The 57671-nt window shown below is 43.4% G+C and carries 39 protein-coding genes and 1 pseudogene (1 of these 40 running past the window's edge); 12 read left to right on the forward strand and 28 right to left on the reverse strand.

The window, feature by feature from the left end; all coding sequences use genetic code 11:
- The 3 genes and pseudogenes from BLU80_RS13180 to BLU80_RS13190 form a co-directional block, all read right to left on the reverse strand.
- Window positions 1-245: pseudogene (locus tag BLU80_RS13180) on the reverse strand (hypothetical protein); the annotation flags it as partial.
- A gap of 302 nt (window positions 246-547) precedes the next feature.
- The gene (locus BLU80_RS13185; protein ID WP_091399296.1) at window positions 548-2218 is read right to left on the reverse strand and encodes a RagB/SusD family nutrient uptake outer membrane protein; all 1671 of its coding nucleotides are present in this window, start codon (window positions 2216-2218) and stop codon (window positions 548-550) included.
- Window positions 2219-2246: 28 nt separating this feature from the next.
- Window positions 2247-5654, reverse strand: coding sequence for a SusC/RagA family TonB-linked outer membrane protein (locus BLU80_RS13190; protein ID WP_091399299.1), 3408 nt, complete (start codon window positions 5652-5654; stop codon window positions 2247-2249).
- A gap of 605 nt (window positions 5655-6259) precedes the next feature.
- Between BLU80_RS13190 and BLU80_RS13195 the strand changes: the two genes are divergently transcribed.
- The 6 genes from BLU80_RS13195 (at window position 6260) to BLU80_RS13220 (ending at window position 13131) form a co-directional block, all read left to right on the forward strand.
- Complete coding sequence (locus BLU80_RS13195; protein ID WP_170831240.1) at window positions 6260-7699, forward strand: TolC family protein; 1440 nt, start codon at window positions 6260-6262, stop codon at window positions 7697-7699.
- Window positions 7700-7759: 60 nt separating this feature from the next.
- Window positions 7760-8956, forward strand: coding sequence for an efflux RND transporter periplasmic adaptor subunit (locus tag BLU80_RS13200; protein ID WP_091399304.1), 1197 nt, complete (start codon window positions 7760-7762; stop codon window positions 8954-8956).
- A gap of 97 nt (window positions 8957-9053) precedes the next feature.
- On the forward strand, window positions 9054-9806 hold the full coding sequence (locus BLU80_RS13205; protein WP_091399306.1) for an ABC transporter ATP-binding protein: 753 nt from the start codon (window positions 9054-9056) through the stop codon (window positions 9804-9806).
- 69 nt (window positions 9807-9875) lie between these two features.
- The gene (locus tag BLU80_RS13210; RefSeq protein ID WP_091399309.1) at window positions 9876-11099 is read left to right on the forward strand and encodes an ABC transporter permease; all 1224 of its coding nucleotides are present in this window, start codon (window positions 9876-9878) and stop codon (window positions 11097-11099) included.
- Between the two features lie 98 nt (window positions 11100-11197).
- The gene (locus BLU80_RS13215) at window positions 11198-12337 is read left to right on the forward strand and encodes a sensor histidine kinase (RefSeq protein WP_091399312.1); all 1140 of its coding nucleotides are present in this window, start codon (window positions 11198-11200) and stop codon (window positions 12335-12337) included.
- Between the two features lie 2 nt (window positions 12338-12339).
- Complete coding sequence (locus BLU80_RS13220) at window positions 12340-13131, forward strand: LytR/AlgR family response regulator transcription factor (protein ID WP_211481843.1); 792 nt, start codon at window positions 12340-12342, stop codon at window positions 13129-13131.
- 158 nt (window positions 13132-13289) lie between these two features.
- On the opposite strand, the gene atpC is transcribed toward BLU80_RS13220, so the two are convergent.
- Complete coding sequence (gene atpC / locus BLU80_RS13225) at window positions 13290-13550, reverse strand: ATP synthase F1 subunit epsilon (RefSeq protein WP_091399315.1); 261 nt, start codon at window positions 13548-13550, stop codon at window positions 13290-13292.
- Between the two features lie 46 nt (window positions 13551-13596).
- A complete protein-coding gene (gene atpD, locus BLU80_RS13230; RefSeq protein ID WP_091399317.1) occupies window positions 13597-15102 on the reverse strand; it encodes a F0F1 ATP synthase subunit beta in 1506 nt (501 codons plus the stop codon).
- A 287-nt stretch (window positions 15103-15389) separates the two neighbouring features.
- Here atpD and BLU80_RS13235 point away from each other — a divergent pair, with 287 nt between their 5' ends.
- The 4 genes from BLU80_RS13235 to tnpB all read left to right on the forward strand — a co-directional run bounded on the left by BLU80_RS13235 (window position 15390) and on the right by tnpB (window position 20154).
- Window positions 15390-17312 carry a DUF3857 domain-containing protein gene (locus BLU80_RS13235; RefSeq protein WP_091399319.1) on the forward strand — a complete coding sequence of 641 codons (1923 nt, stop codon included), beginning with the start codon at window positions 15390-15392 and terminating at the stop codon, window positions 17310-17312.
- 111 nt (window positions 17313-17423) lie between these two features.
- The gene (locus BLU80_RS13240) at window positions 17424-19358 is read left to right on the forward strand and encodes a transglutaminase family protein (RefSeq protein WP_091399322.1); all 1935 of its coding nucleotides are present in this window, start codon (window positions 17424-17426) and stop codon (window positions 19356-19358) included.
- A gap of 104 nt (window positions 19359-19462) precedes the next feature.
- A complete protein-coding gene (gene trxA, locus BLU80_RS13245; RefSeq protein WP_091399327.1) occupies window positions 19463-19756 on the forward strand; it encodes a thioredoxin in 294 nt (97 codons plus the stop codon).
- A 203-nt stretch (window positions 19757-19959) separates the two neighbouring features.
- Window positions 19960-20154: an IS66 family insertion sequence element accessory protein TnpB gene (tnpB, locus tag BLU80_RS20140; protein WP_139188156.1), complete on the forward strand. Its 195-nt coding sequence runs from the start codon at window positions 19960-19962 to the stop codon at window positions 20152-20154.
- Between the two features lie 207 nt (window positions 20155-20361).
- On the opposite strand, the gene BLU80_RS13255 is transcribed toward tnpB, so the two are convergent.
- The 4 genes from BLU80_RS13255 to BLU80_RS19570 form a co-directional block, all read right to left on the reverse strand.
- Window positions 20362-20958 (reverse strand): hypothetical protein, encoded by a 597-nt coding sequence (locus tag BLU80_RS13255; RefSeq protein ID WP_091399335.1) that lies wholly within the window; start codon window positions 20956-20958, stop codon window positions 20362-20364.
- 459 nt (window positions 20959-21417) lie between these two features.
- A complete protein-coding gene (locus tag BLU80_RS13260; protein ID WP_139188157.1) occupies window positions 21418-21696 on the reverse strand; it encodes a hypothetical protein in 279 nt (92 codons plus the stop codon).
- A 114-nt stretch (window positions 21697-21810) separates the two neighbouring features.
- Entirely contained in the window at window positions 21811-22116 is a 306-nt protein-coding gene (locus BLU80_RS13265) for a hypothetical protein (RefSeq protein WP_091399344.1), read from the reverse strand.
- Window positions 22117-22222: 106 nt separating this feature from the next.
- A complete protein-coding gene (locus tag BLU80_RS19570; RefSeq protein WP_170831241.1) occupies window positions 22223-22384 on the reverse strand; it encodes a hypothetical protein in 162 nt (53 codons plus the stop codon).
- Between the two features lie 310 nt (window positions 22385-22694).
- Here BLU80_RS19570 and BLU80_RS13275 point away from each other — a divergent pair, with 310 nt between their 5' ends.
- On the forward strand, window positions 22695-23237 hold the full coding sequence (locus tag BLU80_RS13275; RefSeq protein ID WP_091399353.1) for a hypothetical protein: 543 nt from the start codon (window positions 22695-22697) through the stop codon (window positions 23235-23237).
- Between the two features lie 418 nt (window positions 23238-23655).
- Here the strand turns inward: BLU80_RS13275 and BLU80_RS13280 are convergent, their stop codons facing one another.
- From BLU80_RS13280 to BLU80_RS13315, 8 genes are all read right to left on the reverse strand, one after another.
- Window positions 23656-25302 carry a UxaA family hydrolase gene (locus BLU80_RS13280; protein ID WP_091399356.1) on the reverse strand — a complete coding sequence of 549 codons (1647 nt, stop codon included), beginning with the start codon at window positions 25300-25302 and terminating at the stop codon, window positions 23656-23658.
- 37 nt (window positions 25303-25339) lie between these two features.
- Window positions 25340-26902: a tagaturonate reductase gene (locus tag BLU80_RS13285; protein ID WP_091399361.1), complete on the reverse strand. Its 1563-nt coding sequence runs from the start codon at window positions 26900-26902 to the stop codon at window positions 25340-25342.
- A gap of 125 nt (window positions 26903-27027) precedes the next feature.
- The gene (locus BLU80_RS13290) at window positions 27028-29085 is read right to left on the reverse strand and encodes a glycoside hydrolase family 88/105 protein (protein WP_244518915.1); all 2058 of its coding nucleotides are present in this window, start codon (window positions 29083-29085) and stop codon (window positions 27028-27030) included.
- Between the two features lie 73 nt (window positions 29086-29158).
- The gene (locus BLU80_RS13295) at window positions 29159-31003 is read right to left on the reverse strand and encodes a glycoside hydrolase family 28 protein (RefSeq protein WP_211481844.1); all 1845 of its coding nucleotides are present in this window, start codon (window positions 31001-31003) and stop codon (window positions 29159-29161) included.
- A gap of 390 nt (window positions 31004-31393) precedes the next feature.
- Window positions 31394-32449, reverse strand: coding sequence for a pectinesterase family protein (locus BLU80_RS13300; protein WP_091399364.1), 1056 nt, complete (start codon window positions 32447-32449; stop codon window positions 31394-31396).
- The gene (locus BLU80_RS13305; RefSeq protein WP_170831242.1) at window positions 32433-33092 is read right to left on the reverse strand and encodes an SGNH/GDSL hydrolase family protein; all 660 of its coding nucleotides are present in this window, start codon (window positions 33090-33092) and stop codon (window positions 32433-32435) included. Before BLU80_RS13305 ends, BLU80_RS13300 begins: the two co-directional genes overlap by 17 nt.
- A gap of 70 nt (window positions 33093-33162) precedes the next feature.
- Entirely contained in the window at window positions 33163-34728 is a 1566-nt protein-coding gene (locus BLU80_RS13310; protein WP_091399372.1) for a glycoside hydrolase family 28 protein, read from the reverse strand.
- A gap of 93 nt (window positions 34729-34821) precedes the next feature.
- On the reverse strand, window positions 34822-35634 hold the full coding sequence (locus tag BLU80_RS13315) for a rhamnogalacturonan acetylesterase (RefSeq protein WP_244518917.1): 813 nt from the start codon (window positions 35632-35634) through the stop codon (window positions 34822-34824).
- A gap of 395 nt (window positions 35635-36029) precedes the next feature.
- Here BLU80_RS13315 and BLU80_RS13320 point away from each other — a divergent pair, with 395 nt between their 5' ends.
- Window positions 36030-37058, forward strand: a complete 1029-nt coding sequence (locus BLU80_RS13320) for a LacI family DNA-binding transcriptional regulator (protein ID WP_091399377.1) — start codon at window positions 36030-36032, stop codon at window positions 37056-37058.
- A 170-nt stretch (window positions 37059-37228) separates the two neighbouring features.
- On the opposite strand, the gene BLU80_RS13325 is transcribed toward BLU80_RS13320, so the two are convergent.
- The 11 genes from BLU80_RS13325 to BLU80_RS13375 form a co-directional block, all read right to left on the reverse strand.
- Window positions 37229-38896: a glycoside hydrolase family 43 protein gene (locus BLU80_RS13325; RefSeq protein ID WP_091399381.1), complete on the reverse strand. Its 1668-nt coding sequence runs from the start codon at window positions 38894-38896 to the stop codon at window positions 37229-37231.
- 69 nt (window positions 38897-38965) lie between these two features.
- A complete protein-coding gene (locus tag BLU80_RS13330; RefSeq protein WP_091399530.1) occupies window positions 38966-41455 on the reverse strand; it encodes a glycoside hydrolase family 95 protein in 2490 nt (829 codons plus the stop codon).
- A 29-nt stretch (window positions 41456-41484) separates the two neighbouring features.
- Window positions 41485-42702, reverse strand: coding sequence for a transposase (locus tag BLU80_RS13335; RefSeq protein WP_091399385.1), 1218 nt, complete (start codon window positions 42700-42702; stop codon window positions 41485-41487).
- Between the two features lie 184 nt (window positions 42703-42886).
- Complete coding sequence (gene pelA, locus BLU80_RS13340) at window positions 42887-43957, reverse strand: pectate lyase (RefSeq protein WP_211481845.1); 1071 nt, start codon at window positions 43955-43957, stop codon at window positions 42887-42889.
- Window positions 43958-44174: 217 nt separating this feature from the next.
- Window positions 44175-45521, reverse strand: a complete 1347-nt coding sequence (locus BLU80_RS13345) for a pectinesterase family protein (RefSeq protein ID WP_091399391.1) — start codon at window positions 45519-45521, stop codon at window positions 44175-44177.
- A gap of 40 nt (window positions 45522-45561) precedes the next feature.
- A complete protein-coding gene (locus BLU80_RS13350) occupies window positions 45562-46986 on the reverse strand; it encodes a glycoside hydrolase family 28 protein (protein ID WP_091399395.1) in 1425 nt (474 codons plus the stop codon).
- A gap of 136 nt (window positions 46987-47122) precedes the next feature.
- Complete coding sequence (locus BLU80_RS13355) at window positions 47123-48727, reverse strand: DUF5123 domain-containing protein (RefSeq protein WP_091399399.1); 1605 nt, start codon at window positions 48725-48727, stop codon at window positions 47123-47125.
- Window positions 48728-48780: 53 nt separating this feature from the next.
- Complete coding sequence (locus BLU80_RS13360; protein WP_091399403.1) at window positions 48781-50808, reverse strand: RagB/SusD family nutrient uptake outer membrane protein; 2028 nt, start codon at window positions 50806-50808, stop codon at window positions 48781-48783.
- A gap of 68 nt (window positions 50809-50876) precedes the next feature.
- The gene (locus BLU80_RS13365; protein ID WP_211481846.1) at window positions 50877-54116 is read right to left on the reverse strand and encodes a SusC/RagA family TonB-linked outer membrane protein; all 3240 of its coding nucleotides are present in this window, start codon (window positions 54114-54116) and stop codon (window positions 50877-50879) included.
- 820 nt (window positions 54117-54936) lie between these two features.
- Window positions 54937-56391, reverse strand: coding sequence for a glycoside hydrolase family 28 protein (locus BLU80_RS13370; protein WP_091399407.1), 1455 nt, complete (start codon window positions 56389-56391; stop codon window positions 54937-54939).
- Between the two features lie 16 nt (window positions 56392-56407).
- Window positions 56408-57671 carry the 3' portion of a DUF5123 domain-containing protein gene (locus BLU80_RS13375; RefSeq protein ID WP_091399411.1) on the reverse strand. The gene runs 299 nt beyond the window's last position, so only the last 1264 of its 1563 coding nucleotides appear in the window; its start codon lies off the right edge, out of view — the gene reads right to left on this strand; its stop codon occupies window positions 56408-56410.

Consider the following 57671-nt stretch of genomic DNA (forward strand, 5'->3'; position numbering starts at 1 on the left):
AGATGTTTGATCATTAGACTGCCAAGGACGAGTCGCCCACTGAGAGGTTTTCTCCCTTCCGCAGAGCTGAATACTTTATCGTATACACCAACGATCCGGTCCCAGGGAATATTCCTGGCCAGGAAAACCCACCGGTTATTCAAGTCCAGCTGCTGCTCGAATGGGGTCTCAAAACCCTCGAAACTTAGCTGGTTGGGACTGCTATAAACCGGAGATGGTGCACGCTTTTTATAACTTCCACGCATAAAACCTTGCACTTTTTTAATGAAAAATCCACTGAAACCTCAATTTACATATAATTTGGCAGTTGTTCAGCAGACTCTATTTAAACGTCATCAAGAAAATTGAAATCCCTGACAGCAAATTTATTTAAACTAGTTGCTTTCACACACCTTATCACAAATACAGATTAAAAAGCAGCCCTCCAATTATTTCTGGAAGGCTGCGCTATTAATCAGTATTACATTGGACACTCAATAATTGTACTTACGGCTATCAAAAAGTCGGTCCTAATGACGGCTTTAAATCGTCATCCAGGGCCTATTTATTACCAGCCCGTATTTTGCATACCGTCCTGTATTTCTGTAGGATATAAAGAAATCTGTCCGGTTGGAACGGGTGACAAATAATTTTTATCCGCAAATGTCCGGTTACTGCTGGAACTATAGGGTTGCAGATAACCATCACTGGTTAAGGTGATGCCTTCAGCCGCGGGCACCTTAGCTCCCAGGAAGATATCCGGATTTACCGTATTATCCAGTTTTTCACCTTTTTTCCAACGCATCAGGTCATAAAACCGGAATCCGCACATCATCAGTTCTGCCCTTCTTTCTCTTCTGATTTCCCAAATAAGAGAAGGCACGTCACTGTCCTTATCCGGATCGGTAAAACTGACGCCGTCAATAGCAGTACCCTGATGCCCCGTTACCTGTAAGGCAGCGACTCCTGATCTTGCCCTTAACAGGTTGACAGACTTATCCAGGTCGGCCTGGGTCATGGTATAGGCACCTAAATCATCCAGTTCCGCACAGGCTTCGGCGTAGTTGTCCAGGATTTCAGGCAGCCAGAAAATCGGCGCATCCGTGCTATTATAAGGGGCCAATTGATTTTCATCAGCAGGCTGCAGGAACTTAGCCGGCCTGTAACCTGTGGAAGCACTCAGCCCACCGACCAGGTGAGTTTTATAACAAAGAAAATCGCTGATGGATTCCAGTAATCGATGGTCCCGGTTGGCGCGGGTATGGTCTAAATCCGCATCCCCTTCATATTCACTGGAAAGACCAATCGGAAGACCGTCTGTGCAGACAAAAGATTCCACTGCATTTTTACTGAGACCAGCCATCGTAGTACTGCTATTGGTATAACCAATAACAGAATGGGTCAAAACACCCGGCTCATATTGTTTATACAAGATACATTCTTTATCTCCGCTTAAATCCAGTGAGCTGTAAACCGTTCTAAAATCAGCATTCAGGCTATATCCGGCCGACATCAATTTTTCACTGGCATCTTTTGCGTCCTGTAAATACTTTTTAGCGTCCGGCAAATTAAGTTCCGTATGATATTTACGGTAAGTTCCCGCGTATAATCCCACTCTGGAAATCAGTGCCAGGGCAACATTTTTATTTACTGTATTATCCTGGTCCTCGTCCCTTAAATTCGCATAGGCATATTGCAGATCAGCCATTACGCTATCCATAACCAGGGCTCTTGAATCCCTGGCCTTATAGATCACATCCGTTTCAGAGATATCCAGAGATTTATTAATCCAGGGTACATCCCCGAAAACTTTTACCAACCTAAAATAAGACAATGCTCTGAAAAAACGAGCTACGCCTTTCCAATGATTTTTGGCTTCCTCATCCATCGGCACATTATCCACATTTTCCAGCATAATATTCGCTTTGCGGATATAGGCAAAAGTCCATCTGGAATCGCTGGCCGGAGCGGTCAGGGTAAAGTTGGTAAATCCGGAAGGAGTCTGATCATCAGACAGCCAGCTGAAATAAAAATCCCCATTGGTGCCTGTTCCAAAACCGGTAAAGAGTTCATAAAAGCCCCAATTATAGGTTCTGACATTGGTCTCACTGGTCCAATACTCATCATTGGAAAAGTTATCCAAGGGCGGCTTGTCCACAAACTTGGCACATCCGGTAAAAAGGCCGGTAATCAATAAGGACAGACCCAGTAAATAATATTTATTGATTGAAAATTTCATAATAGTAATTTTTTACGTCAGGAAAAGGTTAGAGACTGAGTTGTACACCAAAAGAATACATACGCTGTATCGGGAAAGTCCTACCGGTGGAAGAGCTATATCCATCAAGGGCTTCCGGATCCAGGGGTACCCCTAAATCATCGAATGTAAACAGGTTTTCCCCGCTGACATATAACCGGACTGATTTAATACTATAACGGCTCAGCCACTGACGAGGCAGTGTGTATCCAATGGATACATTTTTCAGACGCAGATAAGCGGTGTTGAGCAAATATTTAGATTGTGGATAAAAGTTATTCCCGCCTGCGGCAAGTCCGGGGATTTTGCCACTGGCATTCCCGGAATAAGGATTAGGATATTTGGCGTCCGTATTATCCGGTGTCCAGTAATCCAACTGGTGGGCATATAGGATATCGCCTCCTCTAAAGTTTGGCATGGCCACATCGCCTGTCCCCCAGTAACTTTGTTTACCTACTCCCTGGAAGAAAAAGTCAAAATCCAGATTGCGGTATACTCCGCCGATTCTGAAGCTATACATATAGCGGGGTTGCGTATTACCAATAACTTTCAGGTCACCAGGATTATTGGCGGAGAAATCTCCCCCATCTATCACCCCGCTTCCGTCCAGGTCCTTATATTTAATATCACCGGGGCCGTATTTAAAGTTGCCGCTGGCAAGCGCTGACTGATCCGCCACGCCGGAAGCAAAACTGCCATCTGCATTAAAATCAGCATCAGTAAAATAACGGTCTGTTTCAAAACCCCAGATATCACCATAGGTTTCACCGGAATAATTCTGAGACAGTAACTTGGACGCATTATCCCATTTGGTAATTACCGTTTTATAGTCCGTCAGGGTCAGAGATCCGTATAGTGCCAGTTCCTTACTAACGGGCAGATTACCGTTCACTGAAAGTTCCCAGCCACGGGTCCGCATGCTGCCTCCGTTAACCCAGGGGGCAGAAGTACCAAAGGTACTTGCCACAGCATTTTGGGTCAGCATCCCGTCATTAGAACGCTGGAACCAATCAAAGCTCAAAGAAAGATTATCATGTAGCATACTGATATCCGTCCCAAGGTTCAGCGTAGTAATTTTCTCCCAGGTCAGAGAAGCGGCTACAGCGTTAGGAGAACCAACTCCTTGCGCTTCCACTCCGTCTACGACCCAGGCCACTGCACCCGCTGACATCAGCGGCAAATAACGATTTGATCCACCCAGATCCTGGTTGCCGATAGCTCCATAAGAAGCTCTGAACTTCCAGTCAGAAATAAAGGGTCTGATAAATTCCATGAAGTGCTCTTTACTGATTCTATAACCGGCAGAGGCAGAACCAAACATTGACCAGCGGTCTTTGGCAGCAAAGGAGGAGGAACCGTCATAACGCCCGTCCAGTTCCAATAGGTATTTATCTTTATAGTCGTAGTTGATACGGCCAAAATAACCTGCAAATGCACTCTGCGCATTGCCTCCTGAAGCGCTCATATCTCCGGATGCCAGATCCAGATATCCTTTAGTCGGATCCAGCACATTTTTACGATCCGCGTAAAAATAAATATTACCATCTTTTTGCGCATTGATACCGGCCATCAGTTTCAAATGATGGTCTGCGCCAAAATGCTTGTCATAGGTGGCATAGATATTAAACACATCTATATTATCTCTGTTTTGGGAGGCCGAAGTATAATCATAACCGGATGAAGATATATTCTCATAAGGAGTCCCTGAGGTCCAGCTATCCCAGGCCATCACCGGGCCGCCGGTTGACTGATTGATGGCATTGTCACGTACGATGCTGTAATCCGCATGCAGGTTTAAATCCTTAGTGATTTTAATATCAGAGCTCAGATCCACCCTGCTGTAATTATCAATGGTTTTATTATCCTGAGCCGCATTCAGGTAAGCGGGTATATTACGAAAATACTTTCCCTGGTAGGTACCGTATGGCCAGTAAGCCCCCCAGCGCCACATGTAGTAAAAATAGTTCTGCGTGGCTCCGTAATAGCCAAATGGATAATCATATTCAAAATTGCGATATAGCATCTTTACATTCAGCTTCCACCAGTCAGTGACGTTGGCAGTGACGCCGGTGGAGATATTGTATTTTTGTACCTGATCTGGATGCACCCGCATAATACCCCCTTCCTTGCTATATCCTGCGGAAACGTAATAGGCGATATTTTCGCTACCTCCGGAAACCCGGATATTATGCTGCTGCCCGGGCTGCGTGCGAAGCATCATTTTTTTAACATCCCAGATCCGGTAAAAATAAGGGACCGTACTATCTGTCATATCAAAATCTTCTCCCAGCACCATTTCATCTGACGTGCGTTTACCCGCATATTTTTCCTTCCAGTTCTGAATCCCGGTCAACAGTTGATTTAAGTCCATCCCAAAGAGTTCCGGGGTAACACCGGCTCTTTCGTCTGCTTTAATAATGCCGGGCAGCTCCTGTGTGGGATCTGCAAAATCCGGTAAGGTAGTCGGATTACTCCAGTAAAAATTATTAGAATAAGTCACTTTAGTCGGCGTGTTCATCCGGCCGGATTTTGTTTTAATCAATATCACACCAAATGCGGCCCTCGCTCCGTAAATGGCGGTGGAGGCCGCATCCTTTAATACAGAAACACTTTCTATATCATCCGGGTTAATAACCGATAAATCATCTGTTTCTACATTATCCACCATGATAAGCGGACTGCCAGATCCGACTAAAGAACCGATGCCTCTGATTCTGACGCTGGCAGGCGCCGTTAATCCTCCATTGGAATAACTAATGGATAAACCGGGTGCCACCCCCTGTAACCCTTTAATCGGGTCATTTAAAGGGCGGTCTCTGAAAGTCTTCGTGACATCTACCGTACTGACGGCTCCGGTAACCTGACCTCTTTGCTGTTCTCCATACCCCACCACCACTACGTCATTGAGGCTCTGTGACGCGGCCTGTAACCCTATACTGACCGGTTTGTCCTCATTGACCGGAATCTCCTGAGGTAAATGCGCAATATCTGTCACAGACAGGACAACAGGCAATTTAACCTGCAACTGAAAATTCCCTTTGGCATCTGTGAGTGTTCCCTGCGTCGTCCCTTTAATAGTGACTGAGGCGCCTTCTATGGGCGTACCATCCGCCTGATTATAAACATTCCCGTGTATTTCCACCACGGCGCCGGTATTGCCGGTTTGAGCAAGTACTTTCACCGGACACAGAACCGTACCCAGCAAAAAGCAGGCGATCAGTACAAAGACAATGCTGAGTTGACGATTCACTCCAATGGCCACATTTTTTGTTAACAAAGGAGCAAGAGTATTCGCCCGTATATTCCCAACAACTGCGTCTGACATAGGATCTTCCATTGGCAAAGTATGAGATAGCCTGGCTCTTTGTATTTTGGCCAAACATAACGCCCTGACAGTTTTCTTTTTTGGTAAGTGCATAGGATCAATTTTGGATAATTAGAATAGATAAAGGAGAGCATTTTTTAAAAATTCTCTCTTTCAAATGGTTGTTGGATAGGCCCTATCTGTACAGACATAAGCTAACAATCCCTAGTTTACTAACCGGATTGCAATAAGCCTTGCTCCTGTTTGTGCATTTTATTGCAAACTATTTGCATTTTTCGGATAAAATATTTTCTTAAAAAATCACAATTCCGCAATAATTATCTTACATAATTACAGAATTAAAGTTAAATAAAAAATAATTTTTGCACAAATTTTAATCATTTAAACTGACAGAATTTATAATTAATTAATTATCATCTATTTAATAAATAACTCCGATTATCTTAAATCGCCATAAGTTAACAATATCATTCAATAAAACACGCACAAAACCGCATAACCCAATTTTGAAAATTAGTGCTGCTATATGCCATTTATTGAACCTGGGGCGCGTATTAGCGGGCTTATTCAATAGGCTTTGTTAGTCAGATATCTTTTCACCGGGATTTTGTCGCAGGATTTACCCGTTTGGTATCAAAGCCGTTTTATTACTTAATCCAACCAGGTAATTTTACGGTCCATAAGTAAAATAAATGGCTATGGCAATAAAACAATCTCATAATAAAACCAGCCTTTGCACTGCCGGCAGCAAATTTAAATTCGTTGCCTTACTCGTGGCAGCAGGCTTTCTGGCGGCTGCGATTCCAAACCCGGCCCAGGCGCAGGTACCCCAGACGACCCAGGACAGCATCACGGTCACCGACAGTGCCGGGATCCGGCCAATAGATGCAGCTGTTTCCTTAAATACTGCTGACTCCCTGATCTGGGATCTTAAAACCTGTCTGGAATATGCCCGTGCGCACAATATTACCATTCAGACCATGCAACTGACCGAGCAAAGTGCGGGCAAGGACCTGGAACAATCTAAATATAACAGACTCCCCTCTGTGGACGCGAGCATCTCTCAGAACTTAAATCACCAGCACAGCGGCACCGGAATTAATGGCACCTACGGCGTGAATGGAGACATGACGCTATATCAGGGCGGTTACCTGAAAAATGACATCAAATCCAAACAACTGAGTTTACAGGCAGCAGGCCTGGATATCCAAACCACGGAAAATGATATCACCCTGTCCATTACTCAGGCCTATTTAAATATCCTGCTCGCCAAAGAGAACATTACTTATTATAAAGGTCTGATTGAGTCCTCTCAGGCCTTGGTTGATCAAGGTGCACAGTTTTATAAAGTGGGTACGGTGGCTAAGAAAAATCTCCTGGAGCTTCAGGCAACGCTGGCCAGCGATAAATATCAACTGGTTAACGCAGAAAATACGGCCAAACAGTATATCCTCACCCTCAAACAAATACTGCAGCTTCCAACCGGGACCAATTTTGATATCAGCAGTGACGCTAATTTACAGGATGTCCCTGCCCTGCTGCCTTTAACAGAAGCCCAGAACAGCGCGCTTAATACCCGTCCTGAAGTAGCCAGCAGTGCCATCAATGTTGAGGTTGAAGAGGCCGAACTCGCTAAGATCAAAGCCGGCCTGAAACCTACTTTATCGCTCGGAGGTTCCGTAGGTTCCAGTTACGGTTCCACCATCTCCGGCGGATATTTCCCTCAACTCAATAATAATTTTTATCAGCAATTAGGCCTTACGCTGAGTATTCCCATTTTTGACAGAAAGCAGACCAGGATCAGTGCTTCCAAAGCAGACATTGCGATAAAACAGGCGCAATTATCGCTGGAAAATACCAAACTGCAATTAACCCAGCAGGTTGAACAGGCTTACCTGAATGTCAATAATGCGCTCAGTCAGTATGAGGCAGCGCTGCAGCAGTTAACCTACGCGCAGGAAGCTTACAGAGTCGCCGGCGAGGAAATGAAAGTCAGCAACTATGTGACCGCAGATTACCTGCAGCAAAAAACGGTGTACGTACAGGCTGAACAAAACTTCATTCAGGCAAAATATACCGCGGCCCTACAGGCACGAATTTATAACTTCTACGCCGGCATTCCGGTGGTCAACAAATAATAAAGGCAACCAGTAACAGCCTTAAAACATTTAAAAACAATCACTTCAAAAATCATACGGATGAAAAAGAAACCCATTATTATTACACTGGCCGTCATCATCCTGGCATTTCTGGTCTGGTTTTTCTTTCTGAAACCCAGCCCGGTGGTCACTACTTTTACTTCTGAAAAACCTACCACCGGTCATATCGCAGAAACCGTAACCGCTACCGGAACCATCCAGCCTGTGGACACGGTGGCTGTGGGTACCCAGGTATCCGGTACCGTTCAGGCCATTTATGCAGACTATAACTCTGTCGTTAAAAAAGGACAGTTGCTCTGCGTATTAGATCAGTCATTATTTATCGCTTCTGTGGATCAGGCTAAAGGAAATCTGGCAGCTGCTCAAAGTAACCTGACCTACCAGACCAGTAATCTTTCCAGACAAAAGCAGCTCTTTGAAGTCGGAGCCATCAGCAAAGCGGACTATGACAATGCGGTGTATGCTTATAATTCAGCCAAGGCCAGTGTCAATTCGCAACAGGCCAGTCTGGCGACAGCAGAAAAGAATCTGTCTTTATCTAAAATATATTCTCCCATTGACGGTACTGTACTTTCCAGAAATGTAAGCGAAGGTCAGACAGTGGCAGCCAGTTTCAGTACGCCTACTTTGTTTACCATTGCCAAAGACCTGAAAAAAATGCAGGTTCAGGCCTCCGTAGACGAAGCTGACGTTGGAAATATTAAAGATAAAGAGCGTGTAACTTTTACCGTTGATGCCTTCCTTGGAGAGACATTTGAAGGATCTGTTCAGGAAATCCGTTTGAGTCCGACCACTTCTTCCAATGTGGTTACCTATACCACCATTATCAACGCCCCTAATGACAGCCTCCAATTAAAACCTGGTATGACAGCCAGTATTATCATCTATACAAAGGAAGCTGAAACAGCGCTGTTAATACCGGCCAAAGCAGCAACTTATACACCTGCTACTCCGGCTAAGGATGCACTTTATACGCTTAAATATGCAGCTGACACTTCAGCTTTAAAAGACAATGAACGCTTTGTCTGGGTGAGAAAAAATGCAGAGCTGGAACAAAGAAGAATCACCATCGGACTGGATGACAACACGCAGTTACAGGTGCTTTCAGGACTCAGCGCAGATGATCAGGTCGTAACGGCAGAAGCGCAAACTTCCCTGAAGCAGGCGAGCGCACAGGCCGACGGCTCCAGTCCATTTATGCCGCATCCGCCCAGAAGAAACAACAAAAAGAAATAAGCGTATCCGAAAAGCAACCGGATAGACCGATAGTCCCTAAGAGCGATCTCAGCATACGCGTTAAGATACTTTGGTACATTACAGTAAAATCAGACCAATGGCACAAGAAATATTAAACATCCAACATCTGAAAAGGTCCTTTGCCATGGGAGGAGAAACGGTGCACGCCTTAAAGGATGTATCTTTTTCCATCCAGGCAGGGGAATTTGTTACCATCATGGGTAGCAGTGGCTCCGGTAAAACCACCATGTTGAATATCCTGGGTTGTCTGGATAATCCGACCAGTGGCACTTATATGCTGGACGGTCAGGATGTCGGCAAACTGGACCGTAACCAGCTGGCCCGGGTCCGCAATTCAAAAATCGGCTTTGTATTCCAATCCTATAATCTGCTGGCCAGGACCACAGCACTGGAAAATGTGGAACTACCCTTGTTCTATAATAAAAAGGTAAACGCTGCAGAAAGAAAGCAAAGAGCCATCAAGGCCCTCCAGGCCGTTAAACTGGATGGCCGGATGGATCACCTGCCCAATCAGCTCTCCGGCGGTCAGCAGCAGCGTGTGGCCATTGCCCGGGCCCTGGTAGGTGAACCGGTCATGATACTGGCCGATGAGGCCACCGGTAACCTGGATACCCGCACCTCTTATGAGATCATGGCCCTGATGCAGGATCTTAATAAAGAAGGTAAAACCATCGTATTTGTCACCCATGAGCCGGATATAGCTGCCTTCAGCAGCCGGACCATCATGCTCAGGGACGGCTCGGTACAAAAGGATCTTAAAAACGAAAAAGTCCGCTCAGCCAGACAGGCACTGGAAGAATTGCCTCCGGCAGACAGCTATTCGATTTAAGGACATGCTTTATCCAGACAGGACTTAAGGGAGCCAAAGCAAGGCTAACTCAAATAAAATTTTACAGCAATGGCTATATTAAATCTGATTAAACTCGCTATAAAAGCCCTGCAGCGCAACAAGCTAAGGGCGTTTCTGACCATGCTTGGTATCATCATTGGAGTCGCGGCAGTGATTGCCATGATGGCCATCGGACAAGGTTCCAAGGAGAGCATCCGCAGCTCTTTGTCCGGCATGGGCTCCAACATGATTACCATCTTCCCCCAGAGTAACCTGGAAGGCGGCGTGAGAATGGGAGGCAGCAGCTTTCAGTCACTGACCATGAAAGACGTGAACGCGATAAAAAAACAGGCGACCAAAATTGACGGTATATCACCGGTGGTCAATGCCAGCGGCCAGGCCGTCAACGGCGGGCAAAACTGGCCTACCAGCATATACGGAGTCAGTCAGGATTATCTACATATCCGCCAATTCAGTCTGAAAGACGGGGTTAATTTTACGGACAAGGATATCCTTACCTCTGCCAAAGTATGCCTTTTAGGCCAGACGGTCATCGATAACCTTTTTGCACCAGGCGTAGACCCCGTAGGCAAATACATCCGCTTTGGCAAGACGCCCTTTCAGGTAATCGGTATTCTGAACCCTAAAGGACAAAGTAACTTTGGTCAGGATCAGGATGATATCATCCTGGCGCCTTACACCACCGTACAAAACAGAATCACTGCCAGTACCGTTTATCTCAATCAGATCTACGTATCTGCCATCAGTGAGGCGGCCAGTGACTCTGCCACCAATGAGATTACGTCCATATTAAGGGCCAATCACCATCTTACTGATCAGCAGGAGGATGACTTCAACGTCAGAACACAGGCGGAGCTGATCAGCACCATCAGTGCAACAAGCAGCATGCTTACAGTGCTACTGACCTCTATAGCCGGGATTTCCCTCTTCATTGGGGGGATCGGCATCATGAATATCATGTACGTATCCGTTACGGAAAGAACCAAGGAAATTGGTCTTAGAATGGCTATAGGTGCCAGAGGCTCCGACATCCTGATGCAATTTTTAATTGAAGCCATCATTATTAGTATCACAGGCGGATTGATTGGTGTGGGACTGGGGCTACTCTCCTCCTTTTTAATCACCAAACTGGCCCACTGGCCGGTACTCATATCAGAGACCTCCATTATGATTTCATTTTTGGTATGTGGCATTACAGGGGTATTTTTTGGTTACTATCCGGCGCAAAAAGCGGCAAGGCTCGACCCGATTGAGGCGCTGCGTTATGAATAGCATACCTAATAAACAATGACGGGGTATACTGACAGCCTTTTAAATAAAAGGCTGTCAGTATACCCCGAAGATACAGGCTCATAAAAAGCCTGATTTAAATGATGAAAACCGACGATCAACATAGTATAAACACGCAGTACAAACCAAATAATGGCTATCTTCATACGATGATACAAAGAGCCATGCGCATCAACTTTTCTGATAAAAGGGTGATTATCCTGCTGCATATCATCATGTGGATTGCGATATTATCCCTGCCATTTATTCAGTATAACAGCGATCGCCACCGGGTGCCGGGCCCGCCCAGCGAAGAGTTGAGGTTAGCTTTTTTACACCTCTCCCTGTTAAATAATTTGGTGTGGATTGTCATATTTTATCTGAACAGTATCCTTTTGATTCCAAGGCTGGCCACTCCTAAAAAGTGGACGGCTTATACCATCAGTATTTTTATCCTTTTCTTTTTTGCGTTAGGTGTTAATTATCTTCTGGTAAAGACAGTCATCCATGACGGTCATTATAATTTTATTCGCTCCATTACTTTTAGCCTGCCCCCTTTTATACTGGCCATACTGTCCAGTTCTCTATGGCAGATCTGGCGTGATAAGACCAAGACCGCTCAGCTCTTGCAGCAACAAAAAGAGGAGAATCTCAAAACAGAACTTTCTTTTTTACGGTCTCAGATCAGCCCGCATTTCATATTCAATATATTAAATAATATCACGGCACTGATCCGCATGAAAAGTGAGCAGGCAGAACCCACGATTATTCAGCTTTCCGCGTTGTTACAGTATATGCTCTATGATACGCGTGAGGAAAAGGTGCTGCTTACCACCGAAGTCAGCTATCTGAAGACCTATATTGAGCTCCAGCAGCAACGCTTTGGAGACAGGGTCCAGATTCACCAGGATATAGCGTTAGAGAACAACTGGGCAGAAATCGAGCCCATGTTGCTAATCCCCTTTGTGGAAAATGCCTTTAAACATGGCAGTGGTTACCTGCAGCATCCGGAAATTGACATACACCTGATTACAAAAAGCGGACGGCTGATTTTTGAAATCAGCAACCGGTATGATCCGGTTAGTACGGAAATCAAGGACCGCGTATCCGGCATCGGTCTTTCCAATGTCCAAAGAAGAATTGAACTTTTGTATCAGAATAGAAGCAGCTTTTTTATTCACCGGGATCAGGACACTTTTACCGTACATTTGGAACTGGAATTAGGTCCCGCAAAACAATAATAATGATGATGAGATGTCTGGCAATGGATGACGAACCGCTGGCCCTGGCCCTGCTGGCCGATAATATCAGTAAAGTGCCTTTTCTGGAGCTCGTCGCGTCCTGTAATGATCCCTTCAAGGCTATTGAGATCATGCAGACTGCCTCCATTGACCTTATTTTCACGGACATACAAATGCCGGGACTCACAGGTTTACAGTTTATTGAAGGGCTGGTAAACCGGCCCATTGTGATATTGATTACAGCCTATAAGCAATACGCTTTACAGAGCTATGATCTGGATGTGGTGGATTATCTGGTAAAGCCCGTGGCACTGGACCGGTTTATCAAAGCCTGTAATAAAGCGCATGAACTCTTTTTACTTAAAAAAGCCATGCAATCCAGACAGCAGTCAGATCAGAGCGGACAAACCGCCGGCGCTCAGCAAGCACAGCCGCCATCCGGCCCCTCCCCGGCAGGCAGCCCTGTTCCGGACTATCTTTTTGTAAACGTCGGGTATAGTCTGGAAAAAGTGATGCTGTCTGACATTATTTATATTGAAGGGTTAAGATCCTATATCAATATTCATCTATTAAGCCAGCCACAGCCCTTACTGACAAGAGCCACCATGAAATCCATTGAGGCCTACCTGCCGGCTCCGGACTTCATGCGCATTCATAAATCCTATATCATCGCCACCCGTCAGATACAGCGCATGAAAAAAAATGACCTGACACTGATCGGAGGAACCGAATTACCCATCGGGGAAATATACCGGCCAGCCGTTAACGACCTGATTAAAAACCAGCTGGGATAGGCTGATCCTTGAGGCTGCCGGGCAAACGAAGACCGTCTTTTTCATTCATTACATATCGTGCCTGCAGGCAGGCACAAAAAAATAGGAACCCGCTGTTATTAAGTTGGGTTCCTATTGTTTTTTATCTTTTCCAAAACGCTGCAGGCAGCGCTAAGATGTTAGACGATTTCTGTTGCACCTTCAACCAGTACGGTAGCTTTATTATCCAGGATTTCTACAAAACCTCCTTCAATAGTAAACTGCTGGTTATTGGTACCTTTTGCATTAACCAGTACTTTAATCTGGCCTTTAGTTAAAGCACTTACCATAGGTGCGTGACGGTTCAGGACTTCAAATAAACCGCTGACGCCTGGTAACTGAACGCCATACACGTCGCCGCTATAGATTCTTCTTTCTGGTGTTAATATTTCTAAAAGCATGAGTATCAATTTAATTAGGTAAAATATTGATCCGTCCGGGTTTGAATTATCCCTGAGCCTGGGCCAATAGTTTTTTACCTTTTTCAACTGCATCTTCCAGTGTACCTACCAGGTTGAATGCTGCTTCTGGATATTCATCCACTTCTCCGTCCATGATGGAGTTAAAGCCACGGATGGTATCTTCAATGCTTACAAATACCCCTTTCAGACCTGTAAACTGTTCAGCTACGTGGAACGGCTGAGACAGGAAACGCTGTACTTTACGTGCTCTGGATACGGTCAGTTTATCTTCATCACTTAATTCATCCATACCCAGGATGGCGATGATGTCCTGTAATTCTTTATAACGCTGTAAGATCAGTTTAACACGGTTGGCGGTATCATAATGTTTGTCTCCTACGATGGCAGGAGTCAGGATTCTGGAAGTAGAATCCAGCGGGTCAACCGCAGGATAGATACCTAAGTCAGCAATTTTACGGGAAAGTACGGTAGTGGCATCCAGGTGGGCAAAGGTTGTTGCAGGTGCCGGGTCAGTCAAGTCATCCGCAGGCACGTAAACCGCCTGTACGGAAGTGATGGAACCATTTTTTGTAGAAGTAATTCTTTCCTGCATCAGACCCATTTCTGTAGCCAGGGTTGGTTGATAACCTACCGCAGAAGGCATACGACCTAACAGGGCAGATACCTCAGAACCAGCCTGTGTGAAACGGAAGATATTATCTACGAAGAAAAGGATATCTCTACCTTTACCAGTACCGTCACCATCACGGAAGTATTCGGCAATAGTCAGACCACTCAAGGCAACACGGGCACGAGCTCCCGGAGGTTCGTTCATCTGACCGAACACGAAGGTCGCCTTTGACTCTTTTAATCCTTCCATATCCACAGCGCTCAGATCCCATCCGCCTTCTTCCATGGAATGCTTGAATTTTTCACCGTATTTCATGATACCGGCTTCAATCATTTCACGCAGTAGGTCATTTCCCTCACGGGTTCTTTCCCCTACACCGGCGAATACAGACAGACCACCATGGCCTTTGGCAATATTGTTAATTAATTCCTGAATCAATACGGTTTTACCTACACCGGCACCACCAAACAGACCAATTTTACCCCCTTTTGCATAAGGTTCAATCAGGTCAATTACTTTAATACCCGTGAATAATACTTCAGTAGAAGTATTCAGGTTTTCAAAAGCTGGAGGTATGTTATGAATAGGACGTCCGCCGGCTTTATCGATCTGAGGCAGACCATCAATGGCATCTCCGGTTACATTAAACAAACGTCCATTGATACCTTCCCCTACTGGCATGGTGATAGGACGACCGGTATCAACAACTTCAGTACCACGTACGAGACCTTCTGTACCTTCCATGGAGATGGTTCTCACACTGTCTTCTCCTAAGTGCTGCTGCACTTCCAAAACCAGCTTCTCGCCGTTTTCTTTTTGAAGTTCCAACGCATTGAAGATCTCAGGCAGTTGCTGATTATCAGGGAAATGTACGTCTACGACCGCACCGATGATTTGTTTAATTTTACCTTTGTTAGCCATAAATGACAAAGAATTAATGTGTCTTTTTTTAATAAAAATGCTGTGAAACCAGGCGGTAAAACACCGCTATTTTCAATTTTTGGCAAAGGTAAGGGTTTAGAATTTTTTAAAGGAAAAAAATAGAGAATAAATTTAACATGAACCAATTTTTTTTGCCAATGTTTGTCTGATTTTTGCGCCAATCACCGGAATGCCAACAAAATGCCAAAAAAAATATTTTTTCACAATTATTTTATTGTAGATTTGTTATTGCTTACTAGAGACTAACAAGTAATAAAAATTATAATATGAGAAAACCACTGCTTCTGTTCCTGTTGTTTGCAATAAGCTTATACGGCTTCGGGCAAAAAAAATTGCCTAAATTGGGCCATTATACGGATGAAGAAATGGCCTTTACGGACTGTTCCTTTGATCCGGGCTCCGATATTGTTTGTCTTTTCGAGGAAAGTGTGGTTCAGTTTAACCTTAACGGCTCCACGCCAATGCTGGAAACCTATATTCGTAAACGGTTTAAAGTGCTAAAGACACCAGGCGTTGAAAGTGCCAATGTCAAACTCTCCTATTACAGTAAGGACGGCTTTGAAGATATCAGCGGTGTGGAAGGTTACGTATATAATTTAGGATCAGATGGTAAGGTGACCACCTCTAAAATGAAAAACAATGAGACCTTCCGGAAAAAAATAGACGGGGAGTATTCTGAACTTAGTTTTGCCCTGCCAGAGGTGAAGGTCGGAAGCGTATTTGAATACAAATACCGGGTGTACAGACGTACCATTGGCGGGATAGCCCCCTGGAGATTCCAACATGAATACCCTACGCTCTATAGCTGCTGCCACCTGATGATCCCTGAATATTTTGATTTCACCTATTCCGCGGTCCGGCGCCAGCCCATGGAAGTGAAGGCCGACGGTTCTGTCAACGGCAGTTTTTATTCAATGAGTGATATCCCGGGGATTCATGACGAGCCTTATATGGCAGGCACCAATGATTTTATCCAGCGCGTTGATTTTCATCTAACCAGAATCAACCCTCCGGGTCAGTCCCCTATCCTTGTGGGTACTACCTGGGACAACATATCCAAACAGTTACAGGAAAACAATTATTTTGGGCAACAGCTGCATAGAAATATAAAAGGAACGGATTCCCTGAAAACTGCCCTTGCCACCTGCCATACCCAACTGGATAAATTAATCGCCATTTATCAGTTTGTACAGCAGTATATGGCCTGGAACGGCGATAATGAAATTTTCTCCTCCGATGCAGGCATTAAGGATGCCTGGGATAAAAAACAAGGCAATTGCGCGGACATCAATATGATTCTGATTGATTTACTGAAGGATAATGATATAGACGCTTATCCTATTTTGGTGAGTACCCGCGATCACGGAAGTGTTCAGAAATCCTATCCTAATCTGATGCAGTTTAATGCAACCATGGCCGTTGCCAAACTGGATTCTACCGTTTATGTTATGAACGCCTCAGACAAATACAACCCGTATGATCTGGTGCCCTATGATGTTCAGTATACTTATGGATTTATAGTGGACAGGAAAAATTCCGATTGGCTGACTATTTATGATAACCGTAAAAAAGAAAAGTCCTTTATCACGGTTTCCCTTAATCTGGATAAGGAAGGCAAACTTTCCGGAATAGGCAGAGCTGCCTATAGTGACTATGCCAGAAATATGCGGCTGAATGACTATAGAAAAAAACAATTAAAGGACAGATTGACGCTAAAGGGAGATATCAACCTGAATATTGATTCGTTAATTGTCCAGAACGAGAATCTGTGGCAAAAACCCCTGGATGTTCAGATTAATTGCAGCGGTAAGGCCAAAACATCCGGCAAGTATACCTTGATTCCTTATGATTTGTTTATGGGCCTGGAAGACAATCCGTTTACGGCAGACAAAAGACAAACCAATATCAATTTTGGTTATCTGCAGGACGTCCAGGTCACCGGCTATATTAATTTACCCGAAGGTTATACCGTAGAGTCCCTTCCGAAATCCATGAAAATGCAGATGTCAGACAGTTCCATTCTATTTAAACGCATCTTCCAGCAGTCATCTGCCACCCAACTGGCCTTCCAGCTCCGCATTCAGCATTTGCGACCTGAATACGCCACCGTGGAATATGAAGATCTAAAAGCCTACTATAAAAAAATGTATGAGCTTTTAAATGAAAGAATCGTACTGAAAAAAATGTAAGCATAAAGTTCAGGGCAGTATATCTAAGGCAAATGGAGGATTCACTTTCTTGTCTGCCTGGATGCTGTCCGGCTTTACCTATCAATTTCCTTATTTAAAACTGCAGTTCTCATGTATAGTTGTATGCGTCCCTTTACGCTGTTATTTACCCCCTTGCTTTTACTGAGTCATCCTTGGGGGGCCAAGGCTCAGCCGGCCCCGCCTCAGTATCCGGTTTCCGCCATTGCGGACAGCTTACTGGAAGATGCCAACAGTGTAGTACGGCTGAGTTCCACGGAACTTACTGTAAAAGATCCCCAGAACGCAACCGGTCATTTTCATAAGGTTTATACCATTTTAAACAAAAAGGCGGACCGCTACCTCATTTTCAGCTCTTATAATTCCAGTTTCCGGCAACTAACGGACGTGAATATCCGGGTCTATGATAAGCAGGGACTGCAGATCCAGAAATACAATAAAAAGGATATGATGAGTACCAGTTTTGGAGAAGAACTGGTGGATGACGGCAGCCTTACTTATTTCAGAGTCAGCCCTCCCTCGTACCCGGTTACCGTTGAATTTGACTATTTTGTTAAATATAAGGGTATCCTGGTCTATCCGGGTTTTGAAATGCAGGCTGCAAGTCAGGCTTTGCAAAAGGGTGCTTATCAGATTACCCTGCCTGCAGATCTTGGATTCAGGTATAAGAATATCAATACACCCATTCAGCCCCGAAAAAATACTGCCGGCCTGCTTACCACTTATAAGTGGGAAGCAGGCAATTTACCAGCCATTTCCCTGGAATCCCATTCAGGTCCTGACTATCAATACCTGCCGATGATTTTAATGGCTGCAGATAAGTTCAGCATGGATGATTATGCCGGCCAGATGGACAGCTGGAGCCATTTTGGGGACTGGGTGCGCCTGCTTAATAAAAAAGACGCTGCCTTAAAACCCGAGCAAATCGCCTTTTATCAGAACCTCACAGCAAGTGCCGCTAGCCAGCAGCAAAAAGCAAGAGTGATCTATGATTATCTGCAGCGTAATATGCGTTACGTAAGCATTCAACTCGGCATAGGTGGTTACAAACCACTCCCGGCAGCCTTTGTCAGCACCAAAAAATATGGGGATTGTAAAGCCCTCAGCCATTTTATGCAGGCCGCACTTGCAAGCGTTGGCATCGAAAGTTTTCCCGCACTGATCAATGCAGACCGCCCGGAAATTCCGGTGGAACCGGATTTTCCTAATGGATATTTTGACCATGAAATTTTATGCATCCCTCATTTGGACGGGAAAAGTGATACGACCTGGCTGGAATGTACCAGTAAATTAATTGACTTTGGCACGCTGGGTTATTCAACGGCTGGCAACTATGCCTTACTGTTAACACCAGATGGGGGCAAGCTGATTCAGGCGCCCGCTACCACCTGCCAGGAAAATATACTTTCCATCCATGATACCATTTTACTGCACGCGGATGGCTCTGCCACCCAAAAGTCAAGATACGCGGGACAGGGCGCATACAAGGATATGTTTTTATATGGATTTTATCAGCATGCCGACCGGGATAAAAAGGACTTTATTACGGATTATCTGGGCTTAAAGTCTACAGATTCTCTACAATTTGGGGAGCAAGCCAGAACGACCGGCCCCTATACATTTGACATGGACCTTAAGTATGACAATTTTCCTGATTTTGTATCCGGCACAAAGGTCTTTGTCCGTTCCAGACCTTTTAGCAGGTTTATTTACACCCCGGATGAGGATTCTTCCAGAACAGCCGATTATTATTTTGATTTCCCGCATACCATTGTTGATACAACTGTCTATCAGCTGGATGCAGACATGCATCCCGAATCCATTCCTGAGGACCGGACTATTTCCTATGATTTTGGCACTTATGCCAGTCAGTATCATTATGATGCAGATAACAGAAAACTTAGTATTATCAATCAGTTAGTCATTAATAAGGATATCGTTAAGGCGGATAAATTTAATGACCTGATTGATTTTACCGGTAAAGTCGCCGGTGATGTGGAGGAGAAAATTGTCTTTATCAAGGATTAAAGTAAACGGACCAGTCAGCTAACGGGTACGGATCATTGACAATACGCATACCCTGCACAGTTTTTGTGGCCTGTAAAACATACTTGAACAAAATATACTCAGTTATGACCTTCCAGGAAATGATTCATAGTGACAAACCCGTTTTGGTCGATTTTCATGCCACCTGGTGTGGACCTTGTAAAACCATGGCTCCTATCTTGGAAGACCTTAAACGACAAATTGGAGAAAAGGCGCGCATTATCAAAATCGATGTGGATAAAAACCCCGAGGCTGCCGCCAGCTATCAGGTTTCCAGTGTACCTACCCTGATATTATTTAAAAATGGTAAAATGCTATGGCGCGCTTCGGGTGTAACGCCGACAGGTCAACTCAGACAATTGATCGAGCAGTATGGGTAAAAACACATCGTCTTCCCGTTTTTTCCAAAGGAGGTAAGCGTTCGGCAAGAACCGTCAGTGTATTTATGAGTAGCTGGATAAGATTTGCCGGCTAATTATTGGAATATGATCTCTTATTCAAATACTTGCCGCTACTACGTTTATCAAGAATCCCGCAATATGCGATACAGCTTCGATCAGCTGGGTGGTATTGTGAAGCCTATATGTGGGGGAATTTATTGTCGGGAGATATTTTTATGTTTATCAACAAACGAAAAAATCAGTGCAAGTTGCTTAGCTGCTCAGAGGATGGCTTTGAGATTTTCCACAAACGCCTCGTAAAAGGTACATTTGCCGTACCGCCCCATGGACAGATAGAAGCTTACGAGCTGCAATTAATGATCAGTGGTGTGCCCTGATTAAAAAGGTAGATGACCTGACCGCAGAAGTAAGGAGGGTGTGGGCAGAGAATGCTGCTTTGCTGGACGAGAACCGAGGTATTAAGATTAAAGTAGCGGAACAAAAAGAATTATTGACAAGCAAAACAGGGTGATCTATAGCATTACCGAGCAGGAAGAGCGGGAATTGCTGCAGCAACATAAAGAACAGTTAGCTTCTGGTGGGCGCTAATTTGTCAACTCCCAATAAGCATTTTTTTTCTTATCAAATCGAATCAGTCCTTTTGATTTGCTCCAATAGATTTTGGTAACAAAATCATATCGATCGCGAAAATAACCCGAATAATCTTCTCCGTTTATTACAAAAACATCTTTATATCGGTTCTTTTTTGTTTCTAGTACAATGGGGGTTACCTTATTAAGGCTATCTAAATTAATCGGTCCAAGCCTATAAAAAACCGCATCCTTTGTTAATAAATTCACTTTTAATACAGTGTGGCCATTTTTTGATTTTTGGATAGAACAAAAATCATTTTCTAAATATCGAATACTTTTGTCCTGAATAACGGAGTCAGTGTGCCGACAAAAAATTCTCACACCCTCGCATTGCGGAGCAAAAATTGATTGTGCATCGGGGAAACCCCATAGTGTATCTTTTTTTAGAAAAAAAACACTATCAAAGTCTCCCTTATTAGAGGTAAATATAAGCGTTTCATTTCCTTTATAAGGCATCCATTCATAATCGCTTGCAGAAAGCTTCATTTCTCGAGAACATGAAGCTATTAATATTAACATCAGCAAAATAAAAAGAAATAATTTATTCATATATAAGGTATTATTCTATTATATTTACCCTAATTCCCAATCCTCTCCAATAATCAATTAGATTATTTAACCAAGTGTTTACCATATGCCCCCCATTCCTCCATCAAAATTATCTCTTACATGATATTCTGACGTTCCATTGATTCGTTCCAAGTCGGACCCTCCATTAAACCAATTAAGAATTTTTCCCAATAGACCTCCCCGAGAAGAAACTCGATCGCTCTTAGTAGAAAACTGTCGCCCTTTAATTTTAGAAGGATTAGAAAAATCGCCGGGTTGGTGTGGGGAAAGATAATCTACAAATTCGACGAGACCCTCATATTTAGAATTGGCAAGTGCTGTAGCAATACCTGCTGCATATGCTGCACCTTGACTATGTCCGACAATTTTTATAGTCTCTCATGAAGCTAATTTGATTTCCCCTGCATCAAATTGTGAAATTAAATTTGATCCGGCTTTTTATCCTTCTTCAAATCTTATGCTTGCTTTAGATTCAGGAGTGAAGGAGCCATTTGTATAATAAGCATTATGATAAGGTTCTTTATACGCATCGTCTTCACCATCCCAGTAATTATTAAATTCTTTACCATTATTATGAGGTCCATCAGTATAAAAAACTCTATCTGGTGCATACACATCCTTTTGAGAATATTGAACCAGGTAGGGGCCAACACCGATTGCAGAAGTACTACTTTGCCCCCAAACATATTGACTTGGTACAAAACCATTTGCGAACACAAAAAGATGGCCATCTACTTCAATCGAATTTACAGGATTGTTTCCCGTGTAGCTATATGGAGTAAGAGAATAATAAACTTCAGAATACTTATCTTCTACCTCCCATCGTCCAATCTATGCATCATAAAAACGTGCGCCGTAATCATATTGGTCAAGTCCCAGGTCTTCCTGGAGTTCTTTGCCGTTGTAAGTATACTTGTTATGCAATGGGTTTGTTTCCTGCGTTAATCTTTTCCCTTTTTGTTGGAGACTGAACGGATAATAATAAGTTGTTTCGAGAATAGGAATCACCACATTATAATCATCTGTAATGACCATCCGGGTATTACCCAGATGATCTTTCAAAAAATAATCATACACCCAGCCTGAGCTGTCCGCGTTGTGCCGCATCCTGCCTTCCGGCGTGCCAAAGAACTGCAAAGTGTCATTCTGATAGACGGCGCCACCGATATAAGTCGTGACAGTGGTTTTAGAAAGACTGGCAGTAATATCCGTGGTGCGCTTCCTTAATTTATTGCCTGCCGCATCATAATAATACCCGATCGCCCACCTTACTCGCTACCGTAATAACACCCGGTAAATTTAAGATATTATACGTGATCTGGGTGATTTTTTTGTTCCGGTCAGTAATCATATTGCCGTTGCCGTCATAGGTATAAGCTGCCGTTGTATCGGTTTTAGTGGTCATGGCAATGCCATTTACTTAAGGAATTCTGTAGGAAATTTGCGCCCAAGTTCTTAATTTTGATTGTCCTTAAGAATGGGGGCGAACTTTCCCAAAGCCAATCCAAGTTTATTCGAAAAAGTCATTAAATTAATAAATATTACCCTCAGCGATGAAGAATTCAAGCGACAAAACAAGGACTGCGAAACGTCCTTTACTAGGAATCGGGTATTCTCATTCAAAGTTTTACTAATATTTATGATATCCTATGGGGTACAAGCCAATTTGAATCTTAAATTAATGACATTGTATGATTAGCTATCAATAAATTATTATGAAACCATTGCTGTCAACCTTATTAATCCTGTTACTTGCGTGTGGCTTTTCAGCAGCACAAACATATCAAAAGGAGGACGCAACATTAAATATTTTTACAATTAACGATACGCTTAAATATTTTGAATTTTATACACCAGAATTTCTTCATACCAATGTTGAAGTTGGTATATTATCCAAATCGTCAATTAATACATACGATTTAAAATACACTGATGGCCCCTTTTTTTCTACTTTTGAGTTGTTATTTAAAGATTCCAATCTTAGAGTGTTGAATATAGAAAATGAAGGTTGGATTGCTTTAGATCTAAAAGGTTCATTCTTTTTGCGGGGAAATCAACCCCAACAAATCTCTCACTTCAATCTTAATCATTCTATTTTTTATAGCGCTAAAAAGAAAGATTTGATAAAAGCATATGAATTTCCTTGTTTGAAGCAAAATCCAAGCAAATTTCTTTTAATAAGGGAAGCAAAATTGAAGAAAAATGGAGTGTTGGTCTATACAATAAATATAAGCCCATCGAAAACAAGACTTGGATAGCTGCTGTTTGTGGTAACAAGTTTATTGGTTGGATTTTATTGTCTGACGTTGAAGATTCATTTGAACAAACAGAGCAATAATTTAGAGGAATTAACTTGTCTTGGTTTAGGAAAATCAATCAATTGGAGGCGGTTAGTGCATCCTTTAGGCCAAGGATCCTAACAGCAGTTTAGGGGATTTTAAATATACAGATAGCTCTAAACCTGCAACGACGGTCGATTATACCTATGACGGTAATGGCAATATGGTTACCAAAGGAGCATAAATACAAGAACCGCCCCGCTCTGTTACTGGCAAAGTCTACATGTCCCGATGTAAAGTATTTACCTGAAAACAGCGCACAAGGGCGGCTTCTTTTCACAAACTGATTCAAACAAAAATCCAAAACTTATAATCAAACAAAACCTTTAAAATCTGCCTATAGGCTGATTCCGCGTTTCCATGGTATAAAATCATCCTGACCATTGATAACGGCTCTCACCTTTTTGCCGCTGGCCACCTCACAGACAAAATCCAGGATTCTGGCCCCCGCCTGCTCAATGGTCTCTGTGCCTTCTATGATCGTCCCCATATTCAGATCAATAATATCCGTCATTTTTTGATAGAGCGGTGTATTGGTCGCCAGCTTGACAACAGGTGCAATAGGGTTGCCGGTCGGCGTTCCAAGACCGGTGGTAAATAATACAATTGAGGCCCCGCTGCCCACTTCTGCTGTCGTAGACTCCACGTCATTACCAGGCGTACAAAGTAAATTAAGCCCCGGCCTCGTGACAGGTTCCGGATAATCCAGGACGGCCGCCACCGGTGAGGTCCCTCCTTTTTTGGCTGCTCCCGCACTTTTAATGGCATCTGTGATCAGGCCGTCTTTAATATTACCCGGTGATGGATTCATATCAAAACCAGAGCCCGCTTCTGTAGCCCTTTGGCTGTACATGCCCATGAGTGCTGCAAACCTCTTGGCATCCCCTTCATCCTTACACCGGTCACTCAGATTCTGTTCCACGCCGCAGAGTTCAGGAAATTCCGCAAGGATCACAGAACCGCCTAATCCAACCAGTAAATCCGAACAGTACCCAACGGCCGGATTGGCAGAAATACCGGAAAAACCATCTGAGCCACCACATTCCAATCCAAGCACCAGTTTATCCAGGGATGCCGGCTGCCGCTGTTGCTTACTGGCATCCACCATACCGGCGAAGGTTTTTTTAATCGCCAGCGCCAGCAGGTCTGTTTCTTTGCCGATTTGTTGTTGATCCAATAAAAAAAGTGGTTTATTAAAACCTGCATCTCTTTTTTTAATTTCATCCATCAATATGCTTACCTGAGCATTCTGACAACCCAGACTCAGCACTGTGGCGCCTGCCACATTCGGATGGGTGATATATCCTGCCAGCAGCCCGCATAAAGTGACGGAATCCTGTCTGATGCCACCGCATCCCCCCTGATGGGTTAAAAATTTAACGCCGTCTATATTGGGCAGCAAAGGTTCTTCCAGCCCCTCATCAGCCCCGTTAAAATCTGCATCCAGAATCTCGGCCGTTGACTTCCCTGCCTTATACAGACTGCTCAGACGATGCGCAAAATCATTATATTTATCATGCGACTTATAACCCAGTGCCTGGGTTAATGCCTGGCGCATTACCTCTACATTTCTATTCTCACAGAACACCATTGGAATCACCAGCCAGTAATTGGCTACTCCGACTTTGCCATCAGATCTGTGGTAGCCCATAAATTTTCTGTCCTGCCACCTGGTGGTATCCGGGGCCTGCCAATTAAAATGACTATCCCTGACCTCAAAGCCCGAAGCCGCATGATGGACATTGGCTGTTGTAATCACGTTCCCCTTTAGAAGATCCTCATTTGCAATGGCCACCAGCACGCCGTACATGATGATTTTGTCTCCTTTTTTAAGATCTGACAGTAAAAATTTATGCTTTGCTTTTACGTCATCCAGCAGTGTTATCTGGTTTCCGCCAACCAATATCTCCTCTCCAGCCTTTAAATCCTGTAAAGCCACCACTACATTATCGGCAGGCTGTACTATTAAAGTTCTCTGTCCCATATCACTATTTGTTTATTTTAACTTAAAGCCCCTTCCATTACAAACGAATATTATTCCCAAAATCAGCTGCCTGTAAAGCGGTGGCGGCGCTAACCGCGAGGCCATCCATTTGTCTGACAGCTTCCAGTACCGCCTGCGGCCAGATACTTTCATCCAACAAGATATCTGCAATGACAGCGTCCAGAGGCGCCCCGTCACGCAGCTTGTCCCAATGCGCAGCCAAAGCAGCGGCCTTCGCATCCGTCAGGCTAAATTTAGCACCATTCAGGGTGGTCTGCCTATTATTATCTGACCCGTGATCTGAAAATTGATTTTTCAAAAAGGCCAGATAAGCGGCAAATCCTTTCACCATCCTTTCAGGCAATTTACCGAATTTTTCAAAAAAATCACGCATCAGCGGCAGACAGCGCATGCCCATTTTAAGGGTCATTTGTTTACTGATATCCGACCAGCGGTGGTCTATATAGGGATTTTTAAAACGGTCCAGCACCTGTTGAGCAAAATCAGTTGCTTCCTGCTTACTGATCGTATCTCCTAATACTGCCGGTACCGCCTCTTCCATTAATAGTTCCGAGATAAACCCATAAAACCCCTCATCATTCATCGCCTGATTAACAAACTGAAAACCCAGGGCCTGGGCGATAACGCAGCTAAAAGTATGAGGAGCGTTCAATAAAAACAGTTTTAGATGGCGGTACTTTTCAATATCTGCCGTCACAATAACGCCCTTGTTAACCTGACTGAAACTGAGTTGCGCTGCACTGTGTGGACGGGAGGTCTGAATCGCCCAAAGCCCGTACACCTCGCTCATTATCATCAATTTATCGGTATACCCCAGTCTTCCCATTTCTTCAGCCTCCTGTTTAGGCTGCATCCTGCCGGAAACGATTCTGTCCACCAGTGAATCGCAAAAATCATTGGCCTGGTCTAACCACTGAATAAAGGCCTCTGACAATTGATTGATCCTGGCCAGTTCAAGGCAGATTTTTTTAAGCGTACTGCCATTATCCGTAATCAGCTCAGTTGGTACGATTACCATACCTTTGGAGCCGTCCGGATCTCCCTTAAACTTTTCAAATCTTTCCAGCAAAAATGCCAGCAGCTTTCCCGGGAAAGATCTGGGCGTTTGTCCCTTCACTAAAATATCTTCCTTATCCAATACGATTCCCACTTCTGTCGTATTAGAAAAAACGATCTGCATATCCGGGCTTGCGGCGGCTTCCAGCACCCGCTGCCAGTCACGCTGGCTATCCAGGACCCGGCTGATCGCCCCATTGATAATATCCTCACTGGTCGCCTTGCCCTTACTCCAACCTCTTAAACAGAGGGTAAAAAGTCCGTCCTGTTCTTTAAAATCATCCGCTTTATTTTGTGCTGTTGATTTAACTACCAGAATCCGGCCATTAAAAACACCTTGTTTATTGGCTTGATCAATATAATAATCCGGTAATCCGCGCAGTAATACGCCTGTGCCGAATTGCAGCACTTTTTCCGGTAAGGCCAATATCTTTTCACCTGGTGTGGGTATAGATTTAATAGCAGCCAGGCTGTCTCTATTTAATCTGCTATTAACAGCTTTATTACCCAGTATCTCTTGCATGTTCTAATCTTGTTTTATGATGTAGTTATATTTTCAGTTTTATTTTGAAATGATTTTGAGTTAAATCCGGTAACAGAAAGTGGGTGACCCGTTACCGGATTATATGATTGAATGTTTATTTTGACTTACCGGCTGTTTTTTAACAGCCATTTGCTCAGGGCACGCATGGCCTTATAGTTTTCAAACTGCAGCGGCAATTTTCTCCCATCCACATATTCATTATACAACCAGGGATCTCCGATAGCCAGTACCATACCTTTACCGAAATGACTCAGAGAACCGGCAACATGACCGTCTTTGGTCTTTAATATCGCCTGAGCGGGGTCCTTTAAGGTAATCGAAGAAAGTTCTTTAATATAGACTTGTTTTACGCCAGAGAAAATACTGTCATCCGGAGCAATGTCAATGGCGCCTTGTTCATACTGATGGCCCTGGACTCTGTTTAAGCTGTTGCCGTCAAAATGCACCCCAAAGCTTTCTGCCAACTGGTTAAAATGATCAAACTCTGCATTCAGGGAGTCATTTTCCATAAGTACCAGGATACCGCCTTCTTTAACCCAGGCCTTAATATTTTCTATGGCCGCCTGGTCAACGTAATTTGGTGACGAGGTTTCCTTGTCCGTATCAGGATCGACGATCATGTATACAGCAGCGCCTTTCAGATTCTCCCTTGTGGGAGCAGCTCTGAGCGTTGCGGTTCTGGCACCCAGAGATTCAAACACATCTCCCCATAAGGAAAATCCGCTATTTTCTCTGTCATTAAAAGTATAGTGCATGGCCTGGGTAATACCCGCCAGATTCACCTTGGTCTCATTGTTATAGAAATTATCCAGTAAAACCTTGGTCGTTTTTCCGGCTTTAACACCGTAATTACGATCTGCGGCCATCTGGATCTCCGTAGCAGCCAAAAGGAAGGCGCCTACCCCTTTGCCGTCGTTCACTTTTGTTTTCTCACCAATATAGTACTGATAAGTGCCGTCTCTATAAGGCTTTCCGCCTAGTCCGGCCACCTCACAGGTTCCGTTAAGTACCGTATTGCCTGCACTGTCCCTGGCGACAAATTGCTTCACGACTCCCTCAAATCCGTCCAGGGCTGCCTTATCATAACTGGCCGGCAGGTATCCCTTTCTGACCCCTTTAGCCAGGGTATACACAAACATGCAGGACGCGGAGGCTTCCTGATAGTTACCGGCATCCCCCGCTTTATCCAATACCTGCCACCATACATGACTTGTCCGGTCCTGTACCTTTACAACGGCTGTAGCATAACGGTTTAAAATCTGTACCAGACTATCTTTATAGGGTTGATTTTCGGGGAAATAATCAAGCGCATCGACCAGCGCCATGCCATACCAGCCCATGGCCCGGCCCCAGAAATTCTCAGACAGACCCGTTTGTTTATTGGCCCATTTTTGTTCTTTTGAAGCGTCCCAGCCATGATATAAAAGGCCGGTTTTGCTATCTCTGGCATGTCTTTCCATTAATACAAACTGCTTTCCAATATCATTAAATGCAGTATCCTCGCCACTGACCATCGCATACTCTGCATAAAAAGGGGCGGCCATATACAATCCATCCAGCCACATTTGGTTAGGATAAATTTTCTTATGCCAGAAACCTCCGTCAAAGGTTCTGGGCTGCCCGTTTAATTGATTACGCAAACTGGTCGCCGCTTTCCAATACTGTTTTTTTCCGGTCACACGGGCAAGCGTCAGCAACAGCTTTCCGTTGTTAATATCATCCAGCTTATAGGACAGAGAATCATAATCTCTTATGACCCCGTTTTTATCAACAAAATCATCCATACTATGCTGGATGTAATTAAAGTACAGCGGGTCACCTGAAAGCATCCAGATATTTTCAAATCCTTTTAACACAACGCCTTCATCATAGCTCCATTTTTTATAAGCATGCTGACCGCTCTGGGTGGGATCTTTCCAGATGGTCATCACTGTTCTGGCCATTTGACGAGCCAGAGAATCGGCCTGAATACCCTGCGAAGGGCTGACGACCGCAGCTACTGTTGAGTGCGCTGCCTGGCGGGCAGACCCCGCTCCTTGTCCGCAGGACGTCAGCGCCATAAATGACATAAACGGTGCCACATAAACTGCTCTGCGCCAGCCAGGTATGGGACCACTGTTCAGAAGCATCTTATGTTTACCGTTGAAGCGATTTTTAAACATAATACTGATTTTTGTTATGAATAATTTGTTTGTGATATTGTGTTTGTGAATTTTATACGTTTAATTACTTGTTTTATTTAAATTCCAGGGCAGCATCCGAAACGTCGGCCCCGAATTTTATAGCTGACCGGTCCTTACTGGCAGCCTCCCCATTTATCCGGACTTCTTTCAAAACAATCGCTTTACTGTCGGCTCCAGATACCACAATATGCGGCGCACTGCCCCTTTGGGTTACTGCGGCTGTCTGTGCCAAATCCAGATTTTCAAAAAGGCTGCTGCTTGTATTGCTTAAGGTGATCATAGCTTCCCCGGGACGGGTCAGCACGGCTTTCAGGTTTGCAACGTCTATGCCCTTAGCCTCAATCAGCTCTATTCCTTTTTTAGTACGCATGACCAGATTACGCAAATGAATATCCTTAATGGCCATCTCCGGCAGACCTCTGAAAAACAGGCTGTGATCGGCGCCGTTGCAATTAATATCACTTATATAAAAATGCCTGAACTGCGGCGTACCGGCCGTAACGGGCTGCCGCTCTTCTTTAGGCGACTCGGTCTGCTCGCCATTGAGCGGCACCGGATCTTTCGCGGCGTAGTACATATTAAAACGGATGGCATCACCCTTAATGCCTTGCATATTAATCTGGCTGGCATATATATTTTCAACAACCCCGCCTCTGCCCCTGGTCGTCTTAAAACGCAGTCCGATATCTGTTCCCAAAAAGCTGCAGCGACGAATGGCCACATTTTTAACGCCGCCGGACATTTCTGAGCCGATGACAAAGCCGCCGTGTGCATGATAAACGGTTGCGTATTGTACCAGGACATTTTCAGTGGGGACGCCCCGCTTTCTGCCCTCTTCATCCCTGCCGGACTTCATACAGATGCCATCATCTCCTACGTCAAAGCTACTGTGCTCGATCAGGACATTTTTACAGGACTCCAGATCAAGGCCGTCCCCATTTTGAGCATACCATGGATTTTTAGCATAAATACCCCGTATGATCACCTGCTCACATAAAAGCGGATGCAGACACCAGGCCGGCGAGTTCTGAAAGGTGACCCCTTCCAGTAATACTTGTTTGCAATTGATCAGCGACAATAAATTAGGCCGCAGGTAATCCTTGATATCTTTATAATCCGCTGCCGTCTTGCCAGCTTTCAGCACCCCTGCATCTTTAACAGTGGAACCTTTTAAGGATCCTTTGGAAGGATACCAGGTGGTTCCCGCCTTATCCACCACCCCTGTTGAGCCAACCAGTGTTTTCCACTGCGATTCGGTCAGTTTTCCTTTTTTCACCATACGCCAGCTGTCCCCGGCCCCATCGATGATTCCATTGCCGGTAATTCCAATATGGGTTGCATTTAAGGCAGAAACAGGCGCCTGACAACGGACAGCCTCCACCCCTTCATAACTGGTTTTTACCATCGGGTACTGATCAAAATCACTGGAAAATTGCAGTAATCCTCCGGCAGCTACATGGAGATTGACATTGGATTTTAATACCAGGGGTCCGGTCAGCCATTGACCGACACCCACATAGACAACCCCGCCACCGTTAGTACTCAGCTGATCGATCGCCTTTTGAATCACCGCTGTGTTTAAAGTAATACCATCGGGCGAGCCGCCGCTTTGTTGAATGAATATAGTATCTCGTTTAAAATCCGGTAAGCGCAATTGTTCCAATGCCAGTAGTGAGGCAGGTATGGCAAACTCATCTGGCAAAGCGCTCTTAATGAAGCTTTGCTGTTGCGCGTAAGTAGATACGGGCGAAAATAAATGCATACCCAGCGCTGTGGCCGCCATCACCAGTCCTCGTTTCCATTTTCTGGAAAAGGCTGATTTGGACAAGTCACCGTGCTGATCAAAATGATTTTGCAGTTCTCCTTTGTTGATTGTTTGCGGCCTGATTTTTATCATAGCATTTACATCTGATTCTGAATAATTTTAAATACCCGGCTGACCTCTTTCATCTGACAGTGCTTCAGTCCGGCATAGGATATCCCAAACTGAAGATACGGCTAATGAATATTTAATTGTTTAATGAGTGCCCTTCCTATATCATCCGCTCCCCTTTTGAAGCGGGTCCTGTTTATATCCCGTATTCAGGAGCAATGATTGCGGGTTTAATCCCATCTTTATCTTGTGGCATATCTACAAAGTTGCCCCTAACTACCTGTTATCAAAACTATATATTCATTGTTTATAATATCAGGGTTAACTTCTATTTATTTACGCAATGGTTCCCGGAAACGATATCAAAGTCGTAGGGTGCGCCTCATTGCATATTTAGCCTGTCCTTGGAGCCCCTTAGTGTAAATGGTTGACCCAGTCTCCTAATACGGCCCGGGCCGTATATCTGTCCGCCTCCGGCTTTTGCAGCTGGTGTGACCAGCCGGCTCTGTTTGCGACAGGTAATTTACCCTCCGGCCCCTGGCTGTTATATTCTGCATAATAAGCGGTTGACTCATTTGCTTTACTGCTCCAGTTATTCCATCCCGCCGGCTGAATGAAAGGCCCCATCCTGGTATTCAGGTACACCGTCTTTGCATAAGGACGCCACGGCCTGCCCAGATAAACCTCTTTAACCCCCGTTGCAGCTAAAATGGTACAATGATCCAATACAAATCCAAAAGCCTGTCCCTGACTAGTGGAAGCGGCTACAATATATGAGTTCGCCTGGCATAAAATCGTACTGTGGTGGACCAGGACAGTCGCGTCTCCGAATAGAAAATCCGTCGTTCCCGAAATAAAACAATTGTTTAGATAAACATGGGTCCTGCGGCCTGTAGCAAAAAAGGTATCCTGATTGCCTTTTATATTACAGTCTTCAATCAGGCACTGGTCCTGGGAAACAGATAAGGCAATGGCCTGCCCTACCGGACCCGCATCATTGACGATACTCAAATGTTTAAGGATAACGCGCGGGGCTTCCACGCTGAGCGTAGCGGTATAAAAGGTACTGTTTCTTCCTTTTGCCACCTGATCAAAAAAACTGCCGAATTCAATGACGGTCTTTTCTCTGTCTTCTCCAATTAAACTGATATCCGGATTCCAGGCTGGAATACGAACCTGTTCTTTATATATTCCTGCTTTAATATAAATCACCGTCCTGTTTAAAGGATAGGCCTTGGCGGCTTCAATTGCTTTTTGAATACTGGTAAATGCTCCGGATCCATCGGGGGCAACAATTAAGGTATCCATTTTAAGTGAGGATAATTTTTTTGTTCCATCCGGGTGACCTTCGGCATGCAGACTCCCTATAGCCCCTATCAAACAGGCCAGCTGTAATAGTAATTTCCTAAGGACGCTTCTGCCGGCTATTATGCTCAGCTGACCGGAACGGCTTTTAATTTCCCCTGTCATAACTGTTTATTTTTTTATCAATTGCTTTATATAAGGCCTGCTGCCCCTTTGCATTGGGATGAAGTCCGTCTGCATAGGCCTTTCTGGGCACGACATTTAACAAGGAAAGAAACCCGGTCTTATTTTGCTGTGCAAGTTTTTTGTAACCAAAGGCTAATTTTTTCAGACTGATCCTTGTATTTTCATTATACAGCTTTCCTTTATTGATATCATTCATGATCTTTGTATTGATATCAGAGGGAGACAAAATAAGGATTTTGGCGGTCGGATCTTTTTTGCGAACCTGATCAATCATCCATTGCATATTTTGAATACAGCTGGCCACCATGGCATCATTGCCGTTTTTTAAATCATTCACTCCTAAAAAGAACACATACATCTCAGCATGTGGATACTTATTTAACACAGGTAATAATTCTGATTTATCGGCCGTCTTACGACCGCTCCTACCTGCATTGATATAAGCAAAAGCGGTACCCGACTGCTGTTGCTCAAGATACCAGACCCAGCTTTTCCCGTCTACCTGTGCACCATAGGTAATGGAATCCCCGAAACAGACAACCGTCTTTTTTTTCTGAATAGAAAGATTGACAAAGCTCAGTAGCAGTAATAATCCGCATCCCGTTAAAAGGATATTTGTCATCTTTGAAGTCATTTTCTTTACCTGCATATGAATGATTAAAAGCGTTTGGTTTTACAACAGATGAATGGAACTATTTCTTCGCCGCATTTTTAGAATCGGCTATAATCTGGGCAGCATTCACCGGTTTTCCATTGACCGTGGTGCTTGTGATTTCTATCTGGTCTACGTTTTTGATAATACTTTCTTTTTCAACATTTTCAAAACTGCAACTGTCAATGCTAATATGTGTCACATGTTTGTCGTCTCTGCCCTGCAGGTTAATAGCGTATTCGCTTTTATGGCTGTTCACGTGATCTATAAATACACTGTCCAGTGTCGGTGTATAGGTGCATCCTGCCGTATTTTTCTCATCATAAAACATATTAATTTTAATAACCGCCTCATGCACCTGCCCCACTTCAATATTTCTAAAATAAAAACGTCTCATCACGCCCCCTCTGCAACTATTTGATTTTATACGAATGGCTCTGTCAAGGGACGGGCTGTTCATTTCCAGGTTCTGTCCGTATATATCTTCCGCGCCACCGGAAGCCTCACTGCCGATTACCACGCCGCCATGGCCATCTTCCATTTTACAGTTCTCAATAATAATATTCTTGGAAGGTACGTTAAAAGCCCTGCCGTCCTGATCCCTGCCGCTTTTAATGGCAATGCAGTCGTCCCCGTTGGCAAAATGGCAGTTTTTAATCCAGACATCCCTGCAGGATTCCGGATCGCAGCCATCATTATTAGGACCATAACTAAGGGTGCTGACTCCATCTATCGTTATATTTTGGCTAAGGGTCGGATGTAAGATCCAAAAAGGCGAATTAATCAGGGTAACGCCCTGGATCAGGATATTTTTGCATCCATAAAATTCTACAAAAGTAGGCCTTAGGTAATGTCCTTTCCCAAAAACACGCTGTTCAACCGGCACCTGGTCTTTATTCATTTGGTTTAACCTGGGTTTATCTTCTGGTTTTTCCTGCTGTGGCATCCCTTCTTTCCAGCCAAACCTTTTAGAACCAGTCCACCACCACCAGTGTTCATTGTTGGCCTGACCGTCTAAAACACCCGCTCCCGTGACCGCTATATCTGTTTGATGATAGGCATAAATTAATGGGGAATAGTTCATCATCTCTATTCCTTCGTATCTGGTGTGTACAACAGGCAAAAAGTCGTTTGCATCGGTAGAAAATTTAAGACGTGACCCTTTTTCCAGGTGTAACTCTACATGACTTTTCAAATGGACCGGCCCCTTCACAAAAAAGACCCCAGCCGGCACAACGACTCTTCCGCCTCCGGGATGCTGGCTGGCAGCATCTATGGCCCTGGTCAGTGCCGGTAGCGCATCAAAGCTGCTGTCATTTTTAGCTCCGAAATCCAAAATGGAGAAATCTGTCTGCGCAAAAGTAGGTGCAACAATTCTTTCTTTGATGCTGTCAAGTTTATCCCATCCTGAACTGGCTGCACTTTTATTGTTTTTAACGGATTGGCAACTCACAAGTCCCGTCACCGCACCTAATGTACTGAGTGCCAAGAGCCCTGCGACTCCGCATCTGGAAATCGTTTTCAGCCCGCCTACCATAAATCCCGGGCTTTTATATTGTTTCTTATGATTAAACTTAAGCGACCCGCTAAAATTTCTTTTTTGCATAGAGATGACCTTTTAGTTTTTGTTGTATCAATCACTTTTCACCTGATGGCAGTGACTCCTATTAAAATAGCTTTATTTTTTATTACACCTGTCCTATCTCTTAGGACTTAAATGCTGCGCAATAGGCAGTTGGAGTTCCACCAGCTGATGCAACACCATTTCTGCCATTTTCCGGGCACCGAGTTCATTAAAATGGGTATCATCGTGAACGCCTTTAGGATAATGAGGATGTTCACCGGGTTCTAACTGGTTATATAGCAACTTAGAGGTTTCCGGTCCCATTTTTTTCAGTAAATCCATACTGAGCTTTTCTAAATCAATTAAATCCACCTGCTCTTCCCTGGCAGTTTTAATAACTAAAGGCCCATATACCGGATGCGTATCTATCAGACGGCCGGAAGAATCAAAATGCCGGCGCGCTACGGGGGTGAGTAACACCGGAGTCGCCCCCTTTTCCCGCGTATCCTGAATAAAGGTTTTCAGATTTGCGACAAACTGGGGAGCAGGCGTGTAACTTCTTTTTGTAGGCACTTCGTCATTATGGCCAAACTCAATGAAGACATAATCGCCTTTTGAAAGGGTTTTCAGTACATCTTTCCAACGGCCCTCTGCAATAAAAGTGCTGGTGCTGCGTCCGTTTTGTGCCCGGTTATCCACGACTACGGTGGAGTCAAACATATAGTGAAACGGCATTCCCCATCCCGTTTCCGGATACGCCCGCACCGCCTTATCCGCCATGGTGGAATCTCCTATCATATAGATGGTCGTCTTATGTTGTAATAACCAGGTAAAAGACATACAAGTCATTAGCAACGCCAATATAATAATATTGCGTCCCCTGAACAGGGCGCTGCCTTTTGATTTAAAAAATACATTATTAAAGCGTTGTCGGCTGATCTTCGTCATTGCGTAATTTTAGAATTTTAATTCCCTTAGAACAGGGATCCTGCAGATAAACACCCTTGTGAATTTAACATCCATCCACAAAAATTTTCCGCCTTTTGTTACAGGCAAGTTAATCGCATCTACTAACAAATGAATGTAAATCTCGTAATTAATTTACGCAATCGATACCAACCAAAAGGCTGAAATCCACCCTTCTCCGGAATATTTATTAAAGGAAGAGCTATTAAAATGCTAATAAACTTGCAATCGATAGCGCATTAGTTGTGTACGCAATCGTTATCGGCAACGATTGCAAGCACGTTTATGATAAAATATATACATGGTTTTTTGCCAAAATGGCTTATCTTTCGTCCGCTGTTTGAATGCACAATAAATTTAAAGTCAGATAAGGCATCATGAAATTTGAGTCAGTTACTATTAAGGATATAGCAAAAGTACTCCATTTGTCCACGTCAACGGTGTCCCGGGCATTAAGGGATAGTTATGAAATCAGCGAAGAAACTAAAAAGTTGGTTGTTGATTATGCAAAAAGTGTCAATTATCGGCCCAACCCTTCTGCGCTTAACCTGAAAAAACGCAGAAGCCGGACCTTAGGGATTACCATTTCTGAGATTGCCAATAGCTTTTTTTCCCAGATTATTGCCGGGGTAGAATCCGTAGCCAAGGAAAAGGGATACAATGTTATTATAAGTCAGACCTTTGAAAACTTTGAAAGAGAACAGGAAGCCGTCCGTAATCTGAGCCAATCCGTAGACGGTATGCTCATATCTCTGAGTTCCGAAACCAAAAGCCTGGAACATATAGAAGAATTGCAGCAAAGAGGTATGCCCATCGTTTTTTTTGACAGGATTGCTAAAAACCTCGAAGGACATAAAGTCAGGTCCAATAATCATAAAGGAGCCTTTGATGCAACGGAGCATCTCATCCATAATGGTTATAAAAGAATCGCTTTTATCGGAAACCCCGACAATCTGGCCATCATTAAAGAACGCAAAAGAGGCTATGACGAGGCGCTGGAGTTCCATCAGATCCCCCACAGGGAAGATTATGTCAAATACTGTCAGCACGGAGGCCTGTCTTACGAAGAAGTAGAAATGGTCATGCAGGATCTGCTGTCTCTGGATGAACCGCCGCAGGCCATCTTATCCTGTGCCGATAAGATCACCACGAATTGTTACCGTTACTTATATAAGCATCATATTAAGATCCCCGATCAGATGGCGCTTATCGGGTTTTCTAATCTGGATCTGACGGAGTTTCTGAACCCCTCTCTTTCCATTATACAGCAAAAAGCGGTCACCATGGGCACGCAGGCGACTGAACTATTAATCCAGCAAATAGAAAGTAAAAGACCGGTAGTCGATTATAGTGAAATCGTTTTGGAACCCGATTTTTTTGCCAGGGACTCCTCCAAAGGACACTAAGAATCAAGCCTTTGCGTAAAGAATCTTTGTGAAGCAGCAAAGCTTTCCGGCTGAAAGCGCTCGGTCTTAGATTAAGATAAAAGCAATGGGGTGACGGTTTAGCAGATTGCTAAACCGTCACCCCATTGCTTTTATCAGGTTCAATGTACCTAGTCTGTTGATGCGGATCTTTATTTTGCCTGCTCACTGAGCGGCAATACCCTGAAAAAGTCAAAATCCGCATATCCCGCATCATTAGTCGTCTTCTCTGCAGTGGCATAGATGCCGATTTTAGCACCGGTCCACTTTCCTGGCGTTGGGGTAAAATCCTGTGGTACCGCCGTATATTTTTGACCGTCCAGGCTATAATAAAACTTACAAAGCGCATGGTTAGGTTGAGGATTATGTACATCTACCCGGATCCACACTTCTGGTTTTTTAAGGATGGTAACCGTGGTTTTCTTTTCCGGATTTCCTTTATCTGAGGCCTTACAAATTCCTTGTTCCAACCGGTAAGCGGTGCCGTCACTGGCAATAGCCAGCTTGGCATAATCCAGGCCCAGTACCACAAGCCCCGCCTCCTGACTGCCATTTTTCTCATTTGCCGAAAATTGCAGTTGGGTGATTACGGAAAAACTGTCTGCAGGAAATTTCTGCGCCAGGATATTGGGAATTTCCCATAAATTCGTAGCCGTTTGGGTATGAAGTGCATATAACCTTAAATGCCCATCATTACCTGTCATCAGCCATCTTCCGCTGCCATTGGCCTCCCATTGCCATTGCAGTCCTAAAGAATGCTCATTAAATTCATCGGACTGCTGCGGTGTAAGCCTTGGATATGCTTTGCCTACATCAGGCTTTTTGTAGGTCATTACCGGCTGCCCTTTGCCATCCCCGTCTTTATCCTCCCCAATAACAGGCCAGTCATGAACCCATTTCATGGGTTGTAAATGCAGGACCCTTCCATAGGCTTCTTTATCCTGAAAATGTAAAAACCAATCCTGATTTGTCTGGGTGGTTACCCATGCACCCTGGTGAGGTCCGTTAACCGGACTTTTACCCTGATCCATAACGACTTTCCTCTCATAAGGTCCCATTAGCGTTTTAGATCGCAAAACCAACTGCCAGCCGGTAGATACCCCTCCTGCCGGCGCAAAAATGTAGTAGTAACCGTTCCTCTTATAAATCTTGGGGCCTTCGATGGTCGGGTCATCTATATGACCGTCATATACAATATGATCTTCTCCCACAACCTTTGACCCGTCTTCGTTCATGGGGGCAATGGCGATCACGCTTTTAATGCCCGCCCGGCTGCCTGCATAAGCATGTACCAGCCAGACCTTACCGTCATCGTCCCATAAAGGACATGGGTCAATGATTCCTTTACCAGGAAATACCAGGACCGGATCTGACCATTTTTTTGCGGGATCATCCGTTTTTATCATGTAAATGCCGTAATCCGGATCCGGATAATAAATATAGAATTCCTTATTATGGTACCGAATAGCGGGCGCCCAGACACCATTGCCATGTTGAGGGATATTAAATACATCCTCCGGAATCTGTTTTTGCAGACCATGATTGATAATGGTCCAGTTGACCAGGTCTTTGGAATGCAAAATAGGCAACCCCGGAATATCCTCAAAACTGGAAGCGACCAGATAATAGTCCTCCCCTACGCGAATGGCATCGGGATCTGAATAATCGGCATTGATGATCGGATTTTTATAGGTTCCATTACCCTGGTCGGCAACCCAGACTTTGGATACATAGTTATTTTGTCCAAAACAAGGAGCGCCCAGACTCGCAGAACCAAGAACAATTGACAAAAAATATTTGGGTAAATGACGATGCTGCATGCTTAATGGTGTTTTCTGAAATGATGAAGTTAAAAACGATTTGCTGTAATACAGGTATACATAGAGCGCTTAAGGGTAAAAAGTGTAACTCTTTCCCTTTTCAGTGGTAAAATCAAAGAGCGTCGTTGCAGGAAATTGAGGTATGCTTAAGTCTGCACTATCCGCCTTTTTGCTGATTAAAGGACGACTGATGGCAGCTATTTTATAAAACGGATTGGCGTTCTTCTGATTCCTCGTGACAGCAGTTAAGGCAACATTTCCTTTAAGTGTTAAACCGGCAGGCAACCGGAGCCGGCAATTACCACCCAGGGCGGAATAAATTTTCAAATAAGTGACTTGCCCCTTATCCCAGTCAATATCCACCTGAAAACCGCCTCTGGCCCTGAGCCCTTTAATACTTCCTTTACGCCACTGATCCGGTAAGGCCGGCAGAATCTCCAGGGCTCCGTCCTGAGACTGAAGCAGCATCTCGGCAATCCCTGAAGTACACCCAAAATTTCCGTCAATCTGAAAAGGAGGATGTGCATCAAATAAATTCGGGTAAGTGCCTCCGCCTTCTCCTTTTTTGAGTTCAGGTGCCGGGCGCAGCTGATCCTGAATTAATTTCCAGCTGTGATTACCATCTTTCATACGCGCCCACCAGTTGACTTTCCAACCCATGGACCAGCCGGTAGACACATCTCCTCTGCTGATCAGCGTTCTTGTGGCAGCTGCAAATAATTCCGGATGATCATAAGGTGAAATCTGATTACTGGGGAACAGGCCGTATAAATGAGAGATATGCCGGTGCGTATCATGTTGCTTATCCCAGTCCTCCAGCCATTCCTGCAACTGACCATACTGACCTACCTGCATCGGAGGCAGTCGTTGAATCATCTTTTTTAAGGTATCGGCCAATAACTGATCCTTATTCAGAAACTGACTGGCTGCAATCGCCTGGGAGAATACATCAAAAACAATCTGGTTATCCATGGTCGTGCCCGCACTAAGTCCTACATCCTTCATATATTGATGCTCAGGTGACATGGAAGGAGCAACCACCAGATAATGATGATCAGGTTCCTCTTGTAAAACATCCACAAAATATAAAGCAGCACCTTTTAGTATATCATAGTTTTTTTCCAGAAAGCGCTGATCTCCTGAATATAAAAAATGCTGCCATAAATGGGTACTGAGCCAGGCACCCCCCATGGGCCACATACCATAAAAACCTCCATCCACCGGGCCGGTAATGCGCCATATATCCGTGTTATGATGGGCATTCCATCCTCTGGCATGGTACATCTGACTAGCGGAAGCTTTCCCGGTCACAGATAAGTCACGCAGCATTTCAAAAAGCGGCCCTGACATTTCCGGTAAACCGGTCACCTCAGAAGGCCAGTAATTCATCTCTGTATTAATATTAATGGTGTATTTGCTGCCCCAGGGCGGCGCTATTTTATCGTTCCAGATTCCCTGTAGGTTAGCCGGCTGCCCTCCCGGCTGGCTGGAGCTGATCAAAAGATACCTGCCAAACTGAAAATAAAGGGCCACCAGTGACGGATCATAATGCTGATCAAAATCTTTTATTCGCCGGTCCGTGGTAGCAGTGGCGGTATCGGGGGTTTCTAACTGAAAACTGACCCGGTCAAAAAATTTGTGATAAATCGCTTTGTGTGCGTTTAAGGCCAGGTTATAATCTTTGGAGATGGCCCTATTCAGGTAGTCGGCCGCCCGCTGATCCGGATTTAAACTTATGTCGTGGTAATTTTTAAAATTTGTTCCGATCGAGATATAAATAGTTGCCGTACTGGCTCCCTCAATAGTTAGCGTTGAGTCACTTACAGTCAGCTGTCCACCCTGAAGGACCGGTTTTACAAGCGTAGTAAAACGAACCTTTCCTTTTTTGCCTTCTACGCTCCCGCTGTGACCTTTTAAAACCAACATCTTATCTGAGGTAGAAACTTCGTGCACGATCTGCGCACTGCTCATGCCCAGTGTACAGTTTATGGCTCCCGGAGCATCTGCACTTAACCTGACAATGATGACATCATCTGAAAAGGAAGCAATTACCGTTCTTTTAAAATGCACGCCGCCTGCCTCATAACTTGTTTGCGTGACGGCGTCACTGATATTTAAACTTCTATGGTACTGCTGTATATTTTGCTGATCCTTGAACCGGATATATAAATCACCTACCGGTTGATAAGGCATTCCATAATCACTGTTAGCCGGGGCTTCTCGTGGGAAGACACGGTTGGACATATCCTGAGCGGCCTTGTATTGTTTTGAAAATAACAATTTACGAATCGCTACAATACTGTCATAAACATGGGGTAAAATATTATTACCAGGCTCACCGGCCCAAACGGTTTGTTCATTTAGCTGGAGATGTTCCTCTGGCACACCTCCAAACACCATGGCCCCCAACCGGCCGTTACCTACCGGCAATGCCTGATTCCAGTTGCTTGCCGGATGATCATATTGCAGTAATAAAGGCTGCTGCGCAAAGCTGCCAGCCATACCTAATAATAACAGGGCAAATAAACAAACACTTTTAAGCCTACAATTGTAACCCATATTTTTAATTTCAATAGTTCGGTAATTAATTAAGCGGCCATTGAGCCGATATTTAAGCATTTTGAATAGAGCTTTTTTATTTTATTGCAATTCAGCTCTAGACCCAAGTTTGAAAAAATAGTTTCCGTGAGGTATTTGTTGTAGTACCATGTTTTGATACTCCTCATGGAAAACGGGATGTCTGATTTGTCTTTCAGACTAGCCCAACAGGTTAACTTCATAAGTGATACGGACATGAGCGATAAATTAAAATGGTTATATAATTTGTTTTCACTGACCGCCTGGCACTCTTCCAGGCCGGTATATTGTTTTGCGTCTCGTATTAGAAACTCAATCTGGAATCGTAATCCATAATATTGCATGATCTTCTTTCCACTCATATTAATGTCGGTACTTAAGAATACGGTATGTCCTGTACCCTGTTTGTGTTTCAGATACACCACTTTAGCTTCTCGTTTTAAGGTGACACACCATACTACTAACTCAAAGGCCAGAATATGATCATCTTCATAGAACAATTTCCATCTACGTTTATCGATATTGTTCATATCGACTTTTCCTGCGTAACGGCGTTTTCTGCCCCGGCCTGTCTTCTGTGGCCCTTTATACAAGTACTGAAGGTTCGCGTCTGGTCGCATACGGGTAATCACCTGCAAACCCATTTTCAACATGGGTTCAATAAACGTTTTCTTCATAAAGTAGCCGTCTACCGCCAGATAATCAGTAAAAGACTTAATTCGACCAATGTTGTTTCGGATAATACCCACGTAATGATCCATCAAGGCATTTTTCATTTCTCCAGGTGTCTGTATCGCTTCGATGGAATAGGCTGTTGCAGCCTCAACATCAACCAGTGCCAGACAGCCTATTTCCAGTCCCGCTTTAGCCCGCTGGTCCTTGCCGCTCCAGAACCTGCCTTTGCCAAAGGTCTTTTTTCCACTTTTCGGGATGAAGCTCGGATCAAAGGCTGCGATACACTCTTTAGCCTTGAGGCCGCCAAAGGAGCTGTCAAACAATGCCCGGAAGTTCATTTTCTTACTAAACTGATTCCGAATGCTTTTTTCAGAATACTGACCGTCAGCATACCGGAAAAGGTTCAGGAAATTGTGCCTTACCGGCAACATGATCCATTTTTCAAAGATCCAGCCCAGAAATTTCTTCTGGGGTTTGGTCAATTCATTAACTTGATTTATTCTTGCACTGATAAAGCGCATCGCTTTATTAAAGGCGGCGGTTTTATTTTTCACACAATATTCTACCGCCTTTTTTCTTCTCTTTCTCCGCCTGTGAATAAATTCCCTACAAAATCAAGAAAATTTTATTTTATCCACATTTTTCCGGCCTTAAAAACTACCGGAGTATTGAATTTAATAATTTTCAAATAATTAATCATAAACAGGACTCAAAGTCCCCGCTATCACCATCCGGCACCTAATCCCCATACTGCTCCAGCCATTTAGCATAGTCTTTTGTTATAATCCGCTCCGGCCAGCTGCCGTACCAGCTATACCCAAGCCTTCTTTCCGTTTCAATTTCTTGTAAATTATATTTTTTCTGCCCGTCTCTGCCACAAAAAAATGGCCGGTTGGTGCCGATTTCATAATACCTGGCCCATATCCTGCTGTTTTCAGTTTTTTTAAGGACCACATTCTTACCCCCGCCGGGTTCATTCGGATCCTCCACCTTTTGAACCGTATACCCTTCAATAGCCACCGACTTAAGCCAATCAACGGCACCTGTAACGGCAGCTTTAACCGCTGCACCGGGACGTGGTTGATTCATCAGAAATTCAACGATCGCCGCCGATTCGGCCGATGCAAGACCTACCAGTTCAAATGACCTGGCTTTTTCAGGCAATAAGGTATTTTTATTATATTGTTGATTCCAGCCGGTTCTCTTACCATTAACCTTTATCTGTGTTTTCAGGATGCAGCCTATTCCCTTTTGCAGGGCAGTGGCACAACGTGGCTGATACTTAGGATCCACCCATTCATAACCATTTTTTTGCAGTACTACATTATCTAATACGTTTAAAACATTGACAATGGCATTATCATTAAAAGTCACCTGACTCCGATATAAACTGCTATCCGGATAGTACTGCGGCCAGCCTCCGTTGTCATACTGAGCTTTCAGCAAATAGTCTATCCCTTTTTGAGCAGATAGCAAATAAGCACTGTCCCTGGTTTTATCAAAAGCCTTTACCAAATAATTAATTTCCCTTGAGGTCGCTTTATTATCAATGGTGGCATCCTTTAACCCCTTTTCCTGTTTTATCTGGTATTTTTGGGCCTCTGTGAGGGAAATATCATAAACTATTTTCCTGCCATGAACGGCTTTTGCCCAACCACCGCTTAACCGCTGATACAGCAGCATATTTTCTGCTACCTGGTCTTGAGCCGCAGGTCTTTTATTGGATTGGGCATAATTGAACATCGCAACACCCGCAAATAGCACACTCAGACTCATGCATCTGATTATCCTTTTTAAATGGTTATTCATAATCTATTATTGAGCCGGCACATTCGTAGTTGCGCCATACTTTTATTAATGATAAAAAGGGATGCATTTGGGATTGTCTACCAAAAAATGATTCATCCAAATTTAATTACTTGCATCCAGCAATTTAAAAGAACGCCTTAAAAAAATTACGCAATCGATGACAATACCTTATATATCACTCATAATCTATCTATTATACTTAAAACCGTCCACATATTTACCGGCCTTGCAGGGTAGCACTTTTACCCAGGGAGCCATTATTTTTCACGCCGGTAACGGTCCAGACACCAACGGCGGACCCTGATATTTTAAAAAAATTATGAGTGGTAACGCCTAAAATTTGTCCGTTTAAAGCAACTAGGTATCCGCCGGCTTCCTTTAGCCTTTTCCATTTTAAATCCTGCTTATCCAGCATTAAATGTTCCGGCGCCCGAATTTGTTCAAAAAACTTACGCGGGTCCCACCGGTCCTTTCCCTCCACAACATTTGTATAAGTATATGCAGCTGCTTCCTTTTTTGTGAGTACTGCCTGCAATCCTTGTATGATCCTACCTCCTTCCCCCTTACTTTGCTTATACCAGGTCCTTCTTTTGGATAAATCAACCAGCCTTCCATTTTGGTCTCTGGTATTATATTCTGCAAATAATTTTGCGGCCGGCCCCATATCTGTCCAACCCTCAGGGTTAATTGGAATTTTAAGTATCGTATTCAAATAAACGGCCATAGGCGCATCATGCCATGGACGGCCCAGTTTTGTGCGGCCATCAGCCGCAGCCTTATTCCCATCTATTATGCAGTGGCTAAAAACATACCCCCATTTTGTCCCCTCCAAATGTCTGGGCGCCACAATGACCGATCCGCCTCTTACATTATAAAGCGTACAATGATCTATAAACGCATTGCCTCCACCGTAAAAATAATCCACGGCACCTTCAATCCAACAGTCATTCGCATAGGTCCTGTCATTTAACCCTTTGGTACTTGTCATCCAGGTATCCTGAAAAGAGCGAAATCGGCAGTTGAAAAAGGCAGAACGGTCAGCCGTGACCTTCATGGCCAAAGCCTGAGGTCCTTTTTGCGCCGTTACGCCATAGGCATTAACGAAACTGATATTCTGCGCATAAAAGTCCGGCGCGTTCACTACCACTACCGCGCAGTCCTGCTGATCGTATCTGAGCTTTGAATATTGCTGTCCGGCGTCACCCGTATTAGCCGGGTCGGCACAATTGATTTTAAAACTTATAATCGTTTTATCCTTATCTTCTCCTATTAAATAAATATAGGGTTTGTTTTCAGGGATTCTGATCAGCCCTTCGTAGTCCCCCTTTTTTATAAAGATGCGCCATGGGCGGGTAAGATGCTGAGGGGCGTGATCAATGGCCTGTTGAACATCCGTATAATCTCCCTGCCCTGAGATATCCACCACCGCGTCAAATACTTTAAGGGCGGTATCCTTTTGCTGTCGAAAACTCGTTCCCGCGGCCCCTAACTGAGCATTAGGCAAAAAAGTAGCCCATACAACCAAACACAAAAAAGTGCTTATAAAAAATTTATTTATTTTCATCCGATCGTCTTTTATGTACAAGTAATTATTTAACGGACGCTCACTCTTGTGCTCCGGTTAATAAATTAATCCCGGAAATATTTGAATGATACGTACTGGTAAATGCCGCCCCGGAACTTACTGATATGCTGGATCCGTGAATAAAAGCGGCGCTGTCAATATTATTGAATTTCATGCCGGCATTCGCGTTGATTCTAACGCTATCAAAAATAATATTTTTTAAGGGTAATTCCGGGACCGCCCAGACCATTCCTGCATAATCCGCACTATTTACCAGAATATTTTTTAAAACAATATTTTTCCAGACCGGTGTCGTTGCGGTAATAGCGGCCCCCGGATCACTACTAGCCGTAGACGGAATGGTATTATCCGGATAATATTCACATATATTCACAGGATACTTTACCTTTTCCATCGTCAGATTTTCATAAACCAAATAGCCAACTTCCCCACTGCGCTCCCTGCTGGATTTTATATGTATTCCATTATCTGTTCCATTGAATGAACAATTATTGACATAAATATGATCAATATTAGCAGTATAACTTCCTATAGACAGTCCATGACCGGCGCCAAAGGCGCAACCACTAATGGTTACGTATTTGGTATTATTGTTCATGGCAATATTATCATCTCCACAACTGATCGTACAATCATAAATATTGACGTAAGGTGTCCAGACATCTATACCATCTGTATTCGGCGAATCTTCCGGAGAATCAATCGTCACATCAGAAATCGTAATATTCGTATTTTCCTTATGAATGCTGATATGTCCGTTCGGGGCATTTTTAATGGTTATCCCGGCAATTTCTATTATACTTGCTTTATCAAAAGCAATCATAGGTGGACGGGCTATGGCGGCTGTTGCCTTTGTCGCTCTGTAAGCTGCCCACCAATCTGCGCCTTGCCCATTAATCGTTCCTGCTCCATCAATCAATACATTGGTCGTATTAGACAGATCGATGAAGGGTTCAACTGAATTTGCCGTCCCTGAACCTGGGTAATCAGCATAGGACAATACGGTCAGTTGAGCATTTTTTTCAAAATGGAGTCCGACATTTGAAACAAGCCTGATGGGACCGCAACGGAAATTGCCTTTAGGAATTTGTACGGTGCCACCCCCATTTTTGCCAGCCGCATCAATGGCCGCTTGAATAGCGACTGAATTATCGCTTTTCAGGGTGTCTGCCCCGTACTCCATAATACTTAAACTGCCACTTGGAATTGCAGGCGTTTTAACAGACTTCCCCCAATCTGTCTCAAAACTTGGAACTTTTATATCCGCGATACTACTGCTATCAGTAGTATCAACACCAGTACTTTTCAGGGTATGTATTCCATTGGAGGCTACTACCGGAAACAGAGAATCATTACGTTTACAACCTGAACTGAGCAGTAGCGCAAGGCCTCCCACAAAAACCACCCGCAGGCACTTGTAGCCAAATTGAAGTATTTTTATCATTGCATTAAATTTTCATTTTAATGAGCCATACATTTTAAGTCATGTTGTGATCGGGTTTTACAGGGCGTCACGGGACTTTCTCACGCCCTGTGAAAAACGGTCTACCTGTTACCAACAAAATCATCTGAAGTTGCTGCTACCACCATCTCGGATCACCTGCAATGCCTGTTCCGCCAAAGCCGGCTCCTTCTTTAATATGAAAGTCGCCATTTACCGGATTTACAAACAAATCTCCAGCCGCTCCCGGGTAAACCGTAATTTCTGGAAAATCTGTATTGATACTCATTTCACTAGTCCGGTAGCTACCTGCGAAGGAACCCTCATAGGACAGGCTAAATGATTTAAGGTCAGCGCCGGCGTTATTGCCTGAAATAATATTATTGCCGCCTTCAAATAATCCCGGCAAATTATTTTTATCCAGGCGAATTAACTGCGTAAGTGCTGAATTGACATTATAGATTGTATTATTGGTTACTGCTATCAGAGGAACAACAGCGCGAACATCCATCAGTTGGGTATTCATATCAATAAGTGTACTATTCGTTACTTTAATAGAATCCAGAGAAACGGAACTGCCACCGACATTGATAACACCATAACCGCCTGTCGCATTCACCTGACTATTATTAATAAGAATCTGACCTAACTTAATCACCTTATTCTGAACCCGGATAACACCTTTATAGTTTTCCATTAAACAATTCAGGAAGTCATATTCATCAATCTGAAGGTTATCCGTGGACAGATTTACCAGAAAGTCGCTGGAGCCTCCCACTAAATCAACTTTTTCAAAGATCATTTTACCGATACTCGTACCGGTGAAAGCAACATTACTGCAATTCAGTACTGCCGGCTGCGCATTGGTACCTATTGCCGCCTTCTCACCGGTAAAACTTATATTAGCCAGTCCGGAAGGCAGCGTCACGGATCCCAGGTTATACACCTGGTTGGCTTTAAATAACAAGGTCACATCGGGACGCCCCTGATTTATCGCAGCAGCAACAAGACTCCCTATATCATCCCCCGGATTCACTGCAATAAGCAAAGCGCCCTTAATGCCGGATGTGGTAAGTATTTTTGTCCCCCGTAACACATCACCGTTATAGATAGCGATCTGATACTGCGTGCCGGGGCTTAAGCCATCCAGCACAATCGTCCCCTTGGATTTGGCATCAGCCGTTATAGGCACTTTTTTGATTTGCGCCCCCGTCACAGGATCACTTATCAGCACATCTGTCACCCGGTCCGTTACGGTCCAGTACATTTGTATATTGTCCGTGGAGACCTCCCAGCTATCAAATAATTGTTCAGCAGGCGTCTCAAAATAAGCTTCTGAATATTTAGATTCACTTCCCGTACTGGTATCCACACTTTTCATTCTGACAGAATACCCTGAAGTGCCGTCCAAATCGCCAAAATCAGTCCGATACTCCACCCTGGTTGGCGTGGTAGAAGTGGCAAAAGGAGTCAGGGTATCGGCCAGCACCTCAACGGTTTTCACTATATTATTAAATTCCAGGCTATCCTTACTGAATTCAAAAACGTATTTAGTAGCGCCAATAGATTTGGTATATCTCAGTTTCACTGAGGTGGCCTGGGTATTTGACACTTCGAAAACCAGTGATTTAAATAACCTGTTATGTGATGAATCAACCTCCCAGTCATTTACCTTTTTTTCACAGCCAAAGGCCGCTATTACGATGAGCCCGAGGGCCATCCATTTTATTATCAAATTCTTCATCTGTTTTATTTTTTATTATTCAGACAATACATTGTCGGTTAACTTACTTAATCTTAATAACCATAACTGCTTTGGATAGCGCCTTTGGATTCATAAATATCCTCATAATATACAGCATATGGATAGCGGTAATAAATCCCGCCGTTACCCATAGGATATTGAGCCAATGATTCCTGTATTTCAGACCCATTGGTCATACTTCCTAAGAAAGATCCATAGTCATAAGATGGGTATAATCCGGTACCGGTAACAAGTATCCGTATGGGATAGATGATATAATTAGAAGTCGGCTTAGGATTTTTCTCAGGCTTAGCCATCGTTGTCGGAAACCAATCCAGCTCCGTATACGGAGTGCCCGGATCTGCGGGGAGATCTGCATAATAATTCGGCGAAGAAGGATCAATATATTGATTATCAGAAAATTTATAATAAATCTTTTTAGGAAATGAGGAAGGCTGATAAGTTTTATCCATAATGGTTACAGACTTTGAATCATCCAGCATTAAACAAAGGGCTTTTTTCATTTCTTCCACCTTATCATAGAGTAGCCCCCACCTTATTAGATCCTGTTTGCGTATGGACTCACAACCAAATTCCCAGGCTCTTTCATTCACAATCGCCTTGAAGAAATCCGGATCATATTTGGTAATTTCCGCAGAGCCGGCGCCAAAGGCTCTTGCCCGAACGGTTTCTAATGCCTGCCTTGGCGTAAGACCATTTGCAAAATCATTTGCCACATCCGGACCTGCCAATTCATTCTGAGCTTCAGCATACATCAAATAAATATCTGAATACCGCATAAGAATCCAGTTTATACCCGTGGCAATCCGTGAGGTGGCTGTTTTCTGCATGGCAAGAAAAGCATCGGTTGTCCAGTATATCCGCCATTTGGCAAAGGAGACATTTATCGGATTATTGCCCATGGTTTCTTTATTCTCAGCGGTATAACTAAACCATGTCAGCGTAGCATCTCTTCTGGTATCCTCCTTATCAAAGGAGTAAAAATAATAAGCCGTAGAAGTCACATAGCTACCGCCAAAACTGCGTGTTCCATATTTGGAATTACCGGCCACATTATATCCCATTAAAGAGCCGATATCACCATTATTGCCCATTCCAAAAGCAACCTCAAAGAGATTTTCATTATAGGGGTTTGGAAGTTGCCCGCATACTTTTTGCCAAATATCAATATAACTGGGGTCCAGTTTATGAGGATTATCTGTGGAAGCAAGCATTTGCGCGGTTATATCCGCAGCAATCTTATAATAGTCCTTCCAGTTTTGTGGCCTGCCGACATAGTATCCGCCTTGTTCAGGAATGTTATTATTATGCACTGCTTTAGAATCAGGAAAAAGATTTCCGTCTCTTAAAGACCACCCTCCCGCAAATAAAGCAACCTTTGCCAGTAATCCCATAGCATATCCTTTGGTGATCCTTTCCGCTGACCCGTATTCGGAGCTGGTACCCAACCATGGCAATAATTTTACTGCTTCCTGAAGATCTTCCACAATATAATGGTAAATCGTATCAATATCCGTTCTGCCCGCATATACATTGGAAAGATCCGATCTGGAAGTTTCTCTTTTAAAAGGTACGGCTCCCCAATAGCGAACCAAATTAAAATAAGCCAGGGAACGCATCACCAGCGCTTCCCCCAGTAATGGTTTCATGGTAGCCGAATCTGATTCCAGAATCGGAGACTGCCGGATCCCTTCTACCGCGGCCGTTGATATTTCTGCATAGTCATAAAGACTGGACCATCTGGTGGTTGAATTATACTGGCTACCATAATAATTTCCAGCTCCTGCATCTGAGCTAGTTGAATTATAGCCAGATTCCGTAAAGGCGCCGTTACTTTCAATATCAGTCACTCCCTGCCAGTTGACAGAAAGTTTTTGACCATATATATACGTATTTGTCATATCTCCATAGAGTCCCATCACCGCCGCCTTGGCCATGGAAGCGGAACTAAACACTGTTTGGGAGCTTAGGGACGAGGGAGAAGACGTTTCTAAAAATTTCTTACAGGAGCTCAGCCCAAAGAAAATCAGGGTGGCTAATATCAGAAAAATATTTTTCATCTGTTTTATATTTAATACATTATGCAACTAAAAAGTAAAATCTTATTATTTCTTACCATGAGTAACCTCTAAAATTTGATATTCAGGCCAAATATAATTTTCCTGGCCTTCGGATACGCTGAATAATCTACACCCTGCGTTAGGGGATTATTTCTGGTACTCACCTCAGGATCCTGACCAGAATAGTGTGTCAGAACAAAAATGTTATATCCGGCTACATAAAACCTCAGGTTACTCATCAAAAACCGTTTGGATATATTTGCAGGTAAAGTATAACCCAGCGTTACATTACTCAACCTGAGAAAAGATCCGTCCTCAATGGCCCAATCTGTCAGAATAGAAGAATTAGCACCCATAGGATTCCAGATTTTGGCGTTTTTATTCAGCTGCTCAAATAATTCCGGATTCGCATTGTCTCCGAACATGATATTGGCACCGGTTGCCGGGTCAATAGTGGTAAACCTGTTTTTCAGACTCATTAAACTACTGACATTCTGATATTTTTTTGAAAGTGCATAGGAGGTATAGTCAATCTTATCCGCATTATAGATATCGTTTCCGTAGGACCAGTTAAACATAGTGGTCAAATCAAATCCCTTATAGGTTGCATTAAAGGAAAAACCTCCCGTATGTTTAGGCTGAGCATTACCGATAACACGCCTGTCATCATCCGCATTTATATAATAATCACCCTCCTGCGTGCTGCCCAGCTTCTTTAATTTGATATGACCGGGGCCGAAGTAATTACCGGACCTGTCTAAAACCTTCGAATCATCAGCCACTCCAGGTTTTATCACCCACCTTTTAAGGTCGGTTGAATATTCAAAATCATCAAAGCTGTAAAATCCATCACTCACATACCCATACATTAAACCTACCGGCTGTCCGACAATGGCTCTATAATCATCAGAACCGATATTCACCCCCCAGCCGGAAGAAACAATCATCTCATCTGAGCCGTTTAATTCAAGCACCGTATTGCGGTTAAAGGCGATATTAAAGGAGGCCGACAAGGAAAAGTCCTTCGTATTTACGATATTCCCATTCAGGGTCAACTCTAATCCTTTATTACGCGTACTGCCGATATTCTGATACTGAGTAGTGTACCCGGAATTAGAAGGCAGATCTACATTTAAAATCAGATTTTTTGTCGTATTATTATATAAGTCCATGGTAAAGTTTACCCGATTTTTAAACAAACTGACATCTAATCCAAGGTTTGCAGAAGTGGTACTTTCCCAGGTCAGGTTTTCATTTTTCAAGGTGGTTGCCGTCCTTAAAGCACTCTGCGGATCATCATCAAAATAAATTAATTTGTTGGTACCCGTAATAAAAGTATACTGTTGTCTCCAATAGGAGCCCACCCTTGCATTACCCACTTCACCATAACTGAGTCGCACTTTAGCATCATTGAGCCACCCCTTAGTACCCTTCATAAAATTTTCCTGTGAAAGCCGCCAGGCACCAGCTACTCCGGGGAAAAATCCCCATTGATGTCCGGGAGCAAATACATTCTTGCCATCTGCCCGGCCAATAAGGGTAAGAATATATTTGTCGTCAAGCGTATAATTTATACGACTGAAAAAAGATGACAGCCTGGATGGCTCTCCGATGGTCGTATAAGTAGGATCAGGCGTTCCATAGTTCCACATCGCCAGTACATCTGAAGCAGAAAAGTCTATTGGGAAAAATTTAGAACTTAATGCGGTCTGATCCGTCTGGCTATTACTCATTTCCTGGCCGACAAGCGCCGTTATTCTGTGTTTTCCACCTTCCAGATTTAAATTATAATTAAGCACATTGCTTACAGACCACATAGAACCTTTCTGATCCGTTCTATCGGCAACAGGTTGCCCTCCATAAGCACTGGATGCACCTGTTTTATTCAGATAAATATCATCTGTATTATTTTTCACAAAGGCATAAGCCCCCTTGGATGAAAAGGAAAGATTTTTCAATATTTTCCAAGTCACCCCTAAATTGAAAGAAGAATTAAATCTGGTTTGTTTTTTATACTCATTGACTACATTGTAAATTGGATCATTTAAAGCACTTAATGCTTCTGCCGAACTGGCATCTTCATCAGAACCCAATCCGCCTAAGCCTGGATTGGTCAGACTTCTAACGGGTGCATACTTAACAGCATCTCTTAATTTTTTTCCGCTGGATACACTAGGACCGGTGATGACCGTATTATACATTCTGGTATTAAAATCCACCGATAATTTATTAGAGATCTTTTTATTGATCTTGGCACTAAAATAATCCCTCTTGTAATGCGAGTTCAGCATAACAAAGTCCTCATCATCGTGCGTATAACCCAAATTATAAGTAAGACTTTTATCTCCGCCACTCATCCCCACATTATAACTCTGCTGAACACCTGTATTGCCAAATAAACTGTCCTGCCAATTAATGCCCGGTTTAGATTTATATATATCGATATCATCCCAGTTACCATAAGAGCCAATAAAACTTGAATTCTGACTAAGGCTGGGGTCCACTTCTCTTTGGTAATATACATACTCATAAGGTGATAATACATCCGCTAACCGGTAGACATTACTCAAGGCCGTATAATTATTAAAGGTTATATCAGAGCGACCGGCAGTCCCCGAAATTGTGGTAATTAAAATAACGCCGTTGGCTCCCTGAGCACCATAGATGGCAGTCGAGGCTGCATCTTTTAAGACATCAATGGTCTTAATATCCTGTGGCGCAATATCATTAATATTAGGCACCTGAAATCCGTCTACAATATAGAGCGGAGAATTATCCTGAGTAATAGACCCGCCCCCTCTCACTCTGACATTGATCTCAGCATCGGGCGAACCTTCCGTAACCGTTACGTTCACACCAGCAAGCCGTCCCTGAATAGCCTGTAAGGCAGAAGTCGCAGGCAAATCCTTTAAAGCCTCCTCACTTACAGAAACCACGGATCCGGTCAAATCCTTTCTTTCCACAGTACCGTAACCAATAACCACTACATCATTTAAAGCATTTTCATCTTCTTTCAAAACCACTTTTATTGAATCCATGCCGGATTCCAAGGTTCTTTCTGTAAAGACATACCCTGCCATGGAAAAAGAAAGTGTTTGGGGGCGGTTATCCGAAGAATACTTTAAATAGAACTTACCCAGTATATTGGATATTGTTCCTTTCAAAACCTGACCGTCTGTACGCTTTGCCTTGATCGTTACACCTTCAAGGGGTGTACCTTTCTCATTGACGACGCTCCCGGTAATTGTCTGAGCGAAGGCCGACAGGCAAAAAACAATAGCCATTAAAAATACAAATACATGCTTCATAAACGATGGTTTAAGTATTTACAATAATCATTATGCATTCAGGGAATAACAAAGCATCCCCGGTACAAGTGCCAATCAACACTTGTACATTTTTTTTAATATAAATGGGTAGGGAATAAATAAAACTTATCTATCCAAATAGAATATTTTACGCGCTCCTACAATTCTTTGTGCCCTTCTATTATTCAATTTAACCTGCCGATAAACAGGGCCCGCTATTTTTTTTCTTGTGTCCTTATTGTTTCAGTTGCCAAGGACAATTTTGAAAATAAAATCACCTACTGTTTCATTTTATCAGACCTATTCCAATGAATGAACCCAGTCTCATATAGTTTTATTTACTAATTTGTGCAATCGATAAACCAAACAGGTTTAAAAAAAAGCAACCTTAAAATGTGGGCTATTTTCACAACAGGTTTACTTACACAAATCGTTAAATATTTTCTACTTGATAACAAAAATATAGTTTATGAGGAATATAAAAACATACGTTAGGTGATTTAATTACGCAATCGTTGCCATCACCGATTGCATAAAAACCGATTTTAAATATAAAAAAGAATGTATGCTAAAGACCATATAATATTATTTAATAAATGTTTATAAATATTTTATATTTTTATATTAAATAACAACCGTTTGCGAAACTTCTGTCAGATGGATTTAAAAGCAATTTCTCTGTACAATTTTATCCTTAAATCTATTTAACATTACCATAGAACAATGCCTTAAATTATTCATAACAGCATACAAAAAACCCCCTTCAGTAATGAATACAGAAGGGGGCCAAACACCACATACACCATTTCAAAACAAATTCCTATAATTTACTGCCGTTTACCTCTACATCCTTAAAATATATATCCTTTGCATCAACCGCATGATAATCCTTGTCTGCCAGAATGCGTACATGCTCAAAATAAATATGGTTAACAGGATATTCAGGCAATCCGGTCAGACTTATACTTTCAGATGCACTACTGCAGTAAATATTACTCAGTTTGAAATACTGGAAACGAGGCGTTGTCCGGGTCACAGGAACATTTGTTCTAGCATTGTCTTTTTGTTCGTAATAGCTATTAAATACAATAGCAGGCCCTTGAATATTTTCCATATAAATACCATCCAGAAAAATGTGTTGCACCAGACCACCGCGATCCCGACTGCTTTTCACTCGGATGCCCGCATCCGTCCCAATAAAACTACAGTTATGAACATAGATATTCTCCATGCCGCCCCCTTCATTACTGCCGATTACAAAGCCGCCATGTCCGTGATAAACTTTACAATCTGAAATAATCACATTTTGCAAGGTCGCGGCGTTACTATCTTTCGCTGAATAATTGGATTTCATACAAATGCCATCATCGCCCGCGGTTACCGTACATTTATATACGATCACATTTTTACTATCTCCGATATCCATTCCATCGCCATTTTGCGCATACCACTCATTATTGATCGTAACGTCCCGGATAATCAAATCTCTGCATCCTTTGGGGACAAGCCCGAATTTGGGGGAATTCATTAAAGTAGGCCCGTCAATCAGTACTCTTTTGCAATGATTAATCAATACCATATAAGGACGCAAAAAATCCCTGGCGGGCACAAAATCTTCTGCCAGTGCAGATTTTTTCTTATTTTTTAAGTTTTTCAGATAAGTCTCTGCTTCTTTCGCCGCTTCACTGGGCCACCACATCCCCCCGTCGCTTGTGACCACTCCCCCGCTTTTAGTTAAAGCTTTCCATTGACCTTCCGTCAGCTTCACCTTTTTCACGGGTCGCCAGGATGCGCCATTTCCGTTTATAATGCCCTTACCGGTAATCGCGATGTCATGAAGATTATTAGCGTATATGGGTGACATTACCGTGTACTTGCCATCCTTTCCGATCAAAGGATACTGAGTATGATCTTTTGTAAATAACAAGATTGCCCCTTCCATTAAATGCAGATTAATATTGCTTTTTAAGGCGACAGGCCCGGTTAGCCAGATGCCGGGAGGTATAACCACTTTCCCACCTCCTTTGGCCGCAGAGCTGTCTATGGCGTTTTGAATAGAAATAGTATTTAAAAACGTTCCATCCCCAATGGCTCCAAACTTTGTAATGGTATCAGCATTTGCCCCGATTTCGGGTAGTTCAGGTGCACCCATTTTAAAGGGTGCTTCCTGAACCAGTTTCCCGATTTCTTCATGAATTGGTGGTTGGGCATGAATATCTGACATGATTAAACCCAAAATAACCAGTCCGAAAAAATTTAGAAATTTAGGTTTCATAATTATTTATTTTAATTTATTGCCACCTGGGATCTCCGGCAGTTTTACGTCCCTCAAAATTATCATCTATAATACTAAAATCACCTGCCACAGGGTCCTTAAACAGACTTGCAGCAGTTCCTGAATAACTGGCCACTCCTGAAAATGCGTTTGCACTAAATATGCAATCAGAAGTCTGATAGCAGCCATCAAAAACGGCACCCTGGGAGGACTTAATACCATTTGAGCTGGAAGGATCCAGCGTACTGCCGAATATTGAATTATTTATTTTAAAGGTCGCAGGTGCCGTTCCTGAATAATTGATAAAATAACCCGCCTGATTAATGAAATTATTAAAGGTGCAGGCATCTATTTTTAAAGATGCCGGCGCCACGCCGTCTTCTCTGACAAAATAATAAATGTTATAGAAGGTGCTGTTGGTAACATTAATATTGTTGATGATTGCGGAGCTACTGGCATTGGCGTATACAACAGCATATTTGGCACCAACGCCGATACTATCGAAAATACAACCATCCATTTCCAACGTTCCAATCTGATCTCCTGCGGTTTTAAGTCTTACCAGGGAATTAGAAAATTCGCCGCTGGTCGTACAATTAATGAAGCTCATAGTTCCGATATTTGCCACGTTCCCGATATTAAATACATAACCTGATCCTATGGTCGCAAAATTAATATCAGAGAATGTAAGAGAATCAAAACTACCGGAAGCATCAAAATTAGCGCTCATAGAAATTATGGCCGGATCACCGAAGCCCAGTCCGCTTCGGATGGTTACACTTTGATTAAAGACATAACCGGTACTGGGAATATTATATCTCATTGCTCTTTTTAACAATATAATACTTCCAGGGGCTGCCGTAGGTAAGGTTTCTATTAATACCATGGAATCCGTCGAACTTCTAAGATCAATCACATTGCTGCCTGAAACAGCTAACTGTGTGGTAAAATTCAGGGACCCCATCGTTTTTGAACCAGACAGCAACTGGGCGTTATAGGTTGTATTGGCCTTTAAATTATAAACGGTATCTACCCCTTCCGAAATAATAGCATCTGTCAGGTCATAATCGGTAGCCTGATTATCTTCATCCGTTAAAACCAATTTTGTCAATCCAGCCGTAGGCGTCCACTTTAAGATGGCGGCCACATCAATAATATCAGTACTTGACGGCGTTTTAAATATCTGCCTTCCGGTCAGTTTGAAAGAAGCAGTATCAGTTAACCAATAAGAATCTGCTCCGGCTGCATTTTGATTGGCTTTAACGCGCACAAAATATTTC

It is taken from the genome of Arachidicoccus rhizosphaerae, from assembly GCF_900107765.1.
Classification (GTDB): domain Bacteria; phylum Bacteroidota; class Bacteroidia; order Chitinophagales; family Chitinophagaceae; genus Arachidicoccus; species Arachidicoccus rhizosphaerae.

Excerpts from the sequence above, each read along its gene's own strand:
- BLU80_RS13185 (WP_091399296.1), bottom strand. The coding sequence starts at position 2,218 with ATGAAATTTTCAATCAATAAATATTATTTACTGGGTCTGTCCTTATTG.
- BLU80_RS13305 (WP_170831242.1), bottom strand. The coding sequence starts at position 33,092 with ATGACAAATATCCTTTTAACGGGATGCGGATTATTACTGCTACTGAGC.
- BLU80_RS13280 (WP_091399356.1), bottom strand. The coding sequence starts at position 25,302 with ATGGGACAGAGAACTTTAATAGTACAGCCTGCCGATAATGTAGTGGTG.
- BLU80_RS13275 (WP_091399353.1), top strand. The coding sequence starts at position 22,695 with ATGAAACCATTGCTGTCAACCTTATTAATCCTGTTACTTGCGTGTGGC.
- BLU80_RS13370 (WP_091399407.1), bottom strand. The coding sequence starts at position 56,391 with ATGAAACCTAAATTTCTAAATTTTTTCGGACTGGTTATTTTGGGTTTA.
- BLU80_RS13325 (WP_091399381.1), bottom strand. The coding sequence starts at position 38,896 with ATGCAGCATCGTCATTTACCCAAATATTTTTTGTCAATTGTTCTTGGT.
- BLU80_RS13355 (WP_091399399.1), bottom strand. The coding sequence starts at position 48,727 with ATGAAGAATTTGATAATAAAATGGATGGCCCTCGGGCTCATCGTAATA.
- BLU80_RS13240 (WP_091399322.1), top strand. The coding sequence starts at position 17,424 with ATGTATAGTTGTATGCGTCCCTTTACGCTGTTATTTACCCCCTTGCTT.
- BLU80_RS13360 (WP_091399403.1), bottom strand. The coding sequence starts at position 50,808 with ATGAAAAATATTTTTCTGATATTAGCCACCCTGATTTTCTTTGGGCTG.
- BLU80_RS13350 (WP_091399395.1), bottom strand. The coding sequence starts at position 46,986 with ATGATAAAAATACTTCAATTTGGCTACAAGTGCCTGCGGGTGGTTTTT.
- BLU80_RS13295 (WP_211481844.1), bottom strand. The coding sequence starts at position 31,003 with ATGATAAAAATCAGGCCGCAAACAATCAACAAAGGAGAACTGCAAAAT.
- pelA (WP_211481845.1), bottom strand. The coding sequence starts at position 43,957 with ATGAATAACCATTTAAAAAGGATAATCAGATGCATGAGTCTGAGTGTG.
- BLU80_RS13300 (WP_091399364.1), bottom strand. The coding sequence starts at position 32,449 with ATGACAGGGGAAATTAAAAGCCGTTCCGGTCAGCTGAGCATAATAGCC.
- BLU80_RS19570 (WP_170831241.1), bottom strand. The coding sequence starts at position 22,384 with ATGACCACTAAAACCGATACAACGGCAGCTTATACCTATGACGGCAAC.
- BLU80_RS13210 (WP_091399309.1), top strand. The coding sequence starts at position 9,876 with ATGGCTATATTAAATCTGATTAAACTCGCTATAAAAGCCCTGCAGCGC.
- trxA (WP_091399327.1), top strand. The coding sequence starts at position 19,463 with ATGACCTTCCAGGAAATGATTCATAGTGACAAACCCGTTTTGGTCGAT.
- BLU80_RS13190 (WP_091399299.1), bottom strand. The coding sequence starts at position 5,654 with ATGCACTTACCAAAAAAGAAAACTGTCAGGGCGTTATGTTTGGCCAAA.
- atpC (WP_091399315.1), bottom strand. The coding sequence starts at position 13,550 with ATGCTTTTAGAAATATTAACACCAGAAAGAAGAATCTATAGCGGCGAC.
- BLU80_RS13285 (WP_091399361.1), bottom strand. The coding sequence starts at position 26,902 with ATGCAAGAGATACTGGGTAATAAAGCTGTTAATAGCAGATTAAATAGA.
- BLU80_RS13235 (WP_091399319.1), top strand. The coding sequence starts at position 15,390 with ATGAGAAAACCACTGCTTCTGTTCCTGTTGTTTGCAATAAGCTTATAC.
- atpD (WP_091399317.1), bottom strand. The coding sequence starts at position 15,102 with ATGGCTAACAAAGGTAAAATTAAACAAATCATCGGTGCGGTCGTAGAC.
- BLU80_RS13220 (WP_211481843.1), top strand. The coding sequence starts at position 12,340 with ATGATGATGAGATGTCTGGCAATGGATGACGAACCGCTGGCCCTGGCC.
- BLU80_RS13330 (WP_091399530.1), bottom strand. The coding sequence starts at position 41,455 with ATGGGTTACAATTGTAGGCTTAAAAGTGTTTGTTTATTTGCCCTGTTA.
- BLU80_RS13200 (WP_091399304.1), top strand. The coding sequence starts at position 7,760 with ATGAAAAAGAAACCCATTATTATTACACTGGCCGTCATCATCCTGGCA.
- BLU80_RS13205 (WP_091399306.1), top strand. The coding sequence starts at position 9,054 with ATGGCACAAGAAATATTAAACATCCAACATCTGAAAAGGTCCTTTGCC.
- BLU80_RS13315 (WP_244518917.1), bottom strand. The coding sequence starts at position 35,634 with ATGACGAAGATCAGCCGACAACGCTTTAATAATGTATTTTTTAAATCA.
- BLU80_RS13290 (WP_244518915.1), bottom strand. The coding sequence starts at position 29,085 with ATGTTTAAAAATCGCTTCAACGGTAAACATAAGATGCTTCTGAACAGT.
- BLU80_RS13195 (WP_170831240.1), top strand. The coding sequence starts at position 6,260 with ATGGCAATAAAACAATCTCATAATAAAACCAGCCTTTGCACTGCCGGC.
- BLU80_RS13215 (WP_091399312.1), top strand. The coding sequence starts at position 11,198 with ATGATGAAAACCGACGATCAACATAGTATAAACACGCAGTACAAACCA.
- BLU80_RS13320 (WP_091399377.1), top strand. The coding sequence starts at position 36,030 with ATGAAATTTGAGTCAGTTACTATTAAGGATATAGCAAAAGTACTCCAT.
- BLU80_RS13310 (WP_091399372.1), bottom strand. The coding sequence starts at position 34,728 with ATGCAAAAAAGAAATTTTAGCGGGTCGCTTAAGTTTAATCATAAGAAA.
- tnpB (WP_139188156.1), top strand. The coding sequence starts at position 19,960 with ATGTGGGGGAATTTATTGTCGGGAGATATTTTTATGTTTATCAACAAA.
- BLU80_RS13365 (WP_211481846.1), bottom strand. The coding sequence starts at position 54,116 with ATGAAGCATGTATTTGTATTTTTAATGGCTATTGTTTTTTGCCTGTCG.
- BLU80_RS13345 (WP_091399391.1), bottom strand. The coding sequence starts at position 45,521 with ATGAAAATAAATAAATTTTTTATAAGCACTTTTTTGTGTTTGGTTGTA.
- BLU80_RS13255 (WP_091399335.1), bottom strand. The coding sequence starts at position 20,958 with ATGAATAAATTATTTCTTTTTATTTTGCTGATGTTAATATTAATAGCT.